General features: G+C 66.8%; 34 protein-coding genes. 17 read left to right on the top strand and 17 right to left on the bottom strand.

Annotated features, from left to right (window positions below):
* Positions 1–227 precede the first annotated feature (227 nt).
* Together KF759_RS12170 and KF759_RS12165 are read left to right on the top strand one after the other, a co-directional pair.
* Positions 228–1,733 carry an amino acid permease gene (locus KF759_RS12170; protein ID WP_291225889.1) on the top strand — a complete coding sequence of 502 codons (1,506 nt, stop codon included), beginning with the start codon at positions 228–230 and terminating at the stop codon, positions 1,731–1,733.
* A 75-nt stretch (positions 1,734–1,808) separates the two neighbouring features.
* On the top strand, positions 1,809–3,233 hold the full coding sequence (locus tag KF759_RS12165) for an amino acid permease (protein ID WP_291225888.1): 1,425 nt from the start codon (positions 1,809–1,811) through the stop codon (positions 3,231–3,233).
* 97 nt (positions 3,234–3,330) lie between these two features.
* Here KF759_RS12165 and KF759_RS12160 read toward each other — a convergent pair whose 3' ends face one another.
* From KF759_RS12160 to KF759_RS12140, 5 genes are all read right to left on the bottom strand, one after another.
* Positions 3,331–4,716 carry a hypothetical protein gene (locus KF759_RS12160; RefSeq protein WP_291225886.1) on the bottom strand — a complete coding sequence of 462 codons (1,386 nt, stop codon included), beginning with the start codon at positions 4,714–4,716 and terminating at the stop codon, positions 3,331–3,333.
* Positions 4,717–4,793: 77 nt separating this feature from the next.
* Positions 4,794–5,312, bottom strand: coding sequence for a hypothetical protein (locus tag KF759_RS12155; protein ID WP_291225884.1), 519 nt, complete (start codon positions 5,310–5,312; stop codon positions 4,794–4,796).
* Positions 5,313–5,345: 33 nt separating this feature from the next.
* A complete protein-coding gene (locus KF759_RS12150; RefSeq protein ID WP_291225882.1) occupies positions 5,346–6,092 on the bottom strand; it encodes a hypothetical protein in 747 nt (248 codons plus the stop codon).
* Positions 6,093–6,579: 487 nt separating this feature from the next.
* Entirely contained in the window at positions 6,580–7,047 is a 468-nt protein-coding gene (locus KF759_RS12145; protein WP_291225880.1) for a type II toxin-antitoxin system death-on-curing family toxin, read from the bottom strand.
* A 9-nt stretch (positions 7,048–7,056) separates the two neighbouring features.
* The gene (locus KF759_RS12140) at positions 7,057–7,278 is read right to left on the bottom strand and encodes an AbrB/MazE/SpoVT family DNA-binding domain-containing protein (RefSeq protein ID WP_291225878.1); all 222 of its coding nucleotides are present in this window, start codon (positions 7,276–7,278) and stop codon (positions 7,057–7,059) included.
* Positions 7,279–7,893: 615 nt separating this feature from the next.
* Between KF759_RS12140 and KF759_RS12135 the strand changes: the two genes are divergently transcribed.
* Genes KF759_RS12135 through KF759_RS12125 form a run of 3 tightly spaced genes read left to right on the top strand, consistent with a single transcriptional unit; the run spans position 7,894 to position 10,173 of the window.
* Entirely contained in the window at positions 7,894–8,637 is a 744-nt protein-coding gene (locus tag KF759_RS12135; RefSeq protein ID WP_291225876.1) for a glycosyltransferase family 2 protein, read from the top strand.
* Entirely contained in the window at positions 8,631–9,011 is a 381-nt protein-coding gene (locus KF759_RS12130) for a DUF2304 domain-containing protein (protein WP_291225875.1), read from the top strand. Before KF759_RS12135 ends, KF759_RS12130 begins: the two co-directional genes overlap by 7 nt.
* A 13-nt stretch (positions 9,012–9,024) precedes the next feature.
* Complete coding sequence (locus KF759_RS12125) at positions 9,025–10,173, top strand: glycosyltransferase (protein WP_291225873.1); 1,149 nt, start codon at positions 9,025–9,027, stop codon at positions 10,171–10,173.
* Here KF759_RS12125 and KF759_RS12120 read toward each other — a convergent pair.
* From KF759_RS12120 to KF759_RS12085, 8 genes are all read right to left on the bottom strand, one after another.
* On the bottom strand, positions 10,137–11,576 hold the full coding sequence (locus KF759_RS12120) for a hypothetical protein (protein WP_291225871.1): 1,440 nt from the start codon (positions 11,574–11,576) through the stop codon (positions 10,137–10,139). The two genes, KF759_RS12125 and KF759_RS12120, sit on opposite strands and share 37 nt — an antisense overlap.
* A complete protein-coding gene (locus KF759_RS12115; protein WP_291225869.1) occupies positions 11,573–12,757 on the bottom strand; it encodes a hypothetical protein in 1,185 nt (394 codons plus the stop codon). The genes KF759_RS12120 and KF759_RS12115 overlap by 4 nt, the downstream gene beginning before the upstream one ends.
* Positions 12,757–13,569 carry a ferritin-like domain-containing protein gene (locus KF759_RS12110; protein WP_291225867.1) on the bottom strand — a complete coding sequence of 271 codons (813 nt, stop codon included), beginning with the start codon at positions 13,567–13,569 and terminating at the stop codon, positions 12,757–12,759. The genes KF759_RS12115 and KF759_RS12110 overlap by 1 nt, the downstream gene beginning before the upstream one ends.
* A 142-nt stretch (positions 13,570–13,711) precedes the next feature.
* On the bottom strand, positions 13,712–15,190 hold the full coding sequence (gene purF / locus KF759_RS12105; protein WP_291225864.1) for an amidophosphoribosyltransferase: 1,479 nt from the start codon (positions 15,188–15,190) through the stop codon (positions 13,712–13,714).
* A 10-nt stretch (positions 15,191–15,200) separates the two neighbouring features.
* Positions 15,201–15,755 (bottom strand): CvpA family protein, encoded by a 555-nt coding sequence (locus KF759_RS12100; protein ID WP_291225862.1) that lies wholly within the window; start codon positions 15,753–15,755, stop codon positions 15,201–15,203.
* Positions 15,756–15,924: 169 nt separating this feature from the next.
* A complete protein-coding gene (locus KF759_RS12095; protein ID WP_291225860.1) occupies positions 15,925–16,824 on the bottom strand; it encodes an SPOR domain-containing protein in 900 nt (299 codons plus the stop codon).
* 86 nt (positions 16,825–16,910) lie between these two features.
* On the bottom strand, positions 16,911–18,176 hold the full coding sequence (gene folC / locus KF759_RS12090; protein ID WP_291225859.1) for a bifunctional tetrahydrofolate synthase/dihydrofolate synthase: 1,266 nt from the start codon (positions 18,174–18,176) through the stop codon (positions 16,911–16,913).
* A gap of 31 nt (positions 18,177–18,207) precedes the next feature.
* Complete coding sequence (locus KF759_RS12085) at positions 18,208–18,852, bottom strand: rhomboid family intramembrane serine protease (RefSeq protein WP_291225857.1); 645 nt, start codon at positions 18,850–18,852, stop codon at positions 18,208–18,210.
* Positions 18,853–19,291: 439 nt separating this feature from the next.
* On the opposite strand from KF759_RS12085, the gene KF759_RS12080 reads away from it, so the two are divergent.
* The 12 genes from KF759_RS12080 to KF759_RS12025 all read left to right on the top strand — a co-directional run bounded on the left by KF759_RS12080 (position 19,292) and on the right by KF759_RS12025 (position 39,858).
* Entirely contained in the window at positions 19,292–20,545 is a 1,254-nt protein-coding gene (locus KF759_RS12080) for an HlyD family efflux transporter periplasmic adaptor subunit (RefSeq protein ID WP_291225855.1), read from the top strand.
* A gap of 37 nt (positions 20,546–20,582) precedes the next feature.
* Positions 20,583–21,326 (top strand): ABC transporter ATP-binding protein, encoded by a 744-nt coding sequence (locus tag KF759_RS12075; RefSeq protein WP_291225853.1) that lies wholly within the window; start codon positions 20,583–20,585, stop codon positions 21,324–21,326.
* Between the two features lie 3 nt (positions 21,327–21,329).
* Positions 21,330–23,762, top strand: coding sequence for an ABC transporter permease (locus tag KF759_RS12070; protein ID WP_291225851.1), 2,433 nt, complete (start codon positions 21,330–21,332; stop codon positions 23,760–23,762).
* A 24-nt stretch (positions 23,763–23,786) separates the two neighbouring features.
* Positions 23,787–26,204, top strand: a complete 2,418-nt coding sequence (locus tag KF759_RS12065; protein ID WP_291225849.1) for an ABC transporter permease — start codon at positions 23,787–23,789, stop codon at positions 26,202–26,204.
* Between the two features lie 78 nt (positions 26,205–26,282).
* On the top strand, positions 26,283–28,673 hold the full coding sequence (locus KF759_RS12060) for an ADOP family duplicated permease (RefSeq protein WP_291225847.1): 2,391 nt from the start codon (positions 26,283–26,285) through the stop codon (positions 28,671–28,673).
* 37 nt (positions 28,674–28,710) lie between these two features.
* Positions 28,711–31,125, top strand: coding sequence for an ABC transporter permease (locus KF759_RS12055; RefSeq protein WP_291225845.1), 2,415 nt, complete (start codon positions 28,711–28,713; stop codon positions 31,123–31,125).
* 10 nt (positions 31,126–31,135) lie between these two features.
* Positions 31,136–33,568: an ADOP family duplicated permease gene (locus KF759_RS12050; RefSeq protein WP_291225843.1), complete on the top strand. Its 2,433-nt coding sequence runs from the start codon at positions 31,136–31,138 to the stop codon at positions 33,566–33,568.
* 8 nt (positions 33,569–33,576) lie between these two features.
* Entirely contained in the window at positions 33,577–33,747 is a 171-nt protein-coding gene (locus KF759_RS12045; RefSeq protein WP_291225840.1) for a hypothetical protein, read from the top strand.
* 48 nt (positions 33,748–33,795) lie between these two features.
* Positions 33,796–36,213 carry an ABC transporter permease gene (locus tag KF759_RS12040; protein ID WP_291225838.1) on the top strand — a complete coding sequence of 806 codons (2,418 nt, stop codon included), beginning with the start codon at positions 33,796–33,798 and terminating at the stop codon, positions 36,211–36,213.
* 24 nt (positions 36,214–36,237) lie between these two features.
* On the top strand, positions 36,238–36,912 hold the full coding sequence (locus tag KF759_RS12035; RefSeq protein WP_291225836.1) for an ABC transporter ATP-binding protein: 675 nt from the start codon (positions 36,238–36,240) through the stop codon (positions 36,910–36,912).
* A 235-nt stretch (positions 36,913–37,147) separates the two neighbouring features.
* Complete coding sequence (locus KF759_RS12030) at positions 37,148–38,536, top strand: sigma-54 dependent transcriptional regulator (RefSeq protein ID WP_291225834.1); 1,389 nt, start codon at positions 37,148–37,150, stop codon at positions 38,534–38,536.
* Complete coding sequence (locus KF759_RS12025) at positions 38,533–39,858, top strand: ATP-binding protein (protein WP_291225832.1); 1,326 nt, start codon at positions 38,533–38,535, stop codon at positions 39,856–39,858. The genes KF759_RS12030 and KF759_RS12025 overlap by 4 nt, the downstream gene beginning before the upstream one ends.
* Before the next feature lie 10 nt (positions 39,859–39,868).
* Here KF759_RS12025 and KF759_RS12020 read toward each other — a convergent pair whose 3' ends face one another.
* The 4 genes from KF759_RS12020 to KF759_RS12005 form a co-directional block, all read right to left on the bottom strand.
* Positions 39,869–40,228, bottom strand: a complete 360-nt coding sequence (locus tag KF759_RS12020; RefSeq protein WP_291225830.1) for a plastocyanin/azurin family copper-binding protein — start codon at positions 40,226–40,228, stop codon at positions 39,869–39,871.
* A gap of 39 nt (positions 40,229–40,267) precedes the next feature.
* The gene (locus tag KF759_RS12015) at positions 40,268–41,794 is read right to left on the bottom strand and encodes a DUF1501 domain-containing protein (protein ID WP_291225828.1); all 1,527 of its coding nucleotides are present in this window, start codon (positions 41,792–41,794) and stop codon (positions 40,268–40,270) included.
* Positions 41,795–41,837: 43 nt separating this feature from the next.
* Positions 41,838–43,715, bottom strand: coding sequence for a DUF1800 domain-containing protein (locus KF759_RS12010; RefSeq protein ID WP_291225827.1), 1,878 nt, complete (start codon positions 43,713–43,715; stop codon positions 41,838–41,840).
* Positions 43,716–43,785: 70 nt separating this feature from the next.
* Positions 43,786–44,130 (bottom strand): MGMT family protein, encoded by a 345-nt coding sequence (locus tag KF759_RS12005; RefSeq protein WP_291225825.1) that lies wholly within the window; start codon positions 44,128–44,130, stop codon positions 43,786–43,788.
* Positions 44,131–44,132 lie beyond the last annotated feature (2 nt).

The raw sequence follows: 44,132 nt of genomic DNA, 5'->3' as shown, positions 1-44,132 counted from the left end.
GCGCAGGGATGCGGGGCCGAGCCGGCTCACGCGCTGACCAGCCCAAAAGAACCTTCTGCCGCATAGCAGCATCACAAATCATGACCTGCGCGCCTTGCCGCTCGCGGGGCCGTCGCGTATGTTACCGAGTCGCTGTGTTCGATCTTTGTCGTTCGCATGCTGCACGACGGCGCTGGGAATTCGGGCGCTCGTTTGCCCACCACCTTCCAGCTCGCCGAGGGGACACCATGATTTTCTGGCGCGTCAAACCGCTCAACCAGATTCTCGAAACAGCCGAAAAGAAATCTCTCAAGCGCCAACTCGGCCCGATCCAGCTGACCCTGCTCGGCATCGGCGCGGTGATCGGCACCGGCATCTTCGTGCTCACCGCCGAAGCGGCGCAAAAAGCCGGCCCGGCGATGATGGTGTCGTTCCTGATCGCCGCTGTGGTTTGCGGCCTGGCGGCATTCGCCTATGCGGAACTCGCGGCGATGCTGCCGGTGTCCGGCTCGGCCTATACCTACACCTACGGCGTCATGGGCGAGCTCATCGCCTGGATCGTCGGCTGGGCGCTGGTGCTCGAGTACGCGATCGGCGCCACCGCGGTGTGCGTGGGCTGGTCGGGTTACATGAACGGCCTGCTCATGCATACCGATTTCTTCGGACTGGTGCAGCCGGGCGCGCTGGCCCTGCCCGAATACCTGCGCACCGGTTACTACTCGGGCGGTGGCTTCAATCTGCTGGCGTTCCTGATCGGCGCGGCCGTGACCTGGCTGCTGGTGATCGGCACCTCCAAGAGCGCGCGCGTCAATGCCGTGCTGGTGGCGATCAAGATCATCGCGCTGACGGTCTTCGTCGCCCTCGCGGTGCCGGCGGCCAAGAGCGGCAACCTCGAACCCTTCCTGCCCGGCGGCTGGGGCAGTCCGATGGGCGGCGCGGGCGTGCTCGGCGCGGCAGCCTCGATCTTCTTCGCCTACGTCGGCTTCGATGCGGTGTCCACCGCGGCCGAGGAAACCAAGAACCCGAACCGCAACATTCCGATCGGCCTGATCGCCTCGCTGCTGATCTGCACCGTGTTCTACCTGCTGGTGGGTTACGGCGCGGCCGGTTCGATCGGCGCGCAGCCGATGCTCGGCGCCAATGGCCTGCCGCTGGATCCGGGCACTCCGGAAATGGCCGCCGCCTGCGTGGGTTCCAACGCCCTGGTGTGCAGCAACGAACCGCTCGCCCACGTGATGCGCGTGCTGGGCTTCGAGCAGATCGGCAACTGGATCGGCGTCGCCGCGATCATCGCGCTGCCTTCGGTCATCCTCATGATGATGTTCGGCCAGACCCGCATCTTCTTCACGATGTCGCGCGACGGTCTGCTCCCCGAGAAGCTTTCCAACGTGCACCCGCGTTTCTTCACTCCGCACGTGATCACCTACATCACCGGTATCGTGGTATCGATCTGCGCCGCGCTGTTCCCGGTCGGCAAACTCGCCGATACCTCCAATGCGGGCACCCTGCTCGCGTTCGCGATGGTGTCGGTGGGTGTGCTCATCCTGCGCAAGAAGCAGCCCGATCGCCCGCGCCCGTTCCGCACGCCGATGGCATGGATCGTCTGCCCGCTCGCGGTGGCCGGCTGCGTCCTGCTGTTCGCCAACCTCAGCGTCATCGCCAAGGTGGTGTTCGTGCTCTGGGGCGCGATCGGCTTGGTCGTCTATCGTCTATACGGCTACCACCGCAGCCAGCTCGCCGGCAGCGGGCACTGACCCACACCAGGCAACGAGGAAGGCCGGCGCAAGCGCCGGCCTTCTGTCTCAAGGCACCCGCTTCAGGAGCCGCACATGCTCAAGCAACTCCTCGCGATCAAGCCGCCGCAGGCGGCCAGGACCGATGCCGATTCACTCGATCTCAATCGCACGCTCGGGCCCTGGGGCCTGACGGCGCTGGGCATCGGCGCTGTGATCGGCGGCGGCATCTTCGTGATCACCGGCCAGGCCGCGGCCGAACACGCCGGTCCCGCGATCATCCTGTCCTTCGTGCTGGCGGCGATCTGCTGCACGTTCTGCGCGCTGTGCTATGCAGAGTTCGCGGCGATGGTGCCGGTCTCGGGCAGCGCATATTCCTACACCTACGCCACGCTCGGTGAAATGGCCGCCTGGTTCATCGGCTGGATGTTGATCCTCGAATACGGCGTCTCGGCCTCGGCCGTCGCGGTGAGCTGGAATGGCTACTTTCTCAGCCTGCTCGACCATTTCAACATCCACTTGCCCGCGGTGCTCGTCAACGCGCCGCTCGACGCCCAGCTCAAGCCCACCGGCGCGGTCATGAACTTGCCGGCTGCCGGTATCGTGCTGGCGCTCACCGCACTGTGCTATGTCGGCATCCGCGAATCGACCACGGTCAATTCGCTGATGGTGGTGCTCAAGACCGGCCTCATCCTCATCGTGATCTTTGCCGGCTGGAAATATGTCGACCCGAGCCTCTGGCAGCCCTTCATTCCACCCAGCGAAGGTCCGGGCAAATATGGCTGGGATGGCGTGCTGCGTGGCGCCTCGATGGTGTTCTTCGCCTACATCGGCTTCGAGGCGACCTCGGTCGCGGCGCAGGAATCGCGCAATCCACAGCGCGACATGCCCATCGGCATGCTCGCCTCGCTGGCGATCTGCACCGTGCTCTACATCGCGATGGCCGCGGTGATGACCGGTCTGACGCCCTATTCACAGCTTGGCACCAACGAACCCGTGGTCACCGCGGTTGCGACCCATCCGGAACTCAATTGGCTGCGCGTGGTGGTCGAGGTCGGCGCCTTGATCGGCCTGTCGTCGGTCGTGCTGGTGATGGTGATCGCCCAACCGCGCATCTTCATGATCATGGGCCGCGATGGCCTGCTGCCGCCGGTGTTCACGAAGATCCATCCCAGGTACCGCACGCCGCACATCAACACCCTGATCACGGGCTTCGGCATCGCGCTGCTCGCCGCGGTATTCCCGCTCGACGTGCTCGGCGAACTGACCTCGATGGGCACCCTGATCGCCTTCGCAGCCGTCTGCGCGGGAGTGTGGATCCTGCGTCATACCCAACCCGATCTGCCGCGACCGTTCCGCATTCCCGCAGCGCCTCTGATCTGCCTCGCCGGCATCGTGAGCTGCATGATCCTGCTGTCGACGATGACGATCCACAACTGGATGTTGATGCTGGTCTGGACCGCCTTCGGCATGGTCGTGTACTTCGGCTATGGCTACCGACGCAGCAGGTTGCGGGGGTGAAACGAAATCAGGCTGAGGAATTCCTCAGCCTGATTCGGGGACGCCGTGCGGGTCTACAAGAGGGCGACGCGTCCACAAGGCTCTTCCCGCCGGACCATCACTTTGCGACGACCTTCTGCGGCTTGCTCAAGGGCTTCTTTTCGCCAACACCATTGACGGTGCCGATTTCGTACCAATAGGCATTTCCGGGAATTGCGCTGTTGTCGCGCCACTGGTAGGAGCCGTACGCGTTTCCTTCGTCGTCCGCAGCCCGGATCAGTTCCTTGTTGATACGCAGGAACGGTCCCGCCTCCGCATCGGCACGATAGATGATGTAAGCGTACACACTCTGCTCGTTTGTCACTGCCCATTTGAGCAAGGGCCCATTGCCAGGCGGCGGCGCGGAATCGACCGCACGCACTTTCTGCTCGATGGCCTGTTTCAGGTCGACCTTGTCGGCCGCACCAAGTTCCACGCCAGGAACAGCGCTGGTCGCCTTGCCAGACTTTTCGAGTTCCTTGTTCCAATCGTGAACCACGAAGTCGGGCGGGAGCAGCATGCCCACGACGTCGATCGGCAAGGTCTGCTCGAACTCGGGCAGATCCACGAAAATCTTGCCCTGCAGGCGTCCGTTCGTCTGATCATTCGCCACCGTGATCCGCAGCATCTTGCAGCCGGCAGCGGCCGGCTTGCAGTCAAGCACGGAGACCTTGCCCTTGACGCCCTCCATCCGCGCATTCCTGGTCTTGAAGGCCTTGCCCGATTCACTGGTCAGGCGCAGCAGGAACTCATGCTTGTCATTCGTGCGCAACAAGCCAAACGCGAACGGATTGCCGCCAGGCGCGATTTCGCCAATCACATTCGCATCGACAGTGACCCAGACCTGCGGCTGCTGCGGCGCATTGGTCTTGAGCTTGATCTTGCCGTGTTGAATGCCCCAAGGGGCATCCTTGAGCAGGGTCGCGGTAACCGAGCGGCCATCCTCGCCAACGCGCGCGTCGACCCAAGCCGGCTTGTCGATGATCGAAAGCAACTTGAAATCAGCCACTTCGCGGCTGTGCAGTTCAATCGACTTCACTGGCAAGCTTGCACTGAGTTTCACGGGGCCGAAATCGATCAGCGGAGCGGCTTCGTCGAGAATCGAAGAGACATACGCCGTGACACTCGCGCCACGTATGCGATTGCGTCCAGATTCACTCGTTTGGAATCGAAACGAGTGCTTCACGAAGCCGATGCCATCGCGCAAATCGACCGTGGCCTTGAGGTAGGTCGTGCCGAAGGGCGGTACGGTCGTGCCGGATTCAATCGAATCCCAGGCGAATTTTGCTTCGCCTTTGCTGATCGCAATTGGGTGATCGCCGCTGTTGTGGAGTTCGATATCGCATGAAACAGTTTCAAACTGTTGGTGTTCTCCCACCCGGCATGGCGAAATCACCAGATGGCTTGGTTGATCAACAGGCGCCGCCGTCAGCAGCGACAGCACAAGAGCAGTGATTGAGAGCATGAATTCGGAATCCCGGACATAGAAAACCCACCCGCGTCACCGCAGGTGGGTCGATTCTAAGCATCAACGACGGGCGATCAGCCCACCGAGAAGCTCTGCAGCGTCACCGGCAGCGAGCCGTCGGCACTCAACGTGAAAGTACCGCAGGCACCAGCGCTATCAAAATCAGCACCTGTCACGATCACGTAATAGGATCCCGGCGGAAGATCATTATGAAGAGTATTTCCACCGGAACCCTCAGATCCTGAAGCGGTGCAGTTCGCATCAGTATTGCATCCGCTTGCTTGCGGTACCCAATAGACAGCAAGTGCGTAACCTGCACCGCCAGTATTCGTAATTGTGGTGAAGGTGCCAGCCGCGGCCACATTAACCAACGCAACAAATGCCGCACCTGGTGCGCCAAAGCCACCTTGGCAAACGCTGATGATACCAGTTTCATTGCCCGGGCCGCAGGTCGTTCCAGTCAACGGCGCGACGCCACTCGTATCCGGCTGCCACGACGTCGGAGCGGCGCAGGTTCCAGCGCTCGCCGACATGCTGAACAGAGCTGCGACGCCCGCCAAACCCACCGTTGCACAAAGCAGATTACGCTTCATTGATCGTCACTCCTATTAGAATTGAAAACTTGCTTACCAGCCGATATATGTCTGACGGCGGGAATCAAACTGGTCGAAATTCACGGCCTGAGCCGCATGATTGTTCTTGAATGGCGTACTTGGCGCAGTCAGGCCGAGGCTTGCAGCCGAAACACCGCCCCATGCTGCATTGTCAAGATTGGCAATCGTACCCGAAGGTGCCGGCTCGGTCGTTCCCGAAGCCGCATTGACCCAATAAGTCAACTGGCCTGCCGCGCCAGCGCCAACCGTGAGCTTGCCCTCGATGCGATTCACGCCGGCAACAAGATCGGTTGTGTAGGTCTGGTTGCATGTACCCGTGGCGCAAGATGCAATGAAACGCACGCGCTTCGCGCCTGCAGGACCGGCAACAATTGAAACACGGAGCATGCGGTTCAGGCCATTCGCCGTCGTTGTTGCTGGGCCCTGAAACACAACAACGGAGTCTGTAGTAACAAACGAAGTAAGTGCAGTCGTGTCAACCAAGAACTGGAACCTGTATGACGGCTCCGAAGCGGCATGCGTGTATCTGACAAATGCCGATGACGAAATACTCGCACCCAGCGAAGAACTCAGGAGGCACTCAGTGCTCGCCAAACCAGGCGTTCCGATCGCCAAGACGCCGCCGCCAAGCACAGTCTTGCTCGTCCACGCGCCACCCTCAGCCGTCGTCGGACCCGCCGGGCACGCGGCCATCGCCGAACCGGCGAAACCGAACAGACCGACCACCGCGAGCGACAGAACCTTCATTTTCGTATTCATGGATTAATCTCCCAGAGTGTCTCGGGCGGAGCGGTTCGCTCCCGTCCCCATTGGTTTGAAAGTGGTCAACCAAGCCCGATCCGCGCGAACACTAGTGAATTCTTAACACAGTGTCAACTTAGGACAAGGCGTGGGCCTGGTCGACCTTCCCGGTACGGCATGGGCTGCCTGAACGGCCTCCCGCACCTGCCGGCGGCATATCGCCCCCGGCCCACGTTGGACAGGAACGCAGCAGAGGGGCGAAACCGGACACGCGGGTTCAAGGGCGCTCCTGCGCGACCCGAGCCGAGCGAGCTCGGCTCTACAAAAGAACGCCAAGCCGGGCACACGCGCAATGACAAACGCCACCACCGTAGAGCGGAGCTTGCTCCGCTGCCCTGTTCCTTGCGCTGCCGGAGCCGAGCGAGCTCGGCTCTACAAGACGCGCCCCCGTAGAGCGGTGCTTGCTCCGCTGCCCCGGCCCTCACCCACCGCGCGCCATGCCAGCCTAGCGATTACCCGCCGAGGAACGGCGACGGCGGCTTGGCGCCGCGCCGTAGCCCGAGCGTGGCTCCTGGATCTTCGTGGGTGTGCGGCTGGCGATGTGCCCGCGCAGCCAGGCGGCGAAGGCTTCGGCTTCGAGCCGGCCTTCGGAGAGGGCGAGCATGGCAGTGTACTTTTCCGCGGCATCGGCGATGACGTCGACTCCGTTGACGATCAGGAACGTTCGGCATGCAACCCACGCAGTGCGCTTGTTGCCGTCGAGGAACGGATGATTGCGCGCAATGCCATGGACAAGCGCCGCTGCCAGATCGGCAAGATCCGGCGCTGGCTCGCCATAGGCATGCAGTTGCTGCGGCCGCGCCAGCGCCGATTCCAGCAGGGTCTCGTCACGGACACCGGACAGGCCGCCGTGCTCGGCAAGCTGGCGATCGTGAACTGCCAAGAGCAATCGCTTCTCGATCCAAACGATCATGACTCGACCTCATTGGGCCAGCTTGCGCAGCACATCGCGATCCTCGCGCATGATGCCTTCAGCCACGCCCATCTGCTGCTCGAACACCGGGTCGTAGGGTGCGAGCTTGATGCCGTCAGTGAGCTCGGTCACGAACAGCGTGTCGCCCTTGTCCACGCGCAGGCGCGCGAGCAATTCCTTGGGCAGGATGACGCCGACCGAATTGCCGACCGTGGTGATCTTGAGTCGCATGGAGGTGCTCCAGTGTGGTTCTTGGGTTGTTATAACACATGTTTCATTCCCATGAGCCGTTGCCGGGGAACACGATGACCCTTACGCGGCCCGAGCCGAGCGAGCTCGAACGTCACGAGCCGAGCGAGCTCGGCTCTACAAAACGCGCCCCGTAGAGCGGAGCTTGCTCCGTTGCCCTTGTTCTTTCGCGGCCCGAGCCGAGCGAGCTCGGCTCTACAAGACGCGCCTTCGTAGAGCGGAGCTTGCTCCGCTCCCCGGCGGCCGGTCGGGCCTGCCGGCCCTCCTACACAAGCGCGCGAACCAGGCCGGGCAAGCTCGAACGTCACGAGCCGAGCGAGCTCGGCTCTACAAGAGCGCCGCGCGCCAAGCACACGCGTATAGACAAACCCACCTTCGTAGAGCGGAGCTTGCTCCGCTCCCCGGCGGCCGGTCGGGCCTGCCGGCCCTCCTACACAATCGCGCGAACCAGGCCGGGCAAGCTCGAACGTCACGAGCCGAGCGAGCTCGGCTCTACAAGCCACGCGAAGCTGTGCGCAACGCGTGGACGAACGCGCTGATTTGACCGCCCCACGGCGAGCCGCGAGAATCGCGGTCCCTGTTCTTCCGCCCTGCCTCGTGGCTTCGATCCCGCCATCATCCAACGCCGCGCGCTGTCTCGCGGTGATTCCCGCGCGCAACGAAGGCGCGAGCGTCGCCGAGGTCGTGGCCGGCGTGCGGCAGGCGCTGGGCTGCGATGTGCTCGTCATCGACGATGCCAGCAGCGACGACACCCGGGCGCGCGCGGCCGAAGCTGGCGCGGTCACGCTGCGCTTGCCACTGGGCCTTGGTGCCTGGGGCGCCACCCAGACCGGGATCCGCTATGCATTCCGACATGGCTATGCCAGCGTGATCGCGCTCGACGCCGATGGCCAGCACCTGCCCGAGACCCTGCCCACCCTGTTCGCAACCCAGGCTGCGCACGGCGCCGATGTCGTGATCGGCACCTGCGTCGAGCGCCTGAGCCGCGCCAAGCGCGTCGCCTGGTGGTATCTGCGCCTGCTCACCGGGCTGCGGATCGCCGATCTCACTTCGGGCCTGCGCCTTTACGACCGCCGCGCGATCGAGCTGCTGGCCGGTCCCGATGCGAGCCTGCTCGATTACCAGGACATCGGCGTGCTCATGCTGCTCGCCCGCAAGGGCCTGCGCATCGAGGAAACTCCGGTGCCGATGCGCGAGCGGCGCGCGGGACACTCGCGGGTCTTCGCGTCGTGGCCCGTGGTGGCGAGCTACATGGCCCACACCACGGTGCTGTGCCTGTCGCGGCTCGACGCCGGCCGCCGCACCTCGCGCTCCACGCGCAGGACACGAGCCTCATGCTGAGCGGTCAGATCACTTCGGCAATACTCGGCGTGGCCATCGCGGGGGCGATCCTGTTCCTCGTGCGCCGCGACCACCTGCACGGACCATATGCCCTGTGGTGGCTTGGTGTCGCCGCGGCCACCTTCTTGCTCGGCGTGTTCCCGCAGTTGGTGGTGTGGATGGGCAACCTCACCGGCATCTTCTATCCGCCGGTGCTGCCGATCATCGTTGCCGTCGCGCTGATCCTGATCCGCCTGCTCAAGCTCGACATCGACCGATCGCGCCAGGAGCGCCAGTTGCGGCGCCTGACCCAGAAACTGGCGATCCTCGAGCTGGAACTCGATCGCCTCGGCGGCAGTCTGCCGCCCGCGGCGCGCGACGACGATCCCGACTGAGCAGCGCGGGCGCATGCGCATCCTGCACCTTGGCAAGTACTACGCGCCCGAGCGCGGCGGCATCGAACGACACACCCAGGCGCTGGCCGAATACTGCAGCGCACAGGGCGATGCGGTTGCCGCCCTCGTGCATGCACGGCCTGGACGGTGGCGCTCCACGCGGGAAACGCTCAACGGCGTGACGGTCTACCGCAGCGGCTGCGTGGCGGCGCCGGTGTACACGCCGCTCAGCCCCGCCCTGCCTTGGCAATTCATGCGCGTGCTGCGCGAGTTCAAGCCCGAACTCCTGCATCTGCACCTGCCCAATCCTTCCTGCTTTCTTGCCCTGGCGCTGCCAGCGGCACGGCGACTGCCGTGGATCGTGCACTGGCATGCCGACGTGCCACCCGATGCGCCCGATTGGCGCTTGCGTGTCGGATACCGTGCCTATCGTCCATTCGAGCAGGCGCTGCTGGCCCGTGCGCAGGCGGTGATTGCGACTTCGCAGGCCTATCTCGATGCGAGCCTGGCGCTGGCACCGTGGCGCAGCAAGACACAGGTGATTCCGTTGGGAATTGCCGATGAAGCGCGCGTCGAAGGCCATCCAGGATCCTGGCCGGCCGGCGAGGGCCTGCGCTTGCTCGCGGTTGGGCGCCTGAGTCGCTACAAGGGCTTCGACGTGCTCATCGACGCGCTCGTCGCGCGCAGCGAGGATCGCCTGCTGCTGATCGGCGCGGGCGACTGCGAGACACAGCTGCGTGCCCAGGCACAGGCACGCGGCGTGTCGGCGCGCGTGGCCTTTGCCGGTGATGTGGATGATGCGAGCCTCGCGCAGGCCTACGCCGGCGCCGAGGTGTTCGTGCTGCCCTCGCGCGATCGCGGCGAGGCCTTCGGTCTGGTGCTGCTCGAAGCCATGCGCGCCGGGCTGCCCGTGGTTGCGAGCGCCATTCCCGGTTCGGGGGTGGCCAGTGTGATTGCCGACGGCGAGAGCGGTTTGCTCGTGCCGCCCGATGACGCCGCTGCGCTCGCCGCTGCACTTGCGCGCTTCGATGATGCCGGCATGCGCACACGCTTCGGTGCGGCCGGACGCGCACGCTGGACGGATCACTTCACGCTCGCCCATTCGGGCGATGCCACGCGCCGTCTCTACTCCGCGGCCCTCGGGGCATCGGCACCGGCTTGATCGGCCCCGCATGCCTTGGCTGCACGATCCGGCGTAGTCACCGCGAGCACCAGCAGGCTCACCAGCAAGGGCGTGATCTGCAGCAGCAGGCGATTGACCGCCGAATAGCTCTGCGCGTAACGCGCCGCGGTGGTGAAAAGAAACAAACCGAGCATCACCGCAAAAGGCAGGGCGACGAAAGCCGCCATTCGCCGCGTCATTGGTGAGGTCGACCAGCGCCGGAAGTTGCCGACCAGCACCGCCGGCAGAACGAACCACAGCAGATTCCAGTTCCACTGTGCCCACAGCGCCGCGGCAAGCGCCGTCGCCGAGCTGCCGATCTGGCCGAGATCGAAAAATCGGCCGCTGTCGAGATAGCGTCGCGCCACGCCGATCCACGATACCCCCAGGGCAATCGATGCCAGCACCAGCGCCACCAGCACCACGAAGCCGATCGCGAAGCGCCGCACCTGCAAGCGCCGGGGCAAGGCGCGAAACACGCAAGCCACGCCGAGCAGGATGCTCCAGGCGGCTCCTTCGAGCTTGATCATCGGCAGCAGCACGATCGCAAGCGCGACGAAGGCGAGTTGGCGCCGCTCGCCGAGCGACCAGCGCAACCAGGCATGCGCTCCGAGCGCGAGTACCGCGGCGACCCACAGATCGGCATACCCGCCCAGCGCCACATGGGCATCGAACAGCGGCAACGAGCCCAAGGCATAGGCACCGGTCGCAGCCAGCAGCGGACGCACGCCAAGCGCGCGCCAATTGCCGTATTGCAACGCAAGCAGGGATACACCCAGACCCAACCAGGCCAGACCAACCAGCGGCTCGATCCAGTACACGCCCGCCGCAAACCAGACTGCGACCCAGGACACCAGCTCGGGGTAGAGCCAGGCGACGCCGGTACGGGTCGCCGATGCGCTCTGCGCAATCCACGTCTCGAAGGACACCGATGGCTCGATGCGCCCGGCCAGCACCCAGACCTTGGCCTTGGCGAGCCAGACCGCCCATGCATCCCAAGGCAGGATCGGGTGCAGCAGGATGTCTTCGAACAAAAGGCCGACGCGCCAGCACAACAGGGCCAGCGCAAATGCGATCCAGAGCCGATTTCCGGGCGTGGTGCGCCAAGTCGCGGGGGTATCGGGTGCGACGGGCATGCGCTTGTGCTGCGTCCACGCCAACATCCACAGCATCAAGCCGGCAATGACTGCGGTAGGTGCGACACGCGGCAAGGCCCTGGCCAGATCACCGGCGGCGAGCACGCGCACGAGCATGGCGCACAGCACCGCGCCGAGCATCCATCCGCCGCCAAGCGCACACCAGCGCTCGGCTGCACGTCGCGGCCAGCCGGCGAGCGCGATCCACGCACCACTGCCAAGCAGGAGCGTTGCAGCCCACACACTGAACAAGGCTGCGGCGCTCATCGCGAAGGCCCCAGCACGCGATACACCGCAAGGCGTGCGTCCTCTTCAAGGACCTCGGCATGAAATTGCTGACCACCAAAGCTCAGCATCCCGTTGCTGAAGGCTGCGGGCATGTCGTAGCGGGCAATGATCGTGCCTTTGGGCAGTCCGCGTCCGGGCAAGGCCGCGGCAACGCCGACGTTGAGCGGCGCGGCGTGATAGGCAAGACGGATCGCGACATAGGGCGAAAGGGAACTGAGCAGGATGTGTCGTCCGCTCGGCTCGTCGCGCAGCAGATGCTTGAGTTGCCCGGCGGCCCTGATCAGCTCGCCATCGGCAACGTGCGATTGACGCTGCGCCAATGCGCTGCTGCCCCAGACATCCTGATCGGTGCGCCGCTTGTAATCGAGATCGCGCAACCAGCACAGATCCAGCGCCAGCCATGCGATGCCGCAGCCGATCGCGACGAAACGCATCCATGCGCGACCGCGCAGGCCGAGGATCAACCAGGCCAGGATCGCCGCAATCGCCAAGGCAAGCGCGGCGACGAGCGGCGGCCGCAAGCCATGCGGCGACTTGTCGCCGATTTCGCTCGGCCCGATCGCACTGACCGAAACCAGCTGCCACGGTGTGTGCGCAAACCAGGCGCTGGCGAGCGCCTCGATCTGCCCTTGCCACGACGCCGCCGCCAATGTCGCCGTGCGCAGCGTGAACGGTCGAAACGCATCCTGTACGGGTACCAGCTGCGCAACCGGAAACTGGGCAAAACCGATCTCGCTGATCTGACCGCGCCAGGCAGCCACGCCGGACAGGTCGACGCTGACGGTGGCGCCGGCGCTCGGCCTGGGCAGTGAAATCGTTTCCACATCCTTGCCGTCGGCGCGGCGAAACACCAGCGACAGCTCGAGCGTGCGCGGAAAATCATCAATGCGGTAACTGAGCAGTGGAAAGCGCGCGGCATCCAGATCGGGCACCACGGCGGTTTGCAGGGCCGAAAAATCCGCATTGGGTGCAAGGATGCGCAAATCCTGCCCGAGCGGCTCGGCATCACCGAACACCGGCTGGAAACGACTGCCATGAAACACCCGATGTTCGCCCTGCACGGGCATGCTCCAGCGCGCGCCGGCCACCAGCAGCAACAGCAGCAACCACGCGGCCAGTACAGCCGCGCCAAACACCGCGACGCGAATGGTGCTCGCCATCAGCCGCCCAGCCCTTCGAGTTGCGCCAGCTCGGCAGCGCTGAAGCCTGCGCGCAGGCGCGCTCCGTGGTTGAACGGCCCGCGCAGACTGCCGCGCATGTGACGGCCAATGAGTTCGAGGAAAGTCGCCTGCGGCTCGACTCCTGCCCGCGCGCAGCACCAATCGAACCAGCGCGAGCCCGCGGCGACATGTGCAACTTCCTCGGCGAGGATGACTTCAAGCACGGCCACGGTGTCGAGATCGCCGACACTGCGCAGGCGCTCGATCATGCCCGGCGTGACATCGAGCCCGCGCGCCTCGAGCACCCGCGGCACCAACGCCATGCGCGCAAGGCAGGAGTCAGCGGTGCGCGTTGCCATTTCCCACAAGCCATCGTGGGCATCGAAATCGCCATAACGATGACCCAGTTGCTCGAGCCGCGCGGCAATCATCGAGAAATGGCGCGCCTCGTCGTCGGCGACGCGAACCCAGTCGGCATAGAACTCGGCCGGCATGCCGCGGAAGCGGTAGACCGCATCCCAGGCGAGGTTGATCGCATTGAATTCGATGTGGGCCACGGCATGCACGAGCGCCGCACGGCCTTCCCGCGTGCCCAGCCCGCGCTGGGCCAATTCGCGCGGCGACACCAATCGCGGGCGCGGCGGGCGTCCGGGCGCCACGATCGCCGTCACCGCCGGTGTCTCGCCAAGCGCGAGCCGGCCGATCGCGAAATCGCGCGCGGCCGCATGGGTGAGCGCAAGCTTGGCTGCGACTTCATCGCAGGCCAGACACGCCGCAGCGGCAGCAAACACCGTATCCGTCGCGCCAACCATGGCCGCCTCGCGCTCTCCGTCAGGCGGACGCGACGCGTCCTGCCGAAACTGCAAAGGAACCACACTCATGCGCGGCGATCAACCATACGTGCGTGAATGCGTGACGCGGTCGGCGCCCGCCAGCCGCGGCGATCCAGCCACATCAACTGATCACGCGGCGCTTGGCCTTGGCATCATCGGAACGCATGAACTCCAGGTCGGCCAGATAGGTCGGCTCGACACCGGTCACGTATTCACCGGAGAAGCACGAGGTATCGAAGGCTTCCAGGTTTTCGTTGCCGTCACGCACTGCCCAGATCAGGTCTTCGAGATCCTGGTAGATCAGTTTGTCGGCACCGAGGATGCGCTCGATTTCCTCGACGCTGCGGCCATGCGCAACCAACTCGGCGGTAGCCGGCATGTCGATGCCGTAAATGTTGGGGAAGCGCACCGGCGGCGCCGCCGAGGCAAGGTAGACCTTGCGCGCCCCTGCATCCCGCGCCATCTGGATGATTTGCTTCGACGTGGTGCCACGCACGATCGAGTCATCGACCAGCAGCACGTTCTTGCGTCGGAACTCCAGGCCGATCGGATTGAGCTTGCGACGCACCGACTTCAGCCTTTCGCTCTGTCCGGGCATGATGAAGGTGCGGCCGATGTAGCGGTTCTTGACGAAACCCTCGCGCACCGGCACGCCGAGAATCTGCGCCAGCGGGCCGGCCGCGGTGCGTGAGGTGTCGGGAATCGGGATCACCGCGTCGATGTCGTGATCAGGCATCTCGCGCAGGATCTTCTCGCCGAGTTTCTCACCCATGCGCAGGCGCGCCTTGTACACCGACACATCCTCGATCATCGAATCAGGCCGTGCCAGATAGACGTACTCGAAAATGCACGGCGCGTGCAATGCCGGTTCGGCGCAATGCCGCGCATGCAACTGGCCATCGAGCGTGAGCAGGACCGCCTCGCCCGGCGCGATATCGCGCAGCAGGCGAAAGCCGAGGATGTCCAGTGCCACCGATTCGGAAGCGACCGCATACTCCTTGCCGCTGGCGGTATCGCGCTCGCCGAGCACCAGCGGGCGGATGCCATGCGGATCGCGGAAGGCGAGCACGCCGTAGCCGAGCACCATCGCCACCACCGCGTAGCCACCGGCGCAACGCGCGTGGGTGCCGGCGACGGCCTTGAAGATGTGGTCGGGCGTGAGCGTGCGACGGTCCTGGATCTGCAGCTCGTGCGCGAGCACGTTGAGCAGCACTTCCGAATCCGAATCGGAGTTGACGTGACGGCGGTCGTCCTCGAACACCTCGCGACGCAGCGCCTGGGTGTTGATGAGATTGCCATTGTGGGCAAGCGCAATGCCGCAGGGCGAGTTCACGTACAGCGGCTGCGCCTCGGCCGAGCCTTCCGAACCCGCGGTCGGATAGCGGCAATGACCGATGCCGACATTGCCGCGCAGGGCCAGCATGCTGTCGTGGTTGAACACGTCGCGCACCAGCCCCGCGCCCTTGTGCAGGCGTAGCCGGTTGCCGTCGAGGGTGGCAATGCCGGCGGCGTCCTGACCGCGATGCTGGAGTACGGTCAAGGCGTCGTAGAGCGCCGCCGCGACTTCGGATTTGCCGACGATGCCGATGATTCCGCACATGGTGATGACTTCAATGGGATGGGGGTTGGGTGGCTGGCCCTTGCGGCAACACCTTGAGCGGGTCGCGCACGAGATTCTCCACCGGTTCGAGGTAATGCGCGACTTCGGCAGGCAGGCGCGCCGCCAGCCAGTCGGCGCCACGCTGGAAAGTCGGCAGCAGCCGTGATTCTTGCCACCACGGGTCCTGCCTGAACATCGCGCCGAGCACGAACACGATCAGCACGACCAGCGCCAGACCACGCACCAGGCCGAACACCATGCCCAGCAGGCGATCGCTGCCGGACAGGCCACTGCCGGCGATCAGCTTGCGCAGGATGTAGGCCACGATCGCGCCCAGCGCAAGCACCGCGATGAAGCACAGCACGTAAGCCAGCATGATGCGCAGCGAAGGCGTCGGCACGTGTTCGGTCAGGCGCAGCGCCAGCGCCGGGCCGAGCAGCCAGGCGAACCAGAACGCGCAGAACCAGATAACCAGCGCCAGCACCTCGCTGATCAGTCCACGCCACAGACCCATCAGCATCGACAGGCCGAGCACCGCGAGAATGGCGATGTCGACCCAGTTCACGGCCCAACCCGCGACCACACGCGGCGCGCGCGCTCACCGCCACGGCCCCGTTTGCCAGCGCTCGGATTTGCCGATGTTCTTGCTTGAACCATCGCGTGGATTCCGGCCAATCGCCCAGCCATCGAGGACCATGAAGCTTGTGTCACCTGATCGGCGCCGCCCAAGCCACTCACTGCGTCACGATCATGCCGTCGAGCTTGAGCTTGTCCTTGATCGAGTCGCGCAGCTTCTCGGCCTTGGCGCGCTCGACTTCCGGGCCGGCGCGCACGCGCCAAAGCGTGGTGCCGTTGCTGTTGACCTTGTCGACGAAGGCGGCAAAGCCGGCATTGCGAACGCGATCGCGCAGCTTGTTGGCATCCTCGGCGCTCTTGAGCGCACCCAGCTGCACCGCGAATGCACCGGCCTTGTGCGCAGGCAAAGCGGCTGCATCGGTGCGGGCATCATCGGCATTCTCGATCACGCTGCCGGGCACGCTCGGCTTGAACCGCTTGATGCGCAGACGCGTCGCCTCGGCCGCGGCGCGGTCGGTGAATGGGCCCACGCGCACGCGCTCGGCGGGCTTGCCCTGGAATTCGGTCGCTTCGGAATAGGCGACAAAGCCGCCCTTCTTGAGCGCCGCCACCAGATCGGCCGCGTTCCGGTTCGAGCTGTAAACGCCCAGATGCACATAGAAACGGCCATTGGCGGCAATCCCGGCTTCTTCGCGCGCGGCCGTCGGCTTGGCGAGCTCGGGCTTGCTCGCGGCTGGCTTGGGCGGTTCGGCCTTGCTTGCCTCGGGCTGGGGCGCGGGCGCCGCTGGCGTGGTGCCTGGCGTGGCATCGACCGGCTTGGGCGCGGTCGCGGTATCGACGCTGGCCACACGCTCGCCGCTGTTCGCAGCTTGCGGCGTGACGCTGAGATCGCGGGTCTGGAACTCGCGTTCAGGCACCGGGGGAATCGACAAGGTGGTCGTTTCCATCTTCTCCGGCTGGCGCGGACCGCTGCCGGACAGGAACATCGGCACGAAAATCACCGCCAGGGCAATCAGAACGGCGGCGCCGAGCAGGCGCTGCTTGAGCGACAGATCCATGGATCATCCACGATCAGGAAAACTTGGCGATTATACGTGAGCCCGACCTGCCACCGGCCAAATGGCGAACACGTTCCGGCCCGTGGTCAGCTCGCGTTGCCTGACAGGTGCGTGAGCGCGGCGGCAGCAACGAAGAACGAACCAAACGCGATGATGCGATCGCCGGGCTGCGCCACCGCGATCGCGGCATCGAGCGCGGCCGCCACGTTGATCGAGCCGCTCAGCGCCATGCCCGCGGGCAGGCGCGCCTGCAGCGCGACGAGCGACAGGCCACGCGGTGAATCGGCGTCGAGCGCCGCGAGAAACCAGCGCTCGATGTGCTGCTCGAGCGCAGCCGCGATGCCACCCACGTCCTTGTCGCCGAGCGCGCCGAACACGGCCAGATTGCGCCCGCGGATTGGCGTCGCGGACAGCCACTGTGCCAGCGCGCGAGCGGCCTGCGGATTGTGCGCGACATCGACGAACACCTCGGGCTCGTATGCGACGCGTTGCAGGCGCGCGGCCGCGTGGGCATGGCACACGCCTTGCGCAATGGCTGCTTCGTTCCAGCCACCGCGTCGGCGCAGTGCATGCACCACCGCGATCGCCGCTGCGGCGTTGGCGAGTTGCACTGGCGCGGGCAATTCGGGCAAGGGCAGGTCGAGCTGCGCGGAGTCGCAATGCCAACGCCAGCGATCATCCTCTGGCTGCCAGTGGTAATCGCGACCGGCGATCAGGCCGCGCGCGCCAATTCCGGCGAGCGCATCAAGCAAGCCTGCAGGCGCATCCGGACTGCCGACGACCGCCGGGCGGCCACGGCGGAAAATGCCGGCCTTCTCGTGGCCGATGCTGTCACGATCGTTGCCCAGCCATTCCTGATGGTCGAGGTCGACGGTGGTCACCACCGCAGCATCTGCGTCGACCAGATTGACCGCATCAAGGCGGCCACCGAGCCCGACTTCGAGCACGGCGACATCCAGCTGCGCCTGCGCGAACAGCCACAGCGCGGCGAGCGTGCCGAACTCGAAATAGGTCAGCGCGATGTTCTGGCGCGCGTGCTCGATGCGCTCGAAGGCCGAGACCCATGCTGCATCCTCGACATCGACACCCGCGATTCGCGCGCGCTCGTTGTAGCGCAGCAGGTGCGGCGAGGTGTAAGCGCCCACGCGCTTGCCTGCGGCGGTGTAGATGGCTTCGAGGAAGGCCACGGTCGAGCCCTTGCCATTGGTACCGCCTACCGCGACCACCAGCGGAGCAGGCGGTGGCGCCCCCAGTCTTCGCCACACCTCGCGCACGCGATCGAGGCCGAGCGCGATCGACTGCGGATGGATGCGCAGTTGGTATTCGAGCCACTCGGCAAGAGTGCTTGGCATGGACGATGACATTGGCGGTGTCGCCGCGGGCTCACAGTCGCAAGGTTCGCCGCGGTTTCCACGGCAGCTTGCCGCGCCAGTACAGAATCAGCAGGAAGCCGAAGGCGAGGCCGCCCAGATGGGCGAAATGCGCGACGCCCGCCTGCGTGCCGGTAACGCCGAGCACGAGCTCGAGAATGCCGTAGAGCACGACGAACAGCCGCGCCGGTATCGGTATCGCGAAATACAGCAGGATCCGATGGTGTGGATACAGCAGCCCATAGGCGAGCAGCAGCCCGAACACACCGCCCGAGGCACCGACCGTGGGGTAGTAGCCGTTCGGGAACAGGTGCAGCACCGCAAGCTGAGTCAGCGCGGCGCCGATCACGCACACGAAGTAATACAGCGCGAACGGACGCGCGCCAAAGGCCTCCTCGACCGGCCCGCCGAACATCCAAAGCGCGAGCATGTTGAACAGGATGTGCGACATGCCGCCATGCAGGAATGCGTAAGTCACCAGCTGCCACGGCTCGAAACCGACGACGTCACTGTAGGGCGACGGCCCCAGCGGCCACAGCGCGAACGGAATCGTCAGCGGATACGGCGGCTGCGAGTCGTGCAGCGCCATCTGCAGCAGGAACACCAGGATGTTGGCGATGAGCAGCGCGCGGGTGACGGGCGGCGTGCGGATGGGCATGCGGGCGATCGAAGGCAAAGAGTCGGCATTGTGACGCGTTTGCGCGGATCCTCGCAAAGACTTGCTGATCTTCCGCAGCGTTTGCCCGGCGACCGTGACACGAACCGGTACTGATCCCTTGCACTGGCAGCGGCGGCCGCAACCGGCGATCGCGATGTCGCGCACCAATCCCGCAGGGCGATGCCGTGCCGGTCGGTCGCGCACAAAGTCCCGGGCAAGGCGGATACAGCCGTGTCGACAAGGATGTCCGCCAGCGTTCAGTCACTGTTCGCATGCGAACAGCGCGCCCGCACAGGCCCCACTCAACGTGTCGCGGCGCAGGTCCGAAAAATTTCACCCTTCGGCAACATCTGCTTGATCGGGAAAGACTTTCATTGCCTTCCCTGCGCACGGCGCGTCCCGGATGCAATGCTGGCACGGTCCATGCTCTTGCATGGTCATGGACATCGCTCGCCCTGAACTCAAGATCAAGAAGCGCCGACGCCTGCTGATCCTCGTCGGCGTCGCCGCGCTCGCAGTCGCCGGCATCGGCATCGGCCTGGCCCGTCTCGGACCGGCCCTGCCCTCGGTCGAACGCAACAACGTCCTGATCGGCACGGTCGAGCGCGGCGAATTGCTGCGCGAAGTGCGTGGCCCCGGCACGCTCGTGCCGAAGGAAATTCGCTGGATCGCTGCCGAAACCGCTGCACGGGTGGAGCGCATCGTGGTAAAGCCGGGCGCTGCCGTGCAGGCCGACACCGTGATCATCGAACTGGGCAATCCGGAGGTGGAGACGCAACTGCTGGCCGCCCAGACCGCCGTCATTGCCGCTGAATCCGACCTTGCCGCCAAGCGGACCGATCTGCAATCGAAGCTGCTCGACGAAAAATCCGCCCTCGCCTCGGCAAACGCCGAATACGCTTCCTCGCGCATGCAGGCCGAAGCCGAAAAGCCGCTGGCCCAGAAGGGCATCATCCCGACCGTGCAATACAAGCGCACCCTGATCACGCTGGAACAATTGAAGTCGCGCGTGGAAATCGAGGAGCAGCGCGTGGCCGCATTCCAACGCAACATCGCGGCCCAGATCGCTGCCGAGAAGGCGCGCCTGGGGCAACTCGTCAACACGCGCGAACTGCGCCAACGCCAGGCCGATGCGCTGCATGTGCGCGCCGGCATCACCGGCATCCTGCAACAGGTGCCGGTGGAAGAAGGCCAGCAGGTCGCCGCCGGCGCGAACCTGGCCCGCGTGGCGCGTCCGGGCGATCTGATGGCCGAACTGCGCATCGCCGAAACCCAGGCCAAGGACGTGGCACTCGGCCAAGCGGTGCGCGTGGACACGCGCAACGGCATCGTCACCGGTCGCGTGCTGCGCGTGGATCCGGCGGTGCAGAACGGCAGCGTGCAGGTCGATGTCGAACTCACCGGCGAGCTCCCGCCCGGCGCGCGCCCCGACCTTTCCGTGGATGGCACGATCGAGATCCAGCGCCTGCCCGACGTGCTCCACGTCGGTCGCCCGGCGTTCGGCCAACCCGACTCCGACCTGCGCCTGTTCCGTGTCGATGCCGGCGGCGACACCGCCACCCGCGTGCCGGTGCGCCTTGGCAAGGCTTCGGTCAATCAGATCGAGATCCTGCAGGGCCTGGACGCCGGCCAGCGCGTGATCCTGTCCGACACCAGTGCCTGGGACCAGTACGACCGCATCCGCCTGAAGTGAACCGTCTTGCCAATCCTTTCCTGACCGAGCCGCTGACATGACCGTTGCAAACCTGATCCATCTCGATACGATCAAAAAAGTGTTTCTCACCGACGAGGTGGAAACGCACGCACTGGCCGACGTGCACCTGGACATCGCCAAGGGCGAGTTCGTATCGATCACCGGCCCTTCCGGTTGCGGCAAGTCCACCCTGCTCGCCATCCTCGGATTGCTCGATACGCCCAGCGGCGGCACCTATCGCCTCAATGGACGCGAAGTGGCCGACATCGATGCCAGCGAGCGCGCCCACATCCGCAACAAGGAAATCGGCTTCGTCTTCCAGGCCTTCAACCTGATCGGCGACCTCAACGTATTCGAGAACGTGGAGCTGCCGCTGACCTATCGCGACGGCGTCGGCAAGGCCGAACGCCGCCAGTGCGCAATCCAGGCGCTTGAGCGGGTCGGCATGGCGCACCGGGTGAAGCACTACCCTGCGCAACTTTCCGGCGGCCAGCAGCAGCGCGTCGCCGTTGCGCGTGCACTGGTCGGCGCGCCTTCGATCCTGCTGGCCGACGAGCCCACCGGCAACCTCGATTCGAAGAACGGCGAGGCGGTGATGAGCCTGCTCGAAGATCTGCACAAGGCCGGCTCGACCATCTGCATGGTGACCCACGATCCGCGCTACGCCGACTTCGCCCAGCGCAAGATTTTCATGTTCGACGGCCGCATCGTCGACGAGGACACCATGCACCGCCTGCGCCACGAAGAAGACCAGCGCCTCATGCGCCGCGCGGGAACCTGAGTGATGAGCCCCCTGCTCGGCGACCTTCGTCAGGCCTTGCGCAGCTTGCGCAAACATCCCGGCTTTGGGTTGACCGCGGTGCTCACGCTGATGCTCGGCATCGGCGCAGTGGCGGCGATCTTCACCGTCTACGACGCGGTGTTGCTCAAGTCCCTGCCCTTCGCCGATGCCGATCGCATCGTGCGCGTGATGCGCGAGCAGCCGCCGGTGCACAAGAGCCCCGTGTCGCCACCAGTGTTCCGCGAATGGAGCGAGCGCAGCGGCGGCGCCTTCGACGCCTTTGGTGGCTACACCCCGCAGACCGTCAACCTGACCGGCGCGGGCGCCGCCCAGCGCCTCACCGGCTACACCGTCACGCCGGGATTCTGGAACGTGTTCAGCCAACCGATCACGCTCGGCCGTGCCTTCGGCGAGACGGAAGAAAATGCCAACGAACGCGTGGTCGTGCTCGGCAATGCCCTGTGGCGCAACCGATTCGGCGCCGATGCGGGTGTCGTCGGTCGCGACATCCAGCTCAACGGCGAAGCCTGGCGGGTGATCGGCGTCGCCCAACCGGGCTTCGCCTACCCCGACGACGCGCAGCTGTGGACGCCGACCTTCCTGCCGGCCAACACCGCCGGCCGCGGCAGCAACTCCATCGCGCCGGTGGCGCGGCTCGCCCACGGCGTCACGCCGGCGCAGGCGCGCACGGTCATGCGCGGCATCACCGACTGGGAAGCGGCAAACTTCCCCGCGGAGAACGGCGGACTGACCGCCCAGGTCGAACGCCTGGATGAACTGGTCGGCCGCCCTCTGCGCGGTTCGCTGTCGGTGCTGCTGGGCGCGGCCCTGCTGGTGCTGCTGATCGCCTGCGCCAATCTCGCCAGCCTGATGCTGACGCGCGGCCAGACCCGCGCGCAGGAGCTGGCCGTGCGCAGTGCGCTCGGCGCCGGCCACACGCAACTCATGCGCAGCGTGCTGGCCGAAGCGATGGTGCTGTCGCTGGCCGGCGCCCTCGCCGCACTCGCCTTTGCGCAGTTGGCCGTGCCGGCGCTGCTGCGCCTCGCGCCGGATCTGCTGCCCGGCTACAACACGCCATCGATCGACTTGCGCGTGGTGATCGCGACCACCCTGGTCGCCGCGCTGACGCTGGCGCTGTTCGGCCTCGCGCCGGCCTGGCGCGCCGGCCGCGCCGATCCCGCACTGACCCTGCGCGGCAGCGGACGCGGCCAGGTCGGCAGCCGTGGCCAGGCGCGCGCGCGCGGCGTGCTGGTGGCCGCCGAAATCGCCTTGGCGATGACCCTGCTGGCGGGCGCGGGTCTGCTCATCGACAGCCTGCGCCAGTTGTCGAAACAGGATTCCGGCCTGCGCGATGTCGCCCAGGTGCTGACCGCAAAGTTCTCCCTGCCGACCCCGACCATGCAGCCCGGCGAGGACTTCGCCGCCTGGTATGCGCGCGTCAAGACTGCGCTCGACCCGCGCCTGACTGCCATCGAGGCGCGCCTGACCGCGCTGCCGGGGGTTACCTCCGTCGCCCTCACCAATGCCCTGCCCGCCTCGGGCGAGGGGGGCTGGAACGGTGGCTTCACCATCGCCGGCCGCGAAGTCCCCGAGGACGCCATCGCCGAGTTCCGCTTCGCCAGCCCGGATACCTTCCGCACCTTCGGCATCACGCTGAAGACCGGGCGCGCCTTCAACGCCACCGACGGCACGCGCGCGCTGTTCCCGACCGAAGTGCTGGTCAACCAGGCATTTGTCGATCGTTACCTTGGCGGCACCGACGCGCTCGGCGCGCAGGTGTCGATCTACGACGACTCGCCCAAGACCATCGTCGGCGTCATCGGCGACCTGCGCCAGCGCGGATTGGAGCAGCCGCCGGACGCCGAAGTCTGGTTCCCCATCACCACGGTGCCGATCGGCGACCTCGCCCTCGCGCTCAAGGTCCACGGCGATGCGCTGGCGCTGGTGCCTGCCTTGCGTCGCGCGATGCAGGAATCCTTCCCCGACGTGCCCGTGTTCGCCCCGCGCACCATGGACGAGGTGACCGGCCAGACCACACGCCTGCGCCGCTTCAACCTGACCCTGATGAGCGTCTTCGCAGGCGTGGCGCTGACCCTGGCTGCGATCGGCATCTACGGCGTGCTGGCCTGGATCGCCGCCCAGCGCCGACGCGAGATCGGCGTGCGCCAATCTTTCGGCGCCACCCGCGCCGACATCCACAAGCTGATGCTGCGCAGCGGGCTGGCCATGATCGTGCCCGGCATCGCCATCGGCCTGCTCGGCGCGCTCGCGCTCGGCCACCTCATCGCCAGCCAGCTCTACGGCATCGGCGAGGCCGATCCGCGCGTGCTCGGCAGCGTCATCGCGCTGCTGGCGCTGGTCGCCCTCGCCGCCTGCCTGATCCCGTCCTGGCGCGCCCTGCGCGTGGGGCCGATGGAGGCGCTGCGCGATGAATGACGGTTGCCGCCGGGGAGACTGCCGATGAACGCGCTGCCGTTGCTGCGCCAGGCGCTGCGCAACCTCGCCCGTTCCCCCGGCTTCAGCCTGGCCGCGGTCGGCATGCTCACGCTCGGCATCGCTCTTGCGGTCGCCATGTTCAGCGCGCTCGCCGGTGTGGTCCTGCGCGGCCTGCCGTTTCCACACAGCGACCGACTGGTGGTCATCCAGTCATCCAATCCGGCGCGCGGCATCGCGTATTCGTCGCTGACCGTGGCCGAAGCAAAACAGGTCGTCGCTGGCGTCGACGGCCTCGTCGTCAGCGCCTACTTCCAATGGAGCGGCGTCACTGTCGCCGACGACGGCCACCCGCGCGAGATCCAGACCCAGCAGGTCAGTGCCGGCTTCTTCGAAACGCTCGCGCAGGCGCCCCTGCTCGGGCGTACGCTCGACCGCGAGGACGCACGCGAAGGGCGCGCCGTCGCGGTGATCTCGCACGCCGAGTGGATCGATCACTTCGGCGGCGATCCGGGCGTCATCGGGCGGCGCCTGGATCTCATCGGCGACGCACCGGTCGAGATCGTCGGCGTGATGCCGCCCGGTATGCGCAGCCTGTTCGGCGGCGCCGCACTGTGGACACCGCTGCAGGAACGCGCGCTGCCCGAGCATCCGGCGCGCCGCCTCGACCGGCGCATGCTCGGGATGATCGCGCGGCGTGACGCGGGATCGACGTCGGCGCAGCTCGATGCCGCCCTCGCGCTGCGTCTTGACGCGCTACGCGGTCAACACGGCCTCGCCGATGAGGACTGGCAACTCACGGCGCAGCCCGCGCTCGACGCGGTGGTCGCTGATGCCCGTTCCACGCTGTGGGGTGCATTCTCGCTCGCGTTGATGGTGTTGCTGATCGCCACCGTCAACGTCGCGATCCTGATCGATGTGCGGCTCGCCGCGCGCCAGCGTGAACTGGCCTTGAAGCAGGCGCTCGGCGCAACGGCGACGTGGTTGGCGACCGGGTTGTTCGCCGAAGTCGCGCTGCTCGCGGGTGTGGCGGTTGCCTTGGGCAGCGTGCTCGCGTGGGCGGGTATCGAGGCGCTTCGCGGGCTGGCAAGCGGCAGCATTCCACGCACCGACGCAATTGCGCTTGACGGTCGTGTGCTCATCCTGGCGATCCTGCTCGGCCTGCTGGTTCCGCTGGCAACGCTTGCCATCGGCAGCTTGCGCGTGCGGGCCACGCCGGCCGCCGCGATCCATGCCGGTGGTCGCGGCCTCATCGGCCACACTCGGCGGCGCTGGCTGCCAGCGGCGGCGATGGGACTGTCGACAGTCTGTCTCGCCGTCGCTCTGGCGCTCGGCTTTGGTCTATGGCGCCTGCAGCGCGTCGATCCGGGTTTCCATAGCGAAGGCGTGTACGCCTTGCAGATGTTCCGCGAGAGCATGCAGGGCGACAGGCCGAGCGACGGGCCGGACGGTTGGCGCCAGTTCGCCGCGCAGGTGCAGGAACGCATCGCCGCGATTCCGGGCGTGGAAGCGGTCGCGATGACCACCGCGGCACCACTGTCCCGCATCGGCGGAGCTGCTGGCGAAGCACGCCGTGGCGACGATCCAGGCGTACCAGGCGTGCAGACTCTGCTGCGCCGCGTTTCCGCCGGCTATGCGACGCTGCTCGGCATACCGCTGCTCGAAGGCCGCAACATCGAAGCGAGCGACCGTGCCGGCGGCGAACCGGTCGCGGTATTGAACCGCTCGCTCGCGCGGCAGTTGTTCGGAGATGCGTCACCGCTCGGCCGAACGATCAGCCTGCCGCTCGGCCGTGACGGCCGCGGCGACTTTCGCGTGATTGGCGTCGTCGGCGACATCTCGAACGTGGACCTGCGCGCACGCGCGGAACCCGAAGTACTGGTGGCCTGGTCGCAACAGCCACGCGTCGCAATGACCTTCCTCGCCCGCAGCCGGGCTGGCGTTGGCGGCATCGGCAAGGCCATGCGCGAGGCCTTGTGGGCGGTCGATCCACGCCAGGCCATCACACGCGAATACGCGCTGGCGGACGAGATTGCCGACGGCCTGCGCCCGGCGCGCTTCTTTGCCGCCATCGTCGGCGCGTTCGCCCTGTCCGCGCTGCTGCTGGCGATGCTCGGCACGTATGCCGTGGCGGCACTGCAACAGCGTCGGCGCGTCGGTGAGTTCGGCCTGCGCCTCGCCCTCGGCGCGAAGGCGCGCGATCTCGCCCTCGCCGTCGTGCGCACAAGCGTGCTGTCCAGCGCGATCGGCATCGGTATCGGTCTGGGCGCAGTTGGTCTGGCACTGCGCCACATCGAACTCGACCCGGTCGGCATCCAGGGCATTCCGCCGCAGGCGCTGGCCGCGGCGATCGCGTTGATGGCGCTGGCCGCACTCGCCGCCAGCCTGCTGCCCGCGCTGCGCGCCGCCCGTGTCGCACCCATGGAGGCGCTGCGCGATGAATGACTGTCCCCCCAAACCACAAGACCAGGCCCAGGCCGCCCGCAGATTGAGCGCCTGCGCCCGCACGATGGACGCGCCCCCATGAACGCCCTGAAAGATCTCCGCTTCGCCCTGCGCAGCCTGCGCGCCCACGCCGGCACGAGCGCCTTTGCCGTCGTCACGCTGGCCTTGGGCCTGGGCGCGGCGCTGGCGATTCACGCGGTGGTGACAACCCTGCTGCTGCGCGACCTTGCCTACCCGGATTCGGAGCGCATCGTGCAGCTGCAGGAGCGCGCTGCCGACGGCCACCTGATGAACCTGGCCGAGCCCAATTACCGCGATCTCGCCGCGACCGGCGTGTTCTCCGCCAGTGCCTTCCATGGCGGCGGCGAAGGGCCGGTGAGCCAGGGCAGCCGCGTGCGCCGCGTGCTCACCACCTGGACCGGCGGCGCCTTCTTCGGCGTGCTGGCCACGCCGCCCGAACGCGGTCGCAGCTACGACGCCGATGAGCACCAACCGGTGGCGGTGATCTCGCACGCCTTCTGGCAGGGCATGCTCAACGGCCGCAACGACGTCATCGGCCAGACGATCGAGGTGGACGGCAGCCCCATGACCGTCATCGGCGTCATGCCGCGCGGCTTCGACTACCCGGCGGGCACCGCGGTATGGCTGCCCAATCCCGATGATCCCGGCCAGTCGCGCACGGCGCACAACTGGACCGGCATCGCCCGCCTGGCCGATGGACAAACGCTGCGTTCGGCGCAACTCGCCGCGACCACGTTGGCCACGCGCCTGATCCGCGAACACGGCGACGATCTCGACCTCACCGGCTTCGACCTCACGCCGCTGGCCCAGGCGCTGGCCGCGCCGGTGCGCGATGCCCTGCTGCTGCTCGCTGCCGGCACCCTGTTCCTGCTGCTGATCGCGGTGAGCAATGCGGCCAATCTGCTGCTCGCCCAGCATGCCGCACGCAGCCGCGAACTGGCCGTGCGCGCGGCGCTGGGCGCGAGTTCGCGCCGCCTGGCGCGTCAGGTCCTTGCCGAAGCGGCGCTGATCACCCTGGTTGCCTGCGTGCTGGGGCTGGGTCTGGCCTGGGCCGCGATTGCCTTGCTGGTGCAACGCGGCGAATCGGCGCTGCCGCGCGCCACGGAGATCGGCATCGACGCGGGTACCCTGGCCGCGGCGTGCCTGGCCAGTCTGATCATCGCTGCGGCGCTCAGCCTGACCGTGCTCGTCGTGCAGCGTCGGCGCGCGCCCGCCGCAGCCTTGCGCGAAGGCGGCCGCGGTCAATCGGCAAGCCGTGGACACCTGCGCCTGCGCGCCGCGCTGCTGGTCGGCCAGACCGCGCTCACCACCGTGCTGCTGGTCGGCGCGGGCCTGCTCGGGCGCAGCTTTCTCGGCCTGCTTGCGGTCGATCCGGGATTCGATGCCGCGCAGGCGACCACCGTGCAGCTCGCGCGCCCGTTTTCGCGCGATCCAGCCGTGGCTGCGGAAACGGCACGCCGCTACGCCGCGATCATCGACGCACTGCGCGCGATTCCCGGCGTGCAGGCCGTGGGCGGCGTCAACGCGCTGCCGCTGGATGGCGGCGCCAACGGTGCTTTCTGGGACGGCAGCGTGACCGACCTTGCCAAGGCGCCCAAACCCATCGGCTACGCCGAATTCCGCGTTGCCAGCGATGGCTACTTGAAGGCCATCGGCATTCCGCTGCTCGCCGGACGCGGTTTCGATGCCGGCGATCGCGCCGATACCGCGCAAGTGGCGTTGATCAGCGCCGCCGCCGCACGCGCGACCTGGGGCAATGCAGATCCCGTCGGCAAGCGCATCCAGTACGGCAACATGGACGGCGATGAGCACGTGCTGACCATCGTCGGCGTGGTCGGCGACGTGCATGAGCAGCGCCTGGATCGAGCGCCTGCAGGTGCGGTTTACGTGAATCTCGCCCAGCGACCGCTGGCAGCGGCGAATTTCAACCTCGTGTTGCGCTCGGCGCTGCCATCCGAACGCCTTGTGCCGGTCCTGCGCGAGATGCTCGACCGCAACGCCAGTGACATTCCGCACGCCATCGCCCCGCTGGCAGCCACGCGCGCGACCGCATTGGCTGACCGCAGCTTCAGCTTGCTACTGCTGAGCGTGTTCGCGGCCGTCGCCTTGGTCCTCGCCCTGGGCGGCCTGTACGGACTGATGAGTTTCGCCATCGGCCAGCGCGACCATGAGCTGGCCCTGCGCCAGGCCCTCGGCGCGTCCGCAGGACGCATTGCCCGCAGCGTGCTCGGCAGTGGCTTGCGCATTGGTCTGTTGGGCATCGGTTTGGGTCTGACTGTCGCCTTGGTCGGCCTGCGCACGCTCGGCCGGCTGCTTTACGGCATACCGGCACACGATCCATGGACCCTGTTCGCCGTTGCCACCCTGCTGCTGGCATGCCTGCTCGCCGCCTGCGCGCTGCCGGCCCGGCGCGCCGCGCGCATCGCGCCCAGCGCCGCACTCGGCTGAGCCCTTCGCTGCCCCATCTGCCCACGGAAACTTTGCCATGCCGCTGAATTTCGCCACCGTCCGCCAGAGCTGCCGCGCCGCGCTGCGCCGCCCGGCCTTCCTGATGCTCGCCGCGTCGACGCTGGCGCTTGGCATCGGCGCAGCAACCGCCGTATTCGCGCTGGTCGATGCCGTGCTGCTCGCGCCGCCGCCGTTTGCGCAGCCCGATCGGCTGGTGGTGATCGACCGTGCTGGCGGCCACCCCTGGCAAACCATTTCGCCGCAGCAGTACCAGATGCTGGCGGGCATCGACGGCATCGCGGCACTCGGCGCCAAGTACCCACCGCGCGACGTCAACGTCGCCGGCAGCGGCGATCCGGAACTGGTGACGGCGTGGCCGGTGGATGCGGGATTCCTGCCGACGCTCGGCATCGCTCCGCAACCCGGTCGCAACTTCAGCGCCGACGAGGATCGGCCCGATGCAGCGCCGGTCGCGATCCTCGGCCACGCCTTCTGGCTGCGGCATTTCAACGGCGCGGCCGACGTGGTCGGGCGCAGCGTGCTCATCGATGGCGTCGCCAGCACCATCGTCGGCGTGCTCCCGGCGCCGCTGCGTCTCGACGGTTCGCCCGACTTGCTGATCCCGCTGGCGCTACCCGTCGCCAGCAAGGACCAATCGACCAACCTGCTTGCCATCGCCCGGCTCGGTCCCGGAGCCGCGGCTGCCAGCGTCGGCGCAGCCGTCGACACCCACCTGCATGCGCGCGCCGATGAACTGGGCTTCAACGAACACTGGAATCCGCGCTTTGCCACCTCGCCACTGGCGTGGAACTTCAGAGCGGACGCGCGGCCCGTGCTGCTGCTGTTTTTGGCCTGCGCGGCCTGCGTGCTGCTGCTGGTTGCAGTCAACCTGTTCAACCTGATGCTGCTGCGCGCGCTCGGCCGCGGCCACGACAGCGCGGTGCGCGCGGCGCTGGGCGCATCAGGCGCGCAGCTGGCGTTGCCGGCATTCGGCGAAAGCTTGCTGATCGGGGTGCTGGGCGCACTCGCCGGCCTGCTGTTGGCAGGCGCGGCGCTGGTGCTGGCGCGTGGCTGGCTGCCGGACGGCTGGATCGATCCCGACACGCGCTTGCTCGGCTCGGCGTCGATCGCGTTCGCCTTCGTTGCGGCGCTGACGGTGGCGCTGCTGGCCGGGCTCTTTGGCGTCTGGCGCGGGCGCAGCGGCGCGGCGGCGCGGGAACTGGCTGCTGGTGCGCGCGGCGGCGGCAGCGTCGGTGCGCAGCGCTTCAGCCGCAGCCTGGTCGTGGCGCAGGCCAGCCTCGCCAGCGTGCTGCTGACCGCTTCCGCGCTGCTCGCGCTGTCGCTGTGGAAACTCTCGCAGGTCGATCTGGGCTTCGCCGCCCGCGAGGTGATCGTGTTTCGCCTCAATCCCGCGCCGGCGCTGTATCCGGATACCGCCGCCATGCACCATTTCGGCCAGTCGCTGCTCGACACGCTGCGCGCACAACCCGGAGTCAAGCACGCCGCGTTGACGACCACGCTGCCGATCAGTTCGCAATTCAACGTCTCGATCCATCTGCCCGATGGCAGCTCGCCGCCGGAAGCGCCACAGTTTCGTGCCGTCAGCACCGACTCGTTTGCCACGCTCGGCATTCCACTGATTGCCGGTCGCGCCATCGCCGCCGACGACCGCCCCGGCAGCGAGCCAATCACCGTCGTCAGCGCCAGCTTCGCCGCGCAATGGCTGGGCGGAGACGCGATTGGCAAATGGATCCGCTACGACACTGGCGGCGACACGCCGTTGCCGCCCATGCGCATCGTCGGCGTGGTCGGCGACGTGCACCAGTTCGGCCCGCAACAGGCCGCATTGCCCACGTTCTACGTGCCGCTCGGGCAAGTCCCCGATTCGATCATGGGCATCGTGCGCAAGCTCACGCCGCTCAACGCCATGGTCAAGGTGTCCGGCCCGGTCGCGCCGTGGTTCCCGCGCCTGCGCGAGCTCCTGCGCCAGGTGGATGCGCGCCAGGGCATGGCCGGCCTGCGCATGTTCGAGCGCGACGTGGCCGACGCCACCGCCCCGCAGCGCATGAACGCTCTGCTGGTCGGCACTTTCGCCATCCTGGCCATCCTGCTGGCGACTGTCGGCCTGTATTCCGTCACCGCCGTCGCGGTCGCCTCGCGCCGGCGCGAATTCGGCGTGCGCGCGGCGCTTGGCGCGGCGCCGGCGCGCCTGCTCGTCGGCGTGATCGGCGGCGGACTGCGCGATGTGGGCCTGGGTCTGGCGATCGGCCTGGCGGCCGTCCTGGCCGGCGGGCAGCTGTTGGAAAGCTTTCTCTTCGGCGTCCACGCCTTTGATCCGCTGACGCTGACCGCGACCCTGCTCGTGCTGCTCAGCGCCGGTCTGGCCGCCACGGCCGTGCCGGCGCTGCGCGCTGCGCGCACCGCACCCATGACCGCCTTGCGCGACGACTGAGGACATCCCAATGCTTGCCCATCTGTTCAAGGATCTCGGCTACGGCCTGCGCACCCTGCTGGCGCGACCCGGTTTTGCCGGCATCACCGTTCTCACGCTGGGCCTTGCCATCGGCGCGCACACGCTGCTGTTCGGTATCGTCAATGCGCTGCTGCTGGCACCGGTCAGCGGCGTGGGCGAAGCCGACCGCGTGGTCGAAGTCGGGCGCACCCAGGGCGGGCCGGGCCTGGAATCGATTTCCTACCCGGATTTCCTCGACTACGCCGTAGCGAAATCCTTCGACGGCCTCTATGCGTTCTCGCTGCAGGCCCTCAACGTCGCCAAGGGCGGCGAACCAAGGCGCGCGCTGGGCCTGGTCGTAAGCGGCAGCTACTTCTCGACCCTGCACGTCACGCCGGCGCTCGGTCGGCTGCTGATGCCAACCGACGACAGCGCAGCGGCGGCGCCTGCCGTCGTGGCGAGCTACGCGGCCTGGCGCGAGCATTTCAACGCCGATCCCGGCGCTCTGGGCAAACCTGTCTCCATCAACGGACATGCCTTTACCTTGGTCGGCGTCACGGCGCCCGGATTTCGCAGCCACATCGCCGTGCTCGCACCCGAGTTCTATCTGCCCTTGCAGGATATTGGCCTGCTGCGCGAAGGCGGCAGCGAGCTGCTCACCCAGCGCAAGTCGCAATGGCTGATGGCGGGCGGCCGACTGGCAACGGGCGTCGATTTCGAGACGGCGCAAGCCGAGCTGAGCACCATTCGGCACCGCCTTGACGCCGCCTACGCCACCGATGCGACGCCGGCCGGCGTCGGCATCGCGCCCTTGCGCGGCGTGCCGAGCCAATTGCGCGGCCCGCTCGGTGCATTCTCGGGACTGTTGTTCGGGCTGGTCGGCATGATCCTGCTGCTGGCTTGCGTGAACGTGGCCGGCCTGCTGATCGCGCGCGGAGAAACGCGCCGGCAAGAGATCGCCGTGCGCTTCGCGCTGGGCGCGCGGCGCTCGCGTGTGTTCTTCCAACTGTTCGCCGAAAACCTGTGGTTGGCGGTCGCCGCCGGCATCCTCGGACTGGTGCTGGCGATCTGGTGGCGCGCACTGATCCTGCACATGGATCTGCCAACGCCGATTCCGCTCAGCCCGCATATCCCGGTCGATGGCGCAGTGCTCGGTTTTGCAGCCCTGCTGACGGCTGCGACTGCGCTGCTGTTCGGCGCCCTGCCCACGCTGCGCGCGTCACGCCGCGCACCGGCCAGCGGCGGCGTGCTGGTCGCACGCGGTGCCGCGGGGCGCGGCACGCGTCTGCGCGAAACGCTTGTCGTGGTGCAGATCACGCTGACTCTGGTGCTGTTGATCGGCTCGGGGCTGTTCTTGCGCGCACTGCAGCGCGCAGCGGCAATCGACATCGGATTCAACGCCCAGCATGTCGCAAGCATGGATTTCGACCTTGAACCAAGCGGCTACGACGAAAGCCATCGCGCGCGCATCCAGCAAGCACTGCTCGACGGTGTGCGTGCGAGCACCGGGGTTGAACATGCGGCCCTTGCGGCAATCCTGCCGTTCAGCCTCAGCCGCATGACGCTCGGTTGCGTGCATGCAGCCGGCTTGGCCGAGGACGAGCTGTGCCCCGACAGCAACGTGGTAAGCGACGACTACTTCGCGACCCTCGGCATGGCTGTTCAGGGGCGCGGCTTCGATTCGCGCGACCGCGCCGGCGGCGCCGCGGCTGCGGTGGTCAATGCCAGCCTGGCACGGCGTATCGCCGCGCAGGGCGATGCGCTTGGCCAGAGTTTCCGTTATGGCGAAGGTGCGCAGGCGCGCGAGCTGACCGTGGTCGGCATCGTGGCCGATGGCAAGTACAGTTCACTGGGCGAGGAGATCAAGCCATTCCTGTTCCTGCCGCTGGCGCAGACGCCCTTCACCAGCACCAGCCTGCTCGTGCGCAGCACGCAGCCGTCTGCACCGCTGGCGCAAGCGTTGCAGCGCGTGGTGCATGAGCTCGACCCCAGCCTGCCCGTCGCCCAACTGCATCCACTGAGTGACACGCTGGCGTTGTCGTTGCTGCCGCAACGCATCGCCGGACTCGTTTCCGCCTCGCTGGGGGTGCTCGGACTGCTGCTCGCGGGTACCGGCCTGTATGGCCTGATCGCCTTTCATGTAGCCAGTCGCACCCATGAAATCGGCATCCGCCTGTCCCTCGGCGCCGCCCCGGCGCGCGTGCTGCGCGAAGTGATGAAGCGTGGCTTGCGCCTGATCGGTACCGGTCTGGCCGCTGGCAGCCTGCTCGGGCTTGGTCTGGCCCTGCTGATCTCCGGCCTGCTGTTCGGCTCGCGCGCCAGCGATGCCCTCGCCTTTGTCCTGGCCGGGCTGCTGCTCGCCCTGGTGGCGCTGCCGGCCTGCTACCTGCCGGCGCGCCGCGTCGTACGCATCGAACCTGCCACTGCCCTGCGCCACGACTGAGGAAACCCATGCCGCACGCCCTGCGCCTTGCCCCGCGTTCGCCCACCCCCGGCATCGCCCGCGAGCCGCGAGTGCATGTCGCCATCCTCGCCAGCTCGGCCTGGCCATTGCGCTCGCCGCTTGGCTGCCCGCGCGGCGCGCTGCGCATCGATCCGATGATCACGCGGCGCGAGGACTAGCGCGCCACCGCTTGTCTGCCCCCACCATCCATGCCATCTGGATACGCCATGACCGCATTTCAGTTTCACCGTGCCATGCGTCGTCTGCGCCGCGCACCCGCCTTCAGTCTTGCCAGTGTGCTGCTGCTCGGCCTGGCCTTCGGCGCACTCGCCTGTGTCAGCAGCGTGGTCAACGGTCTGCTCTACAAACCCCTGCCTTTTCCGGACGCCGATCGTCTGGTGACGGTGGAGTCGCGCATCCTCGGCATTCCCTTCGATGTTGGACTGTCCACGCCGCTGCGAGACGAGTTGGCACGCAGCGCGCAGAGCATCGATGCCATTGCCGCCTATCGCGGTGAGCAGATGGTGCTGCGCGACGAAGCCGGTCGCCGCAGCGGCACCTTGCTGGCGGCGCGGGTCGAACCGCAAGTCCTCGAGCTGCTTGGTGCACGTCCGGCGCTCGGTCGCCTGTTGCGCGCCGAGGACGTGGCATCGGGCGCAGCGCGCAGCGCGGTGCTGTCCTGGCAGGAATGGCAGCAGCGCTTCGGCGGCGCCAGCGACGCAATCGGTCGCATGTTGCGCCTGCAAGACCAGGATTACCGCGTGGTCGGCGTGCTGCCGCGTGGCTTCGTGTTCCCGGACGCGCAGACCCGGATATGGCTGCCGCTCGCCTTCAGTGCCGCCGACCACGAACGCTCGCGCGCCGGCAGCTTCGAGGGCACGCTGGCGGTTGCGCGCCTGCGTGGCGGCGCAAGCCTCGCCAACGCCGGAGACGAATTGGGCAACATCGCCCGATCGATCCCGGAGCTGGACAGCGCTTTCGGCAACAGTTTTCGCCTGCAGGTGAATCCGCTGCGCTCGCTGTGGCTGGGAGGGCGCCGCCAGGCCCTGCTGCTGATGCTGTTGGCAGTGGCGATGGTGTGGCTGGTCACGGCCGCCAATGTGGTGAACCTGTTTCTCGCCCGTGCGTTGGAGCAGCGCCAGCAAATGGCCCTCGCCGGAGCGCTTGGCGCCACCACCTCGCAGCGCGCTCAAGCTGTCGGCGCCGAGGCCGCTCTCGTCTGCACGGCAGGCGTGGCCGTCGGTGCCGCGCTGCTGCCCGCCGGTCTGGCCCTGCTGCGTCATTTCGACCTGCTGCCTGCCGGCGCTCCGCAGGTCATCGGCATCGATCCGCCCATCCTGCTGCTGCTGGCTGCGCTGGCGCTGATGCTGTGCGGGGTTCTGACTCTGGTCGGCCTGTCCGTCCAGCGCGGCAACCTGCACGCGATGATCCGTCAGGGCGGCACGCGCCAGACGACCGGTGGCGCGGCGCAAGCGGCGCGCAGAACCCTGGTGGTGGCCCAGGTCGCGCTGACCGTCGCCCTGCTGTTCGGTATCGGCGTGCTGCTGCGCAGCTCGCAGAACCTGCTGGCCGAGGATGTCGGCTTCCAGCGCGACCATCTGCTTTACGCCAGCCTTTCGGATCTCGTATCGGCCGACGCCACGCCCGAAGAACGCAAGGCGCGGCTCACCGACCTGGTCGATCGCACGCGCGCCCAACCCGGTGTCGTCGCCGCGGGGCTGGGCAGCATGGTGCCCTTCGGCACCAGCATTGCCACCACCACCTACACGCCGTCCGGGCTTGAAGACAGCAAGGAGCAACCGATTGCCTACAACCAGCAGGTCGATGCCGGCTACTTCGCTGCGCTCGGCATGCCGATCCTGCGCGGGCGCGCGTTCACGCCTGCCGAGGCACGCGCCGATGCACCGCTGGCAATCGTCGACACGCTGTTCGTGCAACGCCATTTTGGCGCAAGCGATCCGCTGGGCCAGCACTTCAAGATTGGCGTGGGTCCGGGCGTGGCCGACCGCGAAGTGACCATCATCGGCGTGGTACCGACGCTCAAGCAGCGCGCGCTGGACGAAACCGCCGAGCGAGTGTCCATCTACCAACCGAACGAGGCGCCGCCGTGGGCGGCGCTGGTGGTTCGCACCGCAGTCGATCCAGCCAATCTGATCGCTCCGATCAAGACCCTTGGTGCACAGGTGGCGCCGAAGGATGCGATCGGACCGATCGTGAGCCTGGAGCAGCGCATCGATGACAGCATCGCCGACCGCACGCGGCTGAACAGCCTGCTCGGCCTGCTCGGACTCACCTCCCTGCTGCTGGCGGCGGTGGGCCTGTTTGCCGTGTTGGCCTACGCCGTACGCCAACGCGTGCCCGAGTTCGGCGTGCGCATGGCCTTGGGCGCAAGTGCCGGCAACGTGCTGCGTCTGGTGCTGCGCCAGGGGTTCGTGCTGATCGGCCTCGGCCTCGCGCTGGGCGTACCGCTGGCATGGGTTTTCGCGCGGACACTGTCGGCACGCCTGTACGGCGTGGGTGCCTTCGATCTGCCGACCTTGTCGGCTGTTGCGCTGACTCTGGCATCGGTCGGTCTGGCAGCCTGCGCGTGGCCGGCACGTCGCGCCGCCGCCACCGACCCGGTCGTGGCGCTGCGCAACGAGTGAATGCCCCACAACCGGAGACCCGTCATGATCCGCCTGGAACAACTGGAAAAATCGGTGCCGCTGGCCAATGGCCGCCAGTGGATCCTTCGCAACATCACGCTCGACGTCGCCGAGGGCGAGTTCCTCAGCATCATGGGCCCATCGGGTGCCGGCAAGAGCTCGCTACTCAACGTGCTGGGCCTCATGGATCACGACTGGCAGGGGCACTTCGGTTTCGACGGCGTGGCGGTGGAACAACTCAACCCGAAGCAGCGCCAGGCGCTGCAGCGCGAAAAGATCGGTTTCATTTTTCAGCACTACCACCTGATCGACGACCTCAAGGTGTGGGAGAACCTGGATCTGCCGCTGCAGTACCGCGACGTGCCGGCCAAGGAGCGTGCAGCACAGGTCGCCGACCTGCTCGACCGCTTTCAGATCGTCGGCAAGAAAGACCTCTATCCGAGCCAGCTTTCCGGCGGCCAGCAGCAACTGGTCGCGGTGGCGCGCGCCGTCATCACGCGGCCACGCCTGTTGCTCGCCGACGAGCCAACCGGCGCGCTGCATTCGACCCAGGCGCGACAGATCATGGATCTGCTGCACGAACTTCATCGCGAGGGCGCAACCATCGTGCAGGTGACCCACAACGAAGCTTTCGGCAGCGAAGCCGATCGCGTGGTCCGTCTGGGTGATGGCTGGATCGAGCGTTCGGCCGGGGTATGATTCGGCCAGACCGGCGGAAAAAAGGACTGCCATGCATCGCAAGTGGCAGGAAGCGCGGAAGGCATTCGACATTGCGACGCGCCGCGACGGAAGGAAATGGGCGATGGTCACGCGGGGAACCTCGTCATCGACCGTGCCCCAATCGCCCGACCTGCGGACTCTGCCGGCCGCGCGCGAACGAGGTTTCGCAGCGGATCGGGCACTTGCGCGGCAGCAACCACCGGTTTGATTCGGCATGACCCAAGCGACCCTTCTCATCGCCGATGACCAGCGCGACATCCGCGAGGCGCTGCGCTTGCTGCTCAAGGCCGAAGGCATCGGCTGCGTGACCGTGGATGGCCCCGCCGCCGCGCTGGATGCGGTTCGCAAGCAAGCGCTGGATGCCGCTCTGGTCGATCTCAACTACACACGCGACACCACATCCGGCGCCGAGGGTCTCGAGCTTCTGCGCGAGCTGAAAAAGCTGGACGCTGATCTGCCAGTGATCGTGATGACCGCCTGGGGCACCATCGACATCGCGGTCGACGCCATGCGCCGCGGCGCCGACGATTTCGTCGAGAAGCCCTGGGACAACCAACGTCTGGCCAGCATCGTGCGCAACCAGATCGCGCTGGGCGCCTCGCGGCGCCGTGCGCGCCGTCTGGAAGCGGAAAACGCCATGTTGCGCGCCGACGGGGATGACGGTTTCATCGCCGAGTCGGCGCCCATGCGCAGCCTGATCGCAATGCTCGAACGGGTGGCACCATCGGACGCCAACGTACTGATCCTGGGCGAGAACGGTACGGGCAAGGGCGTGCTCGCCAGCCGCCTGCACGCCCGTTCGCGGCGCGCCGATGCTGCCTTCGTCAAGGTCAACATGGGTGGCATTCCCGAAAGCGTGTTCGAAGCGGAGATGTTCGGTCACGTCAAGGGTGCCTTCACCGATGCCAAGACCGATCGCATCGGCCGCTTCGAATTGGCCGACGGCGGCACCCTGTTTCTCGACGAAATCGCCAACATCCCGCCGAGCCAGCAGCCCAAGTTGCTGCGCGTTTTGGAAGACGGCGAACTGGAGCGCATCGGCTCCTCGCGGACGCTGAAGGTGGACGTGCGGCTGATATCGGCCACCAATGCCGACCTGACTGCCGACGTCGCCCGCGGCCTGTTCCGCAAGGATCTGCTGTTCCGCCTCAACACGGTGGAGCTGCACCTGCCGCCGCTGCGTGAACGCGGCGAGGACATCCGTCTTCTGGCCGAGGCCTTCCTTGCCCGCTTTGCCGCGCGCTACCAGCGCGAAGGCCTGCATTTCGCTCCTTCAGCCCTGCGCGCGTTGCAGGAATACGACTGGCCTGGCAACGTGCGTGAGCTCTCGCACATGGTCGAGCGCGCGGCCCTGCTCGGCGATGCTGCGGCAATCGATGATGCCGCGCTCAATCTCAAGCCGCCCGCAGCGTTGGACATCCGCGGCGCTGCGGCGCTCGCGGCCATCGAATCGCTGACCGTGGACGAAGCAGAAGAACGACTGGTGCGCGAGGCACTCGAGCGCACCGGCGGCAACATCCAGCGCGCTGCAAGCCAACTCGGTCTCAGCCGTCCTTCGCTGTATCGACGTCTGGCCAAATACGGCATCGAGAGCGGCAATTGAAGCCGCGCACGCCGCGCTGGAACTACGAACATCGCCTGTTGGCCGCGCTGCTGCTGGCTGCGCTGCCCGCCTTTGCTGCGCTCACCGGCGTGGCCCTGCATCTCTTCGGCGCCACGCCCGCACTGCTTGCCGGCCTGGCCCTGGTGGCGCTGGTTACGCTGGCTCTCGCCCTGACCCTGCGGGCGCGCGCGATTTTCCCGTTGCGCACGCTGGCCAACTTGCTCGAGGCCCTGCGCGAAGGTGACTACAGCCTGCGCGGTTCGCGTGCGCAGCGTGGCGATGCCGTGGGTGAAGTGGTGTGGGAAATCAATGCGCTGGCACAAACCCTGCGTGAACAGCGCCTGGCGGTGGAGGAAAAAAGCGCGCAGCTGGCCAAAGTGCTGGCGGCGCTGGATCTGGCTGTCTTCAGCTTCGACGCCAAGGGCTGCCTGACACTTGCCAATCCGGCTGCCGAACGCCTGCTCGACCGGCCACTGGGCGAACTGGAAGGGCGTTCCGCGCAAGCCCTCGGCCTTGCTTCATTCCTCAGCGGCGAGATCGCCGATGTGGTGGAACACGCATTTCCAGGCGGCAACGGCCGCTGGGAAATTCGCCGCGCACAGTTTCGCGCCGAAGGGCGCCCGCATCACCTGCTGGTCATCTCCGACCTCAGCCGCGCGCTTCGCGCCGAGGAACGCCTCGCCTGGCAGCGCCTGCTGCGCGTGCTCGGTCATGAACTCAACAATTCACTGGCACCCATCCGCTCGATGGCGGAAACGCTGTCCCAGCTGGTGCTGCGCGAGCCCCTGCCTCCGGACTGGCGCGAGGATGCCGCCAGCGCGCTCGGCGTGATCGCCGACCGCACCGATGCGCTGGCTCGTTTCATGGGTCGCTATACCCACCTGGCTCGCCTGCCGCCGCCCACGCGTGTTCGCGTGGACTTCGCCGCCATTGCCCGTCGCGTGGTGCGCCTTGAGCAACGCATGCTCGTCACTCTGATCGAAGGGTCGGAAGTCAGCCTGAGCATCGACGCGGACCAGATCGAGCAGGCGCTCATCAACCTGATCCGCAATGCAGTCGATGCGGTGGCGTTGAGCGGCCATGTCGGCCTGGACTGGCGCCAGGACGGCTCGTGGCTGCAGATCGAGATCGTCGATGACGGACCCGGCCTGCCGCCCAGCAGCAACCTGTTCGTTCCCTTCTTCACCACCAAACCCGGCGGTTCGGGCATCGGGTTGGTACTCACGCGCCAGATCATCGAACAGCACGGCGGCACCCTGAGCCTGCAAAATCGCAGCGATTCGCACGGCTGCATTGCCCGCATCCGCCTGCCTCTGGCTTGATCGGCGCAGTTCAGATCGCCACGTCGAAGCCATCGACGAACACGCGGTCGATCACCGTGATCGAGCCACGCATGCCGCTGGTGAGGTCACCGTGTTGCTCACAGTAGTAGCCGATCGTGCCGAGGCGATTGAACTGCCGCGACACCTGCCAGAGCTGCGCGCTGGGCGCGCCATGCAGGTTGCAGTCGAGCGCGCAGATGAAGCTGTTGTCATCGGCACGGACGTTGTGCAATCCACCGCCATTGACGAAACGCACGATGTCGCCCTGGTGGATCGTGAGTTGCGCCGGAGTGAAGGTCATGTCGTTGTTGGCTGTGACAACATGCACTGCCGCCTGTGCAGCACCTGCGCCGAGCAATCCGGCGCACATCAGGACCGCATGGCACGATCGGTTCGCGGCGCGCATGGCTCAACCCAGAAAACGCAAGTTCGCAGTGGGGAAATTGCCGAGGTTGGGCAACAGATCGGCGATCCCGCCGGCACTCACCCCGTACCACGCGGCAAGCGTCGCCACGTACTGATCAATTGCCGTGGTCGGAATGATTGCGCCATAGCCGGTATCGTCGGGATTGCTCGTGCCGGGATGGTCTTCGTCGTAGGGCGCGAGCGATGGCATGGCGCCATAGAAGCGTCCGCCACGCACCGCACCGCCAACCACGAAATGATGTCCGCCCCAGCCGTGGTCGGTGCCGCTGCCATTGACCGCGAGTGAGCGTCCGAAGTCCGATGCGGTGAACGTGGTGACACCGTCCTCGACGCCCAGCTCGACCGTCGCCGCATGGAAGGCCGCGATCGCTTGCGACAATTCCTGCAGGTTCGCGGCGTGATCGATGAGCTGGGTGCTGTGCGAGTCATAGCCGCCGACCGAGGCGTAAAACACCTGCCGACTCATGCCCAGCGAAGCGCGCACCTTGATCATCAAGGCGATCGCCGCAAGCTGGTTGCCCAGATCGGTGTCGGGGAATGGCGTGCTCAGGCGCACCCCGTTCAAGGCCGCGTTGAGCAGGGCCGCATTGGTGATCGCACGATTGGAAGTGTCGGCATAGGCACGCTCGAGCACGTTCGCCTGCGTACCCGCGGCACGCAAGGCATCGTAGGCGGCCAGACGTCCGGGGTCGTCGGGCAGCAACCACGAATCGGGACCATCGCCGCGAAAACTCATGCCGGGCACGCTGAAGAACGGGATCGGGTCACCGTTGTCATCGACGCCACCGGCCGCCTCTGCGGCCGCGTTCCAGGAATCGAGCGCGTACTGGTTGACGATGCTGCCGCGCTGGAAACGGTTGGAACCGGCCAGCGTGATGCTCATCGGCAAGGCACCGGCATTGGCGCTGTAGAGCATGTCGGCGACGCGACCGCCCCAGCCATCGGCATTGGCGTCATCCGGGCGCGCCGTCTGCCACTGGTTGCTTTGATCATCATGCGAATACAGCTGCGGTGGCTTGGGCACGAGATCGTTCTGGTACTGCGTTTGCGTGGTCGGCTGGATCAAGGTGCCCACGTTGGCGACGACCGCGAGCTTGCCGCTGTTGAACAATCCGCGCAGACCGGCGTTGCCGCCAGTCACCTGACCCAGCGATGGATGCATGCCGTAGGCGCCGCCATCGCTGGGCGGACCACCCGGCAGGCCGCCACCCAACGGCAGCGGCGTCAGCGCATTGGCGAGCAGGTCGGACTGCGCCAGCGCAAGCCCCTGCCGGGTCGCGGCGTAACTGGCGTAATGTGCGGCATCGTGCGGCGCGAGCGTGTTGAAGGCGTCATTGCCACCGCCAAGGAAGATGCAGACCAGGGCCTTGTAATCGCCGAAGGACGCCCGCGGCGAGGCCGCGGCCGCTGCCGCGATCAGACGCAGGTTGCCGAGTGCCGAAAACGCACTGACGCCGCCGAGGGCGGCGCAGATGCTGCGGCGGAGAAACTGGCGACGGTTCACGTGCATGGTGCACTCCTTGGCGCGGCCGTGGCGACGGCACGCGCGCGGCTCATTTCTGGATCGAGTATTCGGGCGAGGTGAGGATCAGGTACAGCACCTCGTGGACGCGGGCGAGGCCGAGGTTGTCGTAGTCGGCCGGCAGCATCTGGTTCAGGCGCGTCACCAGCACATTGCGCATGAAGGGCGACATCTGCCCGCTCATGAGCAGCAGGTTGTAGCGATCCACCAGCGCCGCAGGATCACCTTCGGCAATCACCGCGTCGGCGTTCTGATTCATCAGCAGCACGCTCGGATCGTCGGAACCCCAGCATGATTCGTTGCCGACGTGGTTGCAGAATATTTCCCAGAACAGTGTGTTGGCCAGGCTCGTGGTGGTCGTATCGGTGAGTATCTGGAATTCCGGACCGACAAGACCGGCTCCGCGCATCTCGCCTGATGGCGCGAAATCGGGCTTGAAGAAATTGAACACCGTTGGCGACTGCAGCGGGGACTGGCCGATCATGTCGACCAGCGGCGGCCAGGTGTTGAGGCTGCTGATGCGATTGCTGCGGATCGGATCGCCTTGCAGCGTACGGGCATGCAGCGCGCGCCAGATCTGGGTGAGCTTGAGCAAGGGCTCGCGCAGCTTCCCGTAGCTTGAGTAACGCTGCCAGTGACCGACGCGCGCCTCGGGATCGAGCAGAATCGCGCGCACCACGGCGCGCAGATTGCCGCGCACATGGGCTGCGCTGCCATCGTCGTTGAACACTTGCGCCACGCGCTGCACGTAGGCCGGCGAGGGATTGCTGGTGACCAGTCGCTGGATCAGCTGCTTGCCGATGAACGGGCCGACATTGGGATGATGGAAGATGTTGTCGAGCGCCTGCGTCAGTTCGGCCTGTGCACTGTTGGGAGGCAACACACCGCCGGCAAGTGCGACACCCGGATAGTCGAGCAATTGCTTGCTGGAGGTGTTGTCGTGCCAGATCTCGACCGGCTCCATCGGCAGCTGCCACTCGGGATCCTCGGCTTCACCGGGCCCGCACCAGAAATACTGGTATTCGTTGTCGGGGTTGTTGCAGCACAGTGGCACGCCGTCCTGATACTCGACGCTGCAACCGAATGAATTGAAATTCCAGCCGGTGAATACCGCTGCGAACCCACGCACCGTGGCCTGACCGTATGTCGGAATCGGCTGCCCGCCGGAGAGCTTGGGCGTGCCATCGAGATTGAGCTGCACCAGGCCAATCGAGAACAGCTGGTTGATCTCGCGCGCGTAGTTCTCGTCAGGATGAATGTTGGCCTCGGCGTCGGCCTTCTGGTTCTGGATCGAACTCAGGAACACCCCCATCGCGGGATGCTTGGTGACATCTTCAAGCAAGGTGCGGTAATTGCCGAAAGCATCGTCGACGAGCATGTCGTAATAACTCGCCAGCGCCCACGGCTGGCCGGCAAGGGTGCCGTTGCTGTTGGAGACTACGAAGATCTCGCTGAGGGCAAACGCTACCCGCTGGCGCAGCTGGTCGGTTGGCAAGGCGCCGTTGCGACTCGGGTCGGGTGTGCCGAGTGCGTTGATCGCCCAGATCTCGGCGCGTGTGCCGGTCCATTCGGCGACGACGTTGCAATACTCGTCGTCGCCCGGACACACCAGTTGCATCACCCAGTCCAGATACGGTGCTTGTTGCGAAGCCGGCGCGGCGAACTGCTCGTTGAGCCAGCCGTCGTAACCGACCACGCGCAAATGCGCGATCTCCGCATCGGTCGCGCCGAAACTTGCCTGCGCCAGAAAGCGTGCGGCGTCCGCATCGCTCGTCGGTGTGCCCGACAGCGCCTCGAAGCCGCTGCGGAACACCTGATCGGGGAAATGGCTTTGCGCCCAGGCCGGGCTCATGCCGCCCAAGCTGCCTGCCGCCAGGATTGCCGTGCACCACATTGCCGCAATACGCATCGCTGGCCTCCATGTTCGCCGAGCGTTTGGCGATCCTACGGCAATGCGCAGGCCGCCGGAACGCTCCGGCTCACGCTTTTCGCGTGCGGCGGGGGGAATTCCCGTGACGCGGTCCGCAACTTGGAGATGCGGATGCCGGCTGCGGCGGCGCCCACAGCAAGCGGTCGAGGTCGCGGTCCCAACCAAAGGCGGCAAGATCGACCCGTCCCTTGTCGACCAGCACACCCTCCGCGGCAAGCTGGCGGACCTGCTCACGAAACGCGCGACTGCCCGCGGGAAACGCGATGCGGCCATCGGAGCGCACTACGCGAAACCACGGCAGGCCTGCACTTGCAGGCTCACCCAGCACACGCCCGACCAGGCGCGCGCGGCCGGGCAGGCCCGCACGTCGTGCCACTTCACCGTAACTGGCCACCT

The sequence above is a fragment of the Dokdonella sp. genome, assembly GCF_019634815.1.
Taxonomy (GTDB): Bacteria; Pseudomonadota; Gammaproteobacteria; order Xanthomonadales; family Rhodanobacteraceae; genus Dokdonella_A.
The sequence above is the reverse complement of the archived record's forward strand: the minus strand, read 5'-3'. Positions and strand labels throughout refer to the sequence as shown.

Excerpts from the sequence above, each read along its gene's own strand:
- KF759_RS12170 (WP_291225889.1), top strand. The coding sequence starts at position 228 with ATGATTTTCTGGCGCGTCAAACCGCTCAACCAGATTCTCGAAACAGCC.
- KF759_RS12165 (WP_291225888.1), top strand. The coding sequence starts at position 1,809 with ATGCTCAAGCAACTCCTCGCGATCAAGCCGCCGCAGGCGGCCAGGACC.
- KF759_RS12160 (WP_291225886.1), bottom strand. The coding sequence starts at position 4,716 with ATGCTCTCAATCACTGCTCTTGTGCTGTCGCTGCTGACGGCGGCGCCT.
- KF759_RS12155 (WP_291225884.1), bottom strand. The coding sequence starts at position 5,312 with ATGAAGCGTAATCTGCTTTGTGCAACGGTGGGTTTGGCGGGCGTCGCA.
- KF759_RS12150 (WP_291225882.1), bottom strand. The coding sequence starts at position 6,092 with ATGAATACGAAAATGAAGGTTCTGTCGCTCGCGGTGGTCGGTCTGTTC.
- KF759_RS12145 (WP_291225880.1), bottom strand. The coding sequence starts at position 7,047 with ATGATCGTTTGGATCGAGAAGCGATTGCTCTTGGCAGTTCACGATCGC.
- KF759_RS12140 (WP_291225878.1), bottom strand. The coding sequence starts at position 7,278 with ATGCGACTCAAGATCACCACGGTCGGCAATTCGGTCGGCGTCATCCTG.
- KF759_RS12130 (WP_291225875.1), top strand. The coding sequence starts at position 8,631 with ATGCTGAGCGGTCAGATCACTTCGGCAATACTCGGCGTGGCCATCGCG.
- KF759_RS12125 (WP_291225873.1), top strand. The coding sequence starts at position 9,025 with ATGCGCATCCTGCACCTTGGCAAGTACTACGCGCCCGAGCGCGGCGGC.
- KF759_RS12120 (WP_291225871.1), bottom strand. The coding sequence starts at position 11,576 with ATGAGCGCCGCAGCCTTGTTCAGTGTGTGGGCTGCAACGCTCCTGCTT.
- KF759_RS12115 (WP_291225869.1), bottom strand. The coding sequence starts at position 12,757 with ATGGCGAGCACCATTCGCGTCGCGGTGTTTGGCGCGGCTGTACTGGCC.
- KF759_RS12110 (WP_291225867.1), bottom strand. The coding sequence starts at position 13,569 with ATGGTTGGCGCGACGGATACGGTGTTTGCTGCCGCTGCGGCGTGTCTG.
- purF (WP_291225864.1), bottom strand. The coding sequence starts at position 15,190 with ATGTGCGGAATCATCGGCATCGTCGGCAAATCCGAAGTCGCGGCGGCG.
- KF759_RS12095 (WP_291225860.1), bottom strand. The coding sequence starts at position 16,824 with ATGGATCTGTCGCTCAAGCAGCGCCTGCTCGGCGCCGCCGTTCTGATT.
- folC (WP_291225859.1), bottom strand. The coding sequence starts at position 18,176 with ATGCCAAGCACTCTTGCCGAGTGGCTCGAATACCAACTGCGCATCCAT.
- KF759_RS12085 (WP_291225857.1), bottom strand. The coding sequence starts at position 18,852 with ATGCCCATCCGCACGCCGCCCGTCACCCGCGCGCTGCTCATCGCCAAC.
- KF759_RS12080 (WP_291225855.1), top strand. The coding sequence starts at position 19,292 with ATGGACATCGCTCGCCCTGAACTCAAGATCAAGAAGCGCCGACGCCTG.
- KF759_RS12075 (WP_291225853.1), top strand. The coding sequence starts at position 20,583 with ATGACCGTTGCAAACCTGATCCATCTCGATACGATCAAAAAAGTGTTT.
- KF759_RS12070 (WP_291225851.1), top strand. The coding sequence starts at position 21,330 with ATGAGCCCCCTGCTCGGCGACCTTCGTCAGGCCTTGCGCAGCTTGCGC.
- KF759_RS12065 (WP_291225849.1), top strand. The coding sequence starts at position 23,787 with ATGAACGCGCTGCCGTTGCTGCGCCAGGCGCTGCGCAACCTCGCCCGT.
- KF759_RS12060 (WP_291225847.1), top strand. The coding sequence starts at position 26,283 with ATGAACGCCCTGAAAGATCTCCGCTTCGCCCTGCGCAGCCTGCGCGCC.
- KF759_RS12055 (WP_291225845.1), top strand. The coding sequence starts at position 28,711 with ATGCCGCTGAATTTCGCCACCGTCCGCCAGAGCTGCCGCGCCGCGCTG.
- KF759_RS12050 (WP_291225843.1), top strand. The coding sequence starts at position 31,136 with ATGCTTGCCCATCTGTTCAAGGATCTCGGCTACGGCCTGCGCACCCTG.
- KF759_RS12045 (WP_291225840.1), top strand. The coding sequence starts at position 33,577 with ATGCCGCACGCCCTGCGCCTTGCCCCGCGTTCGCCCACCCCCGGCATC.
- KF759_RS12040 (WP_291225838.1), top strand. The coding sequence starts at position 33,796 with ATGACCGCATTTCAGTTTCACCGTGCCATGCGTCGTCTGCGCCGCGCA.
- KF759_RS12035 (WP_291225836.1), top strand. The coding sequence starts at position 36,238 with ATGATCCGCCTGGAACAACTGGAAAAATCGGTGCCGCTGGCCAATGGC.
- KF759_RS12030 (WP_291225834.1), top strand. The coding sequence starts at position 37,148 with ATGACCCAAGCGACCCTTCTCATCGCCGATGACCAGCGCGACATCCGC.
- KF759_RS12020 (WP_291225830.1), bottom strand. The coding sequence starts at position 40,228 with ATGTGCGCCGGATTGCTCGGCGCAGGTGCTGCACAGGCGGCAGTGCAT.
- KF759_RS12015 (WP_291225828.1), bottom strand. The coding sequence starts at position 41,794 with ATGCACGTGAACCGTCGCCAGTTTCTCCGCCGCAGCATCTGCGCCGCC.
- KF759_RS12010 (WP_291225827.1), bottom strand. The coding sequence starts at position 43,715 with ATGCGTATTGCGGCAATGTGGTGCACGGCAATCCTGGCGGCAGGCAGC.